The 57,671-nt window shown below is 54.4% G+C and carries 50 protein-coding genes, 5 tRNA genes and 1 other RNA gene (1 of these 56 running past the window's edge); 29 read left to right on the top strand and 27 right to left on the bottom strand.

The window, feature by feature from the left end; genetic code table 11:
- Together JBO43_RS19515 and JBO43_RS19510 are read right to left on the bottom strand one after the other, a co-directional pair.
- Positions 1-1,047, bottom strand: the 5' portion of a protein-coding gene (locus JBO43_RS19515; protein ID WP_202674877.1) for a glycoside hydrolase family 127 protein. It extends 909 nt beyond the left edge of the window; 1,047 of the gene's 1,956 nt are visible here — the first part of the coding sequence; the start codon lies at positions 1,045-1,047; its stop codon lies beyond the left edge, outside the window.
- Positions 1,048-1,057: 10 nt separating this feature from the next.
- The gene (locus tag JBO43_RS19510) at positions 1,058-2,458 is read right to left on the bottom strand and encodes an MFS transporter (RefSeq protein ID WP_202674876.1); all 1,401 of its coding nucleotides are present in this window, start codon (positions 2,456-2,458) and stop codon (positions 1,058-1,060) included.
- A gap of 217 nt (positions 2,459-2,675) precedes the next feature.
- Here JBO43_RS19510 and JBO43_RS19505 point away from each other — a divergent pair, with 217 nt between their 5' ends.
- Complete coding sequence (locus JBO43_RS19505; protein WP_202674875.1) at positions 2,676-3,500, top strand: AraC family transcriptional regulator; 825 nt, start codon at positions 2,676-2,678, stop codon at positions 3,498-3,500.
- Here JBO43_RS19505 and araD read toward each other — a convergent pair whose 3' ends face one another.
- The 8 genes from araD to yiaK all read right to left on the bottom strand — a co-directional run bounded on the left by araD (position 3,501) and on the right by yiaK (position 11,163).
- Positions 3,501-4,196, bottom strand: coding sequence for an L-ribulose-5-phosphate 4-epimerase (araD, locus tag JBO43_RS19500; protein ID WP_202674874.1), 696 nt, complete (start codon positions 4,194-4,196; stop codon positions 3,501-3,503).
- Entirely contained in the window at positions 4,190-5,050 is an 861-nt protein-coding gene (locus JBO43_RS19495) for an L-ribulose-5-phosphate 3-epimerase (protein WP_095280233.1), read from the bottom strand. The genes araD and JBO43_RS19495 overlap by 7 nt, the downstream gene beginning before the upstream one ends.
- Before the next feature lie 2 nt (positions 5,051-5,052).
- A complete protein-coding gene (gene ulaD, locus JBO43_RS19490) occupies positions 5,053-5,706 on the bottom strand; it encodes a 3-keto-L-gulonate-6-phosphate decarboxylase UlaD (protein WP_095280234.1) in 654 nt (217 codons plus the stop codon).
- The gene (locus JBO43_RS19485) at positions 5,703-7,208 is read right to left on the bottom strand and encodes an FGGY-family carbohydrate kinase (RefSeq protein ID WP_202674873.1); all 1,506 of its coding nucleotides are present in this window, start codon (positions 7,206-7,208) and stop codon (positions 5,703-5,705) included. Before JBO43_RS19485 ends, ulaD begins: the two co-directional genes overlap by 4 nt.
- Positions 7,209-7,364: 156 nt before the next feature.
- Complete coding sequence (locus JBO43_RS19480; protein WP_202674872.1) at positions 7,365-8,684, bottom strand: MFS transporter; 1,320 nt, start codon at positions 8,682-8,684, stop codon at positions 7,365-7,367.
- A 49-nt stretch (positions 8,685-8,733) separates the two neighbouring features.
- Positions 8,734-9,660: a DUF4862 family protein gene (locus JBO43_RS19475; RefSeq protein ID WP_202674871.1), complete on the bottom strand. Its 927-nt coding sequence runs from the start codon at positions 9,658-9,660 to the stop codon at positions 8,734-8,736.
- Positions 9,661-9,686: 26 nt separating this feature from the next.
- Entirely contained in the window at positions 9,687-10,154 is a 468-nt protein-coding gene (locus JBO43_RS19470; protein WP_103947738.1) for a YhcH/YjgK/YiaL family protein, read from the bottom strand.
- A gap of 10 nt (positions 10,155-10,164) precedes the next feature.
- Positions 10,165-11,163, bottom strand: a complete 999-nt coding sequence (gene yiaK / locus JBO43_RS19465; protein ID WP_202674870.1) for a 3-dehydro-L-gulonate 2-dehydrogenase — start codon at positions 11,161-11,163, stop codon at positions 10,165-10,167.
- Between the two features lie 226 nt (positions 11,164-11,389).
- Here yiaK and yiaJ point away from each other — a divergent pair, with 226 nt between their 5' ends.
- Positions 11,390-12,205, top strand: a complete 816-nt coding sequence (gene yiaJ, locus JBO43_RS19460) for an IclR family transcriptional regulator YiaJ (protein WP_103947739.1) — start codon at positions 11,390-11,392, stop codon at positions 12,203-12,205.
- Between the two features lie 62 nt (positions 12,206-12,267).
- Here the strand turns inward: yiaJ and avtA are convergent, their stop codons facing one another.
- Positions 12,268-13,524, bottom strand: a complete 1,257-nt coding sequence (avtA, locus tag JBO43_RS19455) for a valine--pyruvate transaminase (protein WP_370446909.1) — start codon at positions 13,522-13,524, stop codon at positions 12,268-12,270.
- A 175-nt stretch (positions 13,525-13,699) separates the two neighbouring features.
- Complete coding sequence (locus JBO43_RS19450) at positions 13,700-15,730, bottom strand: alpha-amylase (RefSeq protein ID WP_202674869.1); 2,031 nt, start codon at positions 15,728-15,730, stop codon at positions 13,700-13,702.
- A gap of 314 nt (positions 15,731-16,044) precedes the next feature.
- On the opposite strand from JBO43_RS19450, the gene JBO43_RS19445 reads away from it, so the two are divergent.
- Positions 16,045-16,881 carry a protein bax gene (locus JBO43_RS19445; RefSeq protein ID WP_202674868.1) on the top strand — a complete coding sequence of 279 codons (837 nt, stop codon included), beginning with the start codon at positions 16,045-16,047 and terminating at the stop codon, positions 16,879-16,881.
- 55 nt (positions 16,882-16,936) lie between these two features.
- On the opposite strand, the gene xylR is transcribed toward JBO43_RS19445, so the two are convergent.
- From xylR to xylF, 4 genes are all read right to left on the bottom strand, one after another.
- Positions 16,937-18,115 (bottom strand): D-xylose utilization transcriptional activator XylR, encoded by a 1,179-nt coding sequence (gene xylR / locus JBO43_RS19440; protein ID WP_095280244.1) that lies wholly within the window; start codon positions 18,113-18,115, stop codon positions 16,937-16,939.
- Positions 18,116-18,149: 34 nt separating this feature from the next.
- Positions 18,150-19,331: a xylose ABC transporter permease XylH gene (gene xylH, locus JBO43_RS19435; RefSeq protein ID WP_103950306.1), complete on the bottom strand. Its 1,182-nt coding sequence runs from the start codon at positions 19,329-19,331 to the stop codon at positions 18,150-18,152.
- The gene (locus tag JBO43_RS19430) at positions 19,318-20,850 is read right to left on the bottom strand and encodes a xylose ABC transporter ATP-binding protein (RefSeq protein WP_202674867.1); all 1,533 of its coding nucleotides are present in this window, start codon (positions 20,848-20,850) and stop codon (positions 19,318-19,320) included. Before JBO43_RS19430 ends, xylH begins: the two co-directional genes overlap by 14 nt.
- A gap of 71 nt (positions 20,851-20,921) precedes the next feature.
- Entirely contained in the window at positions 20,922-21,914 is a 993-nt protein-coding gene (xylF, locus tag JBO43_RS19425; RefSeq protein WP_095284144.1) for a D-xylose ABC transporter substrate-binding protein, read from the bottom strand.
- 372 nt (positions 21,915-22,286) lie between these two features.
- On the opposite strand from xylF, the gene xylA reads away from it, so the two are divergent.
- From xylA to JBO43_RS19405, 4 genes are all read left to right on the top strand, one after another.
- Entirely contained in the window at positions 22,287-23,609 is a 1,323-nt protein-coding gene (gene xylA / locus JBO43_RS19420; RefSeq protein ID WP_095280247.1) for a xylose isomerase, read from the top strand.
- Positions 23,610-23,715: 106 nt separating this feature from the next.
- Entirely contained in the window at positions 23,716-25,170 is a 1,455-nt protein-coding gene (gene xylB, locus JBO43_RS19415; RefSeq protein WP_202674866.1) for a xylulokinase, read from the top strand.
- Positions 25,171-25,274: 104 nt separating this feature from the next.
- Positions 25,275-25,814: an isochorismatase family protein gene (locus JBO43_RS19410; RefSeq protein ID WP_095280249.1), complete on the top strand. Its 540-nt coding sequence runs from the start codon at positions 25,275-25,277 to the stop codon at positions 25,812-25,814.
- On the top strand, positions 25,814-26,734 hold the full coding sequence (locus JBO43_RS19405; RefSeq protein ID WP_202674865.1) for a GlxA family transcriptional regulator: 921 nt from the start codon (positions 25,814-25,816) through the stop codon (positions 26,732-26,734). Before JBO43_RS19410 ends, JBO43_RS19405 begins: the two co-directional genes overlap by 1 nt.
- On the opposite strand, the gene JBO43_RS19400 is transcribed toward JBO43_RS19405, so the two are convergent.
- A complete protein-coding gene (locus JBO43_RS19400) occupies positions 26,727-27,722 on the bottom strand; it encodes an acyltransferase (RefSeq protein ID WP_103947745.1) in 996 nt (331 codons plus the stop codon). The genes JBO43_RS19405 and JBO43_RS19400 overlap by 8 nt on opposite strands.
- A 183-nt stretch (positions 27,723-27,905) precedes the next feature.
- On the opposite strand from JBO43_RS19400, the gene JBO43_RS19395 reads away from it, so the two are divergent.
- From JBO43_RS19395 to JBO43_RS19380, 4 genes are all read left to right on the top strand, one after another.
- Complete coding sequence (locus JBO43_RS19395; RefSeq protein WP_095280252.1) at positions 27,906-28,211, top strand: YsaB family lipoprotein; 306 nt, start codon at positions 27,906-27,908, stop codon at positions 28,209-28,211.
- 114 nt (positions 28,212-28,325) lie between these two features.
- Positions 28,326-29,237 carry a glycine--tRNA ligase subunit alpha gene (gene glyQ, locus JBO43_RS19390; RefSeq protein ID WP_095280253.1) on the top strand — a complete coding sequence of 304 codons (912 nt, stop codon included), beginning with the start codon at positions 28,326-28,328 and terminating at the stop codon, positions 29,235-29,237.
- Positions 29,238-29,246: 9 nt separating this feature from the next.
- The gene (gene glyS / locus JBO43_RS19385; protein ID WP_202674864.1) at positions 29,247-31,316 is read left to right on the top strand and encodes a glycine--tRNA ligase subunit beta; all 2,070 of its coding nucleotides are present in this window, start codon (positions 29,247-29,249) and stop codon (positions 31,314-31,316) included.
- Between the two features lie 245 nt (positions 31,317-31,561).
- Positions 31,562-33,181, top strand: coding sequence for an ABC-F family ATP-binding cassette domain-containing protein (locus tag JBO43_RS19380; RefSeq protein ID WP_202674863.1), 1,620 nt, complete (start codon positions 31,562-31,564; stop codon positions 33,179-33,181).
- Between the two features lie 48 nt (positions 33,182-33,229).
- Here the strand turns inward: JBO43_RS19380 and JBO43_RS19375 are convergent, their stop codons facing one another.
- Positions 33,230-33,511, bottom strand: a complete 282-nt coding sequence (locus JBO43_RS19375; protein WP_095280256.1) for an HTH-type transcriptional regulator — start codon at positions 33,509-33,511, stop codon at positions 33,230-33,232.
- Between the two features lie 330 nt (positions 33,512-33,841).
- On the opposite strand from JBO43_RS19375, the gene JBO43_RS19370 reads away from it, so the two are divergent.
- A complete protein-coding gene (locus tag JBO43_RS19370) occupies positions 33,842-34,552 on the top strand; it encodes a DUF3053 domain-containing protein (protein WP_095280258.1) in 711 nt (236 codons plus the stop codon).
- A 247-nt stretch (positions 34,553-34,799) separates the two neighbouring features.
- A complete protein-coding gene (gene cspE / locus JBO43_RS19365) occupies positions 34,800-35,012 on the top strand; it encodes a transcription antiterminator/RNA stability regulator CspE (RefSeq protein ID WP_006177792.1) in 213 nt (70 codons plus the stop codon).
- A gap of 71 nt (positions 35,013-35,083) precedes the next feature.
- Here the strand turns inward: cspE and ghrB are convergent, their stop codons facing one another.
- The 6 genes from ghrB to JBO43_RS19335 all read right to left on the bottom strand — a co-directional run bounded on the left by ghrB (position 35,084) and on the right by JBO43_RS19335 (position 41,094).
- Positions 35,084-36,055, bottom strand: coding sequence for a glyoxylate/hydroxypyruvate reductase GhrB (gene ghrB, locus JBO43_RS19360; RefSeq protein ID WP_202674862.1), 972 nt, complete (start codon positions 36,053-36,055; stop codon positions 35,084-35,086).
- Between the two features lie 26 nt (positions 36,056-36,081).
- A complete protein-coding gene (locus JBO43_RS19355; RefSeq protein ID WP_095280260.1) occupies positions 36,082-37,362 on the bottom strand; it encodes an MFS transporter in 1,281 nt (426 codons plus the stop codon).
- Positions 37,363-37,428: 66 nt separating this feature from the next.
- Positions 37,429-38,367 carry a sugar kinase gene (locus JBO43_RS19350; RefSeq protein ID WP_095280261.1) on the bottom strand — a complete coding sequence of 313 codons (939 nt, stop codon included), beginning with the start codon at positions 38,365-38,367 and terminating at the stop codon, positions 37,429-37,431.
- Positions 38,360-39,121, bottom strand: coding sequence for a sugar phosphate isomerase/epimerase family protein (locus JBO43_RS19345; protein ID WP_095280262.1), 762 nt, complete (start codon positions 39,119-39,121; stop codon positions 38,360-38,362). The genes JBO43_RS19350 and JBO43_RS19345 overlap by 8 nt, the downstream gene beginning before the upstream one ends.
- A 101-nt stretch (positions 39,122-39,222) precedes the next feature.
- Positions 39,223-40,239 (bottom strand): LacI family DNA-binding transcriptional regulator, encoded by a 1,017-nt coding sequence (locus JBO43_RS19340; RefSeq protein ID WP_202674861.1) that lies wholly within the window; start codon positions 40,237-40,239, stop codon positions 39,223-39,225.
- Positions 40,240-40,431: 192 nt separating this feature from the next.
- Positions 40,432-41,094 carry an OmpA family lipoprotein gene (locus JBO43_RS19335; RefSeq protein WP_103950298.1) on the bottom strand — a complete coding sequence of 221 codons (663 nt, stop codon included), beginning with the start codon at positions 41,092-41,094 and terminating at the stop codon, positions 40,432-40,434.
- A 167-nt stretch (positions 41,095-41,261) separates the two neighbouring features.
- On the opposite strand from JBO43_RS19335, the gene JBO43_RS19330 reads away from it, so the two are divergent.
- The gene (locus tag JBO43_RS19330; RefSeq protein WP_202674860.1) at positions 41,262-43,589 is read left to right on the top strand and encodes a molybdopterin guanine dinucleotide-containing S/N-oxide reductase; all 2,328 of its coding nucleotides are present in this window, start codon (positions 41,262-41,264) and stop codon (positions 43,587-43,589) included.
- Here the strand turns inward: JBO43_RS19330 and JBO43_RS19325 are convergent.
- Entirely contained in the window at positions 43,558-43,998 is a 441-nt protein-coding gene (locus tag JBO43_RS19325; RefSeq protein ID WP_202674859.1) for an N-acetyltransferase, read from the bottom strand. The two genes, JBO43_RS19330 and JBO43_RS19325, sit on opposite strands and share 32 nt — an antisense overlap.
- Positions 43,976-44,557 (bottom strand): DNA-3-methyladenine glycosylase I, encoded by a 582-nt coding sequence (tag, locus tag JBO43_RS19320; RefSeq protein WP_202674858.1) that lies wholly within the window; start codon positions 44,555-44,557, stop codon positions 43,976-43,978. Before tag ends, JBO43_RS19325 begins: the two co-directional genes overlap by 23 nt.
- Before the next feature lie 158 nt (positions 44,558-44,715).
- Here tag and JBO43_RS19315 point away from each other — a divergent pair, with 158 nt between their 5' ends.
- The 10 genes from JBO43_RS19315 to dppF all read left to right on the top strand — a co-directional run bounded on the left by JBO43_RS19315 (position 44,716) and on the right by dppF (position 55,421).
- A complete protein-coding gene (locus tag JBO43_RS19315; RefSeq protein WP_103947754.1) occupies positions 44,716-45,417 on the top strand; it encodes an autotransporter domain-containing protein in 702 nt (233 codons plus the stop codon).
- A 239-nt stretch (positions 45,418-45,656) separates the two neighbouring features.
- Positions 45,657-46,859 (top strand): L-lactate MFS transporter, encoded by a 1,203-nt coding sequence (locus JBO43_RS19310; RefSeq protein WP_202674857.1) that lies wholly within the window; start codon positions 45,657-45,659, stop codon positions 46,857-46,859.
- A gap of 262 nt (positions 46,860-47,121) precedes the next feature.
- On the top strand, positions 47,122-48,813 hold the full coding sequence (eptB, locus tag JBO43_RS19305) for a kdo(2)-lipid A phosphoethanolamine 7''-transferase (protein WP_095280270.1): 1,692 nt from the start codon (positions 47,122-47,124) through the stop codon (positions 48,811-48,813).
- Positions 48,814-48,904: 91 nt separating this feature from the next.
- Positions 48,905-48,981, top strand: a tRNA-Pro gene (locus tag JBO43_RS19300).
- A gap of 34 nt (positions 48,982-49,015) precedes the next feature.
- Positions 49,016-49,147, top strand: a non-coding RNA gene (locus JBO43_RS19295) — RtT sRNA.
- Between the two features lie 621 nt (positions 49,148-49,768).
- Positions 49,769-51,376, top strand: a complete 1,608-nt coding sequence (dppA, locus tag JBO43_RS19290) for a dipeptide ABC transporter periplasmic-binding protein DppA (protein WP_095280272.1) — start codon at positions 49,769-49,771, stop codon at positions 51,374-51,376.
- A gap of 109 nt (positions 51,377-51,485) precedes the next feature.
- On the top strand, positions 51,486-52,505 hold the full coding sequence (gene dppB / locus JBO43_RS19285; protein ID WP_095280273.1) for a dipeptide ABC transporter permease DppB: 1,020 nt from the start codon (positions 51,486-51,488) through the stop codon (positions 52,503-52,505).
- Positions 52,506-52,514: 9 nt separating this feature from the next.
- On the top strand, positions 52,515-53,417 hold the full coding sequence (dppC, locus tag JBO43_RS19280; protein ID WP_095280274.1) for a dipeptide ABC transporter permease DppC: 903 nt from the start codon (positions 52,515-52,517) through the stop codon (positions 53,415-53,417).
- A gap of 10 nt (positions 53,418-53,427) precedes the next feature.
- Positions 53,428-54,411: a dipeptide ABC transporter ATP-binding protein gene (gene dppD, locus JBO43_RS19275; RefSeq protein ID WP_095280275.1), complete on the top strand. Its 984-nt coding sequence runs from the start codon at positions 53,428-53,430 to the stop codon at positions 54,409-54,411.
- On the top strand, positions 54,408-55,421 hold the full coding sequence (dppF, locus tag JBO43_RS19270; protein WP_095280276.1) for a dipeptide ABC transporter ATP-binding subunit DppF: 1,014 nt from the start codon (positions 54,408-54,410) through the stop codon (positions 55,419-55,421). Before dppD ends, dppF begins: the two co-directional genes overlap by 4 nt.
- A gap of 55 nt (positions 55,422-55,476) precedes the next feature.
- On the opposite strand, the gene coaA is transcribed toward dppF, so the two are convergent.
- Entirely contained in the window at positions 55,477-56,427 is a 951-nt protein-coding gene (coaA, locus tag JBO43_RS19265; protein WP_095280277.1) for a type I pantothenate kinase, read from the bottom strand.
- A gap of 333 nt (positions 56,428-56,760) precedes the next feature.
- On the opposite strand from coaA, the gene JBO43_RS19260 reads away from it, so the two are divergent.
- The 5 genes from JBO43_RS19260 to JBO43_RS19240 form a co-directional block, all read left to right on the top strand.
- Positions 56,761-56,836, top strand: a tRNA-Thr gene (locus tag JBO43_RS19260).
- Positions 56,837-56,844: 8 nt separating this feature from the next.
- Positions 56,845-56,929, top strand: a tRNA-Tyr gene (locus tag JBO43_RS19255).
- A gap of 116 nt (positions 56,930-57,045) precedes the next feature.
- Positions 57,046-57,120, top strand: a tRNA-Gly gene (locus JBO43_RS19250).
- Between the two features lie 6 nt (positions 57,121-57,126).
- Positions 57,127-57,202, top strand: a tRNA-Thr gene (locus JBO43_RS19245).
- A gap of 117 nt (positions 57,203-57,319) precedes the next feature.
- Positions 57,320-57,671: GTP-binding protein (locus JBO43_RS19240; protein ID WP_171048787.1), on the top strand; the 352-nt coding region annotated here is incomplete at its 3' end.

Below are 57,671 nucleotides of genomic sequence, written 5' to 3'. Positions count from 1 at the left end.
CAGCATCCGGCGCGCAAACATCATCAGGCCAATCGATGCGCAGCTTTCGGCATAAACCGTATCATTCGGCAGATCGTAATCGCTGCTGAAGGCTTCGCCGCTGCTCTGGGAGCCAATCCCGCCGGTGATATAGAGCTGACGCTGCACCATGTTGTTCCACAGACGCAGGCAGTCCTGACGTTTGCTTTCGTCATTGCTGAGCCGCGCAAGGTGCGCCACGCCGGTCATCAGATAGACAAAGCGCACCGCGTGGCCGATGGCGGTTTGCTGCTCAGTGAGCGGCTGATGCGCCTGGCTGTAGGCTTTATCTTTGACCATCCAGGCCGGGCCGTAGTTATGCCAGTGCGAGGTTTTGCCGCGTTTTTCATATTCGATATCGTAAAAATGTGGCTGCGCACCGCGCTCTTCGACGAAATACTTCACCAGCGTCAGATAGCGTGACTCCTGCGTGACGTCATAAAGGCGCATCAATGCCAGCTCGATTTCGGGATGGCCTGGATAACCGTGTAGCTGATTTTCACCCGCGCCAAATACGCTGTCGATATGATCCGCCAGCTTGCACACCACGTCTAACAGCGCGCGCTTCCCGGTGCCCTGGAAATATGCGACGCCTGCTTCAATCATATGCCCGGCGCAGTAGAGTTCGTGGCATTCGGCGAGGTTAGTCCAGCGTTCCCCCGGCGCTTTCACCGTGAAGTACGTATTCAGATAGCCATCGTCGCATTGGGCGGCGGCCACCAGGTCAATCACGTCGTCAGCGGTTTTTTCAAGCTCAGGATCGGGTTTCTGACACAGGGACCACGCCACGGCTTCGAGCCACTTAGCGACATCACTGTCCTGGAAAACCATGCCGTAAAACTCTCCGTGCTCCAGTCCAGCCGCGATACGAAAGTTGGTAATGGCGTGGCTCGGTTCTGCTTCGGCAATGCGATCGTTGAGCGCATCCCACTGATAGGGAATGACCACATCACGCACCAGCTGTTGATACTTGCCGAGAAACGGATCGTTAATTTTGAGCTTATGCAGGTCGGGTTCCATGATCGACATATTGTTCTCCTCAGGATTGCACGTGACGCTGACGCAGGTCGGTGGAAATGCGCGACATCATTGGATTATTGAGTCTGCACCAGCGAATCGAGATGGCCAGCAGCAGATGGAAAAGGGCAGGCAGCAGCGTTTCCATAGTGGTGATGCCTGAAAGCGAAGCCGGTGTCTGATTGTCCGCGCCGGGCTGATAGGCGACATAAATAAACACCAGGCTGATGATTCCGGCGCTGGAGGCCCAGGCTAACTTGATGAAAAACAGATTAAAGGCGAAGTTCATCCCAGATGAGCGCACGCCGTTTTTCCATTCGCCGTAGTCGTCGGCAAAGGCCATTAAGGAAAAGTGCAGTGGTAGCGTAAAGCCGAGGATCACCCCGTTGCCCAAAATCGTCACCAGCCATAAGGTTTGATAGGCCGGGCCGGTCGGCAGGAACCACATGGCTAACGCCAATGCGGCCAGCACCAGGTTGGTGATGTAATAAAGCTTCACCGTATCAATACGACGCGTAAGCGGGCTGACGATTACCGCGCCGAGAATGGCGGCAAAGGTCACCATCGTGAAGAACAGCGAGGTATAGGCAGTGCTGCCTTGCAGTACGTAGGTGATGAAGTACATGTACCCGCCGCCACGGATGTTAAAGACGTTGATCAGCAGGAAAGACATCACCAGCATCAATAAAAGCTGATCGTTATTACGCAACCCGGCCAGATGTTCGCGCAGGGTAAAGCGGCCCATCAATGCCAGCGGCACGCGTTCGCGCACCCAGAAGAAGCAGCACAGAAACATCACTACGGCGACAGCGCACAACACACCGACGCCCAGTTGATAGCCCTGCGCCACATTCCCTTGTCCCAGCGCCGCAACCAGCCACGGCAGGCCGACGGAGACCAAAAAGCCCGCCACGCCGCACAGTACAAAGCGCCAGGATTGGCAGGAAATCACTTCACTGTGGCGGGTGGTCATGGTGTTGATCAGCGCGCAATAAGGTACGTTGATCGCGGTATAACCGACGGAAAGCAGCAGATAGGTTCCGAACGCCCAGGCGATTTTGACTCCCATACTGGCGTCGGGCACGGTGAAGGTGAGTACGCCGATAATGCCGATCGGCAATGCTATCCAAAGCTGCCAGGGGCGGAATCGCCCCCAACGGCTCTGCGTGCGGTCGGCGATCACGCCCATTATCGGGTCGGAAACCGCGTCAAATACGCGTAAGGCAATAAACAACGTGCCGACCAGAGCGGGCGTCAGACCAAACACATCGGTGTAGAAAAAGGTGAGAAAGTTCATGATAAGGCAGGTGATTACTGTCCCGCCTGCATCACCCAGGCCGTAGCCTATCTTCTCGCGTACCGACAGGCGGTCGTCAACGGCCTGCTGTACGACATCGGATTGTGTAATCGGAGTGGAAGTCATTCGATAACTCCTCGTGAATTGGATTTTATTATGTTCTGTAAGGTACCCGATTAATTCTGCACTGAAAGTCAGCGCCAACAAGGGAAGGGGAAAGTATAAAAAGAGGACAATTCCGACCTGTTCGTAGAATTGTGATTTCGATCGGGCGATGTTTCAATTATTCATTAATAATCAATGCTAAAAGGCAATTTCCAGGTTATTTAAAGTGAGAAAGTGAATGCCGACGCTCGAATTATCCATAGCACTTCCGATTAAAGTTCAAAACGGCGGATTATTTATTTCCCGTGGCGTTGGCCGTCACCCGGCCCGCAAATTAACCTCGTGGGAAATAATCTTTGTCGAAAAAGGAACATTAACGATTCAGGAGGAGAATTCGATTTTTGAAGTGCGGGCAGGTGAAAGCCTCCTGCTGTGGCCGAACCGCCGTCACGTAGGAACGGAGGATTTCCCTGCCGATCTGCGGTTTTACTGGCTCCATTTTGAACTAGAAACCGAACAGCTTGAACAAGCCGGAATAGCGCAGATTGGGCTTGAGCAATATTGCCGCGTCCAGGATGCATCTTATGTGGTATCGCTATTTCGCCAGTTTCTGACCGAGCAGGAAAAATTACAGCGAAGCGTTGCGTTGGAATTAATACTCCTGCTGATTTTGCAGCAAATTTCGCTCTCTAACGGGAGTGAGGAACATCAGGATGAAGCGGGCACGTCGATTGCGTGGAGGGCCAAACAAATTATCCGCACACAATTTCATTGCCCGCTTTCCACGTCGCAGCTGGCAAAAGAGCTGCACTGTAATGCGGATTATCTCGGGCGTGTTTTTCGCCACACCTTCCATTTGACGTTGACCGAGGCGATTCAGCGCCAGCGTGTGCGCTCAGCGGAGAAACTGCTGCTCACCGATACCTCCTCACTCACTGAAGTAGCAAGCCGCTGCGGTTTTAATGATGTCGGTTACTTCCGCCAGATATTTCGCAAACATACCGGGCTGACGCCCGCCGTCTGGAAACGGCGGTACTGTAAGGAACACATCAATTCCGGCTGATTACTGGCCGTAATACGCATTCGCCCCGTGCTTGCGCAGATAATGTTTATCCAGCAATTCCTGCTGCATGGTTGGCAACTGCGGTGCGAGCTGGTGCGAGAACAGGCCCATATAGGCGCACTCTTCCAGCACTACGGCATTGTGGACCGCATCGGCAGCGTCTTTGCCCCAGGCGAAAGGACCATGAGAATGGACCAGCACGGCGGGGATATGCATCGGGCTTAGATCGCGCTCCTCGAAGGTTTTGATGATCACTTCCCCGGTCTGATACTCGTACTCCCCGGCAATTTCTGCGTGGGTCATTAGCCGCGTGCAGGGAATGTCACCATAGAAATAGTCGGCGTGCGTCGTGCCCCACGCCGGTAAATCCAGCCCGGCCTGTGACCAGATGGTCGCGTGACGAGAGTGAGTGTGGACGATGCCGCCAATCTCGGGATAGCGGCGATACAGCGCCAGATGGGTAGGCGTATCGGAGGACGGTTTTTTCCCGCCTTCGACCACTGTGCCGGTGGCAATTTCCACCACCACCATATCTTCAGCGGTCATTACGTCATACTCCACGCCGGACGGTTTGATGACCATCATTCCGCTTTCGCGATCCACCGCGCTGACGTTGCCCCAGGTAAATGTCACTAGCTGGTGGGCGGGAAGGGCCAGGTTTGATGCCAGGACCTCCGCTTTGAGTTGCTCTAGCATGTCATGCCTCCTTCCTGCATACGGGCTTCAATCCAGCGCCGCGCTTCGATAATTTCCAGTACCGGCTCTTTGGCTTTTTCGGTCCACATTTCAATGAGAAATGCGCCACGATAGTTGAGCTGATTCAGTGCTTTAAACACGCCGACAAAATCGACGCAGCCTTCGCCGAACGGTACATCGCGAAATTGCCCTGGGCTTTGTTCGGTCACCGGTTGGGTGTCTTTCAGGTGGATAGCGGCGATCCGGTCGATGCCCAGCGTCAGTTCGGCGGTGACGTCGTTGCCCCACGCGCTCAGGTTGCCGACGTCTGGATAGACGCTAAACCAGGGTGACGCGAGCATGTCGTCCCACTTTTTCCATTTGCTGATCGAGTTCATGAACGCGGTATCCATGATCTCCACTGCCAGCATCACCTGCGCGGCGGCGGCCTGCTCCACCGCCCACGCCAGTCCTTCGGCAAAGCGTTGCTGAGTGCCCGCGTCATGCTCTTCGTAATAGACGTCGTAACCCGCCAGTTGGATGGTGCGAATGCCCAAATCGCGCGCCAGTTTGATCGCCTTGGTCATGATTTCGCGCGCGCGTTCGCGCACGGATTCATCGCGGCTGCCAAACGGAAAACGGCGGTGCGCTGACAGGCACATAGAGGGAATGGCGACGCCCGTTTCCAGCATCGCTTCGACTAGCGACGCGCGCTGCGTGGTACTCCACTCCAGCCTGGATAAGCGCTCGTCGGTTTCGTCCACCGACATTTCGACGAAATCAAAACCGCAGCTTTTGGCTAACACCAAGCGCTCCGGCCAGGAGAGATCTTTCGACAGCGCTTTTTCGTAAATCCCTAACGGATGCTGACGCATGGTTATTCTCCCCAGATTTCGCGGATTTGCGTGTGGAACTCATGGGCGACCTGCGGCGGATTGGCAGCGCCTGCCAGCGCCCGTCCGGCGATAAAGGCTTTGACGTTAATCTCGCGGAACAACGGTAAATCCGCCGGGGTGATGCCGCCGGTGATCGACAACTGCAGGCCGATGTCAGACAGAGCTTTCATTCTGGCGAGATCCACTTCCCCCCACTGCTGGCCGCTGGCCTGCGCGTCACGTCCACGATGATAAATCGCCTGTTTCACGCCTGCGCGATGCCACGCGCGGGCGTCGTCCAGCGTCCAGTTACCGAACAGTTCCATCTGGATTTCGCACCCGCGCGCGGCGGCGACCGCGTGGCCTTTCTCAACCGTGGCGAGCGGTGCAGCGCAAATAATCGTCATCCAGTTAGCGCCTGCATCAAAGGCCTGCTGTGCCAGCGTTTCGCCTGCATCGGCCACTTTCCAGTCGGCAACAATGATTTTGTCTGGGCACTGCTGGCGCAAAGCGCGCACTGCCGAAAGGCCTTCGGTGAGGCACAGAATGGTGCCCGCTTCGACGATATCAACGCTTTCCTGCAACAGCGCCACATCGCGCTGCGCGGCCTGAAGAGAGGTATGGTCGAGCGCCAGCTGTAGTAATGGTCGGCTCATAGGTCGTACTCCTTAATGCGGGCGTGAAAACCCTGCAATGCTGAAATCAGTATCTGGTAGCGGTGATATTTGCGCTGGTAGGCGGCGTGCGCCTGCATATCGGGCTCAATGACGCGAATATCATGTTTGAGGTTTTGCTGTGCGGTGTGAAAGTCGGGGAAGATCCCGGTGCCGACAAGGGCAGCCAGCGCCGCGCCGGAGCAGCCGGTTTCTTCGACCTGCGGCAGTTCGATAGCCAGCCCACTGACGTCTGCCAGCATCTGCATCCACACCCTGGAATGGGTCGGACCGCCGGTGACGCGCAGGGCGTGGACATCGGTAAAGCGCTCCAGCATGCGGTTGAGATGGGTCATGTGGCTGAACACCACCCCTTCATAAACGGCTTGCAACAGATGGGCACGGGTGTGCAGCGCCTGCATGCCGTAGAAGCCGCTCGTCATCTCCAGCCCGGCGTTGCTGCCGTAGAGAAACGGCAGGAAGAACACGCCGCTTTCCGCTTTCGGCAGGCTGGCAACGGCTTGGTTGATCTCGTCAAAAGAGATCTCACCCCACTGTGACGTGAGCCACTCAAGATTCCCGGAGGATGTCGGGCTGGCTTCGTGAACGATGTAATGCTGCGGATGAACGTAGCGGCCATAAACGTACGGGAAGGGTTCGTTATCGCCAATGCCGTTGGCAATCCCGCTGGTGACGGCCCAGGTTCCCATCACTGCGTTAAGCGTATGCTCGTCGTGCAGTCCGGCGCAGATCGCGGTGGAAACCACATCAAACAAGCCACCCACGACGGGCGTACCCGCCGCAAGACCGGTCAAGGTGGCTGCCTGAGCGGTGATTTCCCCGCAAATTTCTGCTGAACCGACGATGGGCGGCAAAGCGCTGTCGATTTCGCTGATGCCCAGCCAGCGCGTCAGCTGCGGGTCGTAGTCGCCCGTGTTCATGTTGTAGAGATTGGACTCGGAAATGTTGCTCTCTTCGCAGCCCTTTTTGCCCGTTAAACACCAGCGCAGATAGTCATGGGCCATCATCACGCAGCCGATCTGCTGGTAGCGCAGGTGGTCGTGCTCTTTGACCCAGCGCAACAGCGAAGCGGGATGCCCGGTCCACAGGGTTTGTCGCGTATGGGGGTAGAGTTTTTCTGGGATCTCGTCTTGTTGCCAGCGCTGGACGATTTCCAGCGCCCGGCGGTCGGAAGAGAGGATGGCGTTGCCTAAAGGGCGATCCTGTTTATCGAGCAGAAACAGGCCTTTGCCCTGGGCGGAAATGCCGATACCTTTGATTTGGGAGCCACTAATGCCGGTATGTTTGAGCAGCGCGGCGACCGTCTCGTGGCAGCGCTGCCAGAGCAAATGCATGTCGCGCTCGGCATAGCCCGGACGCGGGCTGAGCGTCGCAACTGCGCAGCGTTCGATGCTGTGTTCTTTACCCTGGCTGTTGTACAGACCGGCTTTCAGATAAGTACCGCCACAATCGATACCCAGCCAGAAGGGTTCTTTTTCACTCATCTTTGCGATTCTCGGTTCGGTGGTTGCTGTTGCCGGGTGGCGCTTCGCTTACCCGGCCTACGTTCGTGGTTGTTGTTGCCGGGTGGCGCTTCGCTGACCCGGCCTACGGTGTCTCTTTTCACCCTCTCCCTGTGGGAGAGGGCTGGGGTGAGGGCATCAGGCCGCACGCTTGTGCGAATTCACCGACGGATTGGGCTGTGCACCTGCGTCGCATTTCGCGGGCAACAGCAGCGCCAACAGCGAAGCCAGTGCCAGGGAGATCGCCAGGCAGTACACCCCCGCATCTTTGCTGTACAACGTAATCAGCACGCCCACTGCATAAGGGCCGCAGAAGCCACCGAGGTTGCCGAGGGCGTTAATCACGCCGCGCGCGCCGCCTGCCATTTCTGCGCTGAACAGACGCGCCGGAATGGTCCAGAACACGCCCGCCGCCGACTGCAGGAAGAAGCCGCAGCCGACCAGCGCGGCATACGCCAGCCAGATGTTTTCCTTTAATGCAACGGAGAGGAACATGCACAGCGCAAAGCCGATCAGCGGCAGAGAGACGAACAGTTTGCGTTTGCCGGTACGGTCAGAGAGGGAAGAGAACAGGAACATTCCGGCAATTGCGCCAACATAGGGCAGAATGGCGAGCATCCCGACCTGTCCCATCGTGGAGTGCGTCAGTTCTTTCAAAATGGTCGGCAGCCACAGGGTGTAACCGTAAATCCCGGTCTGATAGAAGAAGTTCAGGGCGATCAGCTGCCACATGGTTTTGTCCGACAGCACCGCGCTCAGGGAGGCATTTTTCACCTCTTTGCCCGCGATGGCGCGCTGCTCGGCGGCTAGCGTCTCAACCAGATACTTTTTCTCGGCGTCGGAAATCCATTTCGCCTCCTGCGGTCGGTCGTAGATGGTCTGCGTCCACAGCACCAGCACCACCAGCGACAGCAGCCCTTCGATGATAAACAGCCAGCGCCAGTCGAGGGCGGTAATAATCCAGCCGGAAAGAGGCGCAGTGATAATCCCGGCAATTGGCACGAACATGATCACTATCGCATTAGCGCGACCGCGCTCGGCGTCCGGGAACCAGTTACTGATCATGGTGAGCACCACTGGCAGCATTCCGCCTTCTGCCACGCCAAGTAAAAAGCGCAGGGCCAGCAGCTGATACTGATTAGTGACAATACCCGTCAGAACGGAGATCACCGCCCAGGCGACCAGCGACCAGCCGATGAATTTTTTACCGCTGCCGTGTACGGCGATTTTGCCGCCGGGAACTTGCAGAAACAGATAACCGATAAAGAATATCCCGCCCGCTAAACCCGCCATCGTGGCGGTGATGCCTAACTCTTCATCCATACCGCCTGGCATCGCGAAGGCGATATTCACGCGGTCCATATAAGAAATAATGCAGGCGATAAGAATAGGGGGGATTATTCTCAACCAGCGTTGGCGCGGAATATCCGCCTGTAGAGCATGAGAAGAAATAGTCATAATTAATGTCTCATTAAGGTAATCGGCTCGGTAATAAGGTTTTTTATTTTTATTGTGCTGCTTTTTTCAGAACGCTAATACCGTCGCGCAAAATAGCGATGCGATGGCTGACGTCAGCATTAGCATTTATTTCCAGTAATTTGATACCGGAGAATTTCAATGTTGCAGCACTTGCCGCAGTAAATAATTCATTAACATGTTCAGACGACATTAAACTTTCGGCGCAGAACGAAGAAAACGGCGCGTGAAGATCCTGCCAGTCGCCATACTCGCCCGTCGCCGTGGTGCCTGAAAACATCAGTGCGCCGAGCTTGCCCGCTTTCAATGTGGCCTGTACATGCGCAAGTGGCAGGCTGGTATTGCGCCCTTCAATGGCGGAGCGCGCCCAGTTGATACATACGCTGATATCAGTCCCGCGCAGCACGTCCAGAACGTTTTCGAGCGGTAAAAAACCTTTGCGCGGCGCGGTTCCGGTCATGGCGTCACAGTGTTCGAGCACCAGATCGCACGGCCAGTCCCAGTTGGCAATTTCGGCGATTGAGCGGGAAAAGGCGTCGGTGGCCTGTTCCACAGAGCCATTACCGGACTGCGGTGCGGCCTGCATTTCCAGGGCGGTTACTTTGCCGGGGAAGCGCGCGTTGACCGCGACAATCTTCTCTAACAGCTGCCGATAAAACGCCACGCTTTCGCGACGCTGCGTTTCGTCGGCAGACGCGAGGCCAAATCCGCCGTTGACGCCGCGCCGACGCATGGTTTCCATCACTGCCGTGACCACTATTTCCCAGTCGCCCGGCGTATGGCGAAACAGCCACGCGTCCCCAAGCGGGTGCAGGTTTTCCAGACAGGGTTGTTCAAGGCCGCGAATGTCCGGCGTATCAGCAAGCTGACGCCAGAATTCACGCTCTTCCATTTCCCCTTTCTGATGAAACGAGGGTGCGCAGGGGTACGCACCAATAATAAAACCGGTGTTTGTCATTTCGCTTTCCTGTTTAATTCAAATAATTAAATCAATTCGCTGACAGCCACTTTAACGACAATTTTCCGAATGGCCGATTCCTTGTGCTGATGACATTGCGGGCGATGCACATCCTGCGGGAAAAAAATGGCGTAATTGCCCGGGATCATTTCAATAAACGATTCGTTTTCCATCTGGTGATAAAAAATAATGTCTCTTTGTTCCAGTAATGATTCACTTATTTCATTATTTCCAGTGTCGATCGCAAAACCTATTTTCTCTTCACCCCACGCCAGAAATTGAATATCCAGATAGCGGCGATGTACTTCCGGGCGGTTTTCGTGGTGCTCTTTGGTGGTGAGATCGAGGATCTGCGCGAAGATATTGCGCCCGTCGATCTCCACCACACCGGGTTCCAGCGCCGTGAAATCAGTGGTACGTAGAAATTCGAGCGCCCGTTCAATCGCCTGCGGCAAACGGCACGGGTTTGGCTGCGAAATATGTCCGAATATCATGCGTCACTCCTTACAGCGACTGGATCTTCGCCCACACGCTGTCATCAATGGTGATGCCATTGCGACGGTTCTCTTCCAGCAAACGGGTGAATTCATGTCCCGGCAGGCGCACGGCGACATCCTCGTCTGAACGTTCGGCAGTGGTGATGAAATCCATGATGCGCTGCAACTTGGCATCGCGGGTTGGACCGTCGATCAGCTTGTCCACTTCGATGGCAATAAAGATCTGCGACACGCCGTACTCGTCGCTGTTGTCCTGAGTGACTTCCGCCACGGACGATCCGTTGGAAAGGAGAGTGGCAATCATGTCGAGCACGATAGACAGGCCGGAACCTTTCCAGTAGCCCATCGGTAAAATGCGTCGGTTTTTCTCGATAACGCCCGGCTCTTTGGTCAGATTGCCTTCATCGTCAAACCCGCCATCGACCGGCAATTCATGCCCGGCGAGGCGGTTCACTTCGAGCATGCCGTAAGAGAACATCGACATCGACATATCCACCATAGTGATAGGTGTGGAAGGAATGGCGACGATCAGCGGGTTGGTGCCGATGCGGCACTCCTTTGCGCCCCACGGTGGCATCACGGCGATGGAGTTGGTCCAGCAAATTCCGATATAGCCTTTCTCGGCGGCCTGCCAGCCGTAGCTCCCGCCGCGCATCCAGTGGTTGGCGTTGCGCAGCGCCACTAACCCAATCCCGTGATCCGAGGCCAGCTCGGTGGCGCGATCCATCATCTTTTTGGCGGTCAGGTTGCCGATGGAGCGCTGGGCGTCCCACTGCTCAATGGCACCCAGCGTGGTGGTGCGCTTCGGCTGCGCGTCGGGGATGATATCCCCGTTATCCAGCTGCTGAATGAAACGTGGGAAACGGTTCACGCCGTGCGAATAGACGCCAGATTCGGTGGTGCGCGCAAACATCTCTGCGCAGGCATCGGCGGTGTCGGCCTTAATGCCACGGTTGAGCAGTACCCGATTGAAGGCTGCTTTCAACTCGTCAAAGGTCACTTTCATCCCTGTTCTCCTGTTCGTGTGAGGGGCGCTTGTGAGTGCTTTTTTATCTCTAAATTCCACATTGCGAAATCTGATTTCAAATATAGCGATCAAAATTTGTTAGATCAACGACATTCATGTTTTTCAAAAACGAGTAAAATCAATGGATTGTGTTTTTTATGCTGAGATCGTGAACTGAACCACACTTTGCGCTACCATCAGGACGCGATTAACGGAGAGCCATTTGATGAGCATGAAAGAGAGCGAAATGACGCCAGAAAAAGAGAGGCCAGCAGGCAGCCAGAGTTTGTTTCGCGGCCTGATGCTGATTGAAATTCTGAGTAACTATCCGAATGGGTGTCCGCTGGCGCATTTATCGGAACTTGCCGGACTCAATAAAAGCACCGTGCATCGGTTGTTGCAGGGTTTGCAGTCGTGCGGGTACGTCACTCCCGCGCCAGCGGCGGGCAGCTATCGCCTGACCACTAAATTTATCGCCGTTGGGCAAAAAGCCCTGTCGTCGCTGAACATCATCCACGTGGCGGCGCCACATCTTGAAAATCTGAATATCGTGACGGGTGAGACGGTGAATTTCTCCAGCCGGGAAGATGACCACGCGATCCTGATCTACAAGCTGGAACCGACAACCGGCATGCTGCGCACACGCGCTTATATCGGCCAGCACATGCCGCTCTACTGTTCTGCGATGGGTAAGATTTACATGGCGTTTGGCCATCAAGATTACGTGGCGAGCTACTGGCAGAGTCATCAGGAGCAGATTCAGCCCCTGACCCGCAACACGATTACTGAGCTGAGTGCCATGTATGACGAGCTGGCGGAGATCCGTACCCGCAGCATGGCGATGGACAAAGAAGAGAACGAGCTGGGCGTGTCTTGCATCGCGGTGCCGGTATTTGATATTCACGGGCGCGTGCCGTATGCCATCTCCATTTCCCTGTCGACGTCGCGCATGAAGCAGGTGGGCGAAAAGAACCTGCTGAAACCGTTGCGTGAAACAGCAGAGGCGATTTCCCAGGAGCTGGGCTTTACCGTTCGCGGCTAAGTTCTGAAAAAAAAGGCCAGATGTCAAAATCTGGCCTTTTTCGTTACCCTGCCGGTGAGCCGTTAGCGGCTGCCTTCACTCCATGCCAGTTCAATCTCTTCGGCCAAAATTTTCACTCCGGCTTCGATTTTCTCTGGCTCCGGCACATAGTTCATGCGCATGCACTGATGCGTATGCGGCCACGGCTTATCCAGCCCTGGGAAGAAGTAATCTCCCGGCACCATCAGCACGCCGCGTTTTTTCAGGCGCTGATAGAGCAGCTCGGTAGTGATCGGCAAGTCTTTAAACCACAGCCACAGGAAAATCGCCCCTTCAGGTTTATGAATCAGGCAGCGATCTTCGGGTAAATAGCGGCGAATGGTGGCGATCGTTTCTTGCACACGCTGAAAGTAAAACGGCTTTATCACCTCATTCGACAGGCGCAGCAGATCGTTGCGCTTAATCATTTCGCTCATCATCGCTGGGCCGATTCCGCCAGGCGCAAGGCTGATTATGCCGTTCATATTGGTGATGGCACTGATGATTTTTTCGTTGGCGATAATAATGCCGCAGCGGCTGCCCGGCAGGCCGAGCTTCGAGAGGCTCATGCACAGGACGATATTTGGGTTCCACAGCGGGCGGGCTTCGCTAAAGATAATGCCGGGGAACGGCACGCCGTAGGCGTTATCGATAACCAGTGGAATACCGTGTTGATTGGCCAGGGCGTCTAATTTCAGCAGCTCTTCGTCGGTAATGACGTTACCCGTCGGGTTGGTTGGCCGCGAGACGCAAATCATGCCGGTCTCTTCGCCGACGTGCAGATGTTCAAAATCGACGTGATATTTGAACTGGCCTTCTGGCAGCAACTCAATGTTTGGCCGCGCCGAGACAAACAGGTCCTCTTCCAGCCCGGAGTCAGCGTAACCGATGTATTCTGGTGTCAGCGGGAACAGCACCTTTTTGGTGGTGCCATCGGCGCTGCGCCCTGCAAACAGGTTAAACAAGTAGAAAAACGCGCTCTGGCTGCCGTTTGTCAGTGCAATATTCTGTGGTTCGATATCCCAACCCAGTTCATCGCGCAGCATATCGGCCAGCAGCGCCAGCAGCTCGGTTTTGCCCTGCGGGCCGTCGTAATTGCACAGCGCATCAGTGGCTTTGCCGTTTTGCAGCATCTCCGCCAGCAGGTTGTGGAAGTAGTCGTTCATGGCCGGGATTTGGGCCGGATTCCCCCCGCCGAGCATGATGGCGCCCGGTGTGCGCAGCCCGTCGTTGAGATCCTCCATCAGGCGGGTGATGCCTGAATGGCGGGTGAATTTGTCGCCGAAAAGTGAAAAAGTCATAGCAGGTGATCTGGCATTCTTATAATGAAAGTGGGTAACCATAACGCTAGCATCGTGCGGGTGCAAATCGAGGGAAGAGGGCTGGATCGTGGTTTTGTTTCGCTGATTTGTATTTGTATGGTGAATTATTCTGATAAAAGCGGTCCCCGTCGGATTGACGGAGACCACGCGGAGATTACCGATTTCCGGCCCAGACCACCATCACGCTATCGCCCTGATGCTGGCGCACGAAACCGTAGCCTTGCTTGAGGGAAAGCGTGGTTTGCGTGCCTTCCCCGATGGCCGGATGGCGCGCCCGGAACTGTCCGAGAATTTGCCAGTGCTTAACGGTCGCCGCCTGATTGCCTGCGATATCCTGCCAGTTCATATCCGAGCGTGTTCCCTGGAGCGGATCGGAGCCGGTTGGGCCGAATGGGCGTTCAGATTCATCGCCGTAATAAATCTGCACTGAACCGGGGGAGAGCAACAGGAGTTCCGCCGCGCGCGGGCCACCGTCGCGGAACAGGCGCGTGTCGTGGGAGGAGAGATAGCTCAGGACGTTGAATCCCTGCAATTTTTCCGCCATTTGCTGCCAGGTCATATCCATATCGGCCAGGCAATCCACCGCTTTGGCGGCCTGCTCCTGATAGTCAAAGTTGATCATCGCGTCGAATCCGTGGCGGTAATACTCGCTTTGCATCACGCCATGCCCCCAGGATTCTCCCGTCATCCAGAACGGAGTGTTATCGAGTGTTTTATCCGGGTTAGCCTGTTTCCACTCTTTGAGCGCCTGCGTCGATTGCGCCTTCAGCGCTTGCCAGGCGGGTAGCTCGACGTGTTTGGCGGTATCGACGCGGAAACCGTCGATGCCGTAGTCGCGTACCCATTGGCTGAGCCAGTGGGTGAGATAATCGCGTGGTGTATATCCGGCGATTTCTTTGGCGTGGGTGTCCGGTTTATGGCGATAGAAATTGGGCAAACCGGACGGCGTGTTGGATTCGGTTTTGAGATCCGGTAAAAAGGCCAGTGACATGGTCAGATCGTCGAAGCCGGGGTTGTCGTAATCGCCAATATCGGTGCGGACCCAGTTTTTGCCCCACCACTTTTCCCACCCGGCTTTGTCGCTGAAATTGATGTAGTCGTTAAAGCTGTGCCAGCTCTGCCCGGCGGCAGGTTTCCAGTCGGTCCAGCGTTCGCCCAGCGTCTTTTTCAGCTCGTCACCCTGCAAATACAGCGCGCCGAACTGGAACTCCTGCATATCAGCAAGCGTAGCGTAGCCAGTGTGGTTCATCACGACGTCAAAGAGAATGCGGATGCCGCGTTTGTGTGCCTCATCGACCAGATGGCGCAGATCGTCTTCGTTGCCCATATTGGCGTCGAGTTTAGTCCAGTCCTGCGTGTAGTAGCCGTGATAGGCGTAGTGCGGGAAATCGCCTTTCGTGCCGCCGCCAACCCAACCGTGAATTTGCTCCAGCGGTGAGCTTATCCACAGCGCGTTAACGCCAAGCTGTTGCAGATAATCAAGTTTGCTGGCGAGCCCTTTGAGATCGCCGCCGTGGAAGGTGCCAATCTCCTGCATGCCGTCTTTATGGCGGCCATAGCTGTTATCGTTTGAGGGATCGCCGTTTACGAAGCGGTCCGTCAGCACAAAGTAGACGGTGGCGTTTTGCCAGCTGAATGGCGCGGCTTTGTCGGTTTCTGCACGCTCAAGCAGCAGCAGACCATTACTGTTCGCGGCGGGTTGCAGGGTGATTTTCCCTTGTTGCACCGTGGCCGTCTGCTGACTGTAGAAATCCCGGACGACGGAGCCTTCCGGGAAAGTGTCTTTAATCTCGATAGTGAGCGGTTTTCCGTCCCATTTCGGGCACTGGCGAGTGATATCCGCAACAGGTTTTTCTGCGGCGCTTTGCACTGTCAGCATGAGCGTCGGCGTGCCTGAGCGCGTATCAATGCGCATCTGATAATCGCCCTCGCGGAACAAACGCCACTGTGGCGGCGTTCCTTCACAAGGTTTTAGCGACATCATCTCATTGAGTTTAATCGGGTTTGTCGGCTGCCAGCACACGTTGTCAAAACTCAACGTCAGCGGGCGAGTACCCTTCGCAAACTTCGCGTGGCTGGTGAATACCCCAGCCGCCTCGGCATTGAACGCGGAGAAGCCAGGAGATGACCAGTCTGCATTTGCCATCGCGGGTAAAAGCAAAAGGGCTAAAGCTGAGCGTTTCATTCCATTTTCCTGTCGCGGCAATTTTAACCAGTGTGCCATCAGGATTATAGCGAGGACTCCTCCCTCTGAGCTTTATGCCAGGAGGAGCCGAAAGGGTGAGTGATCTCGCGCAAAATTAGGCGGTTATCTGCGATATCGCACACATATTTGCAGAAATGATGGTTAAGTGAGCAAGTTTCAGGTGACATAGTTTCGGAATTGGACTATTTCTTTGGATGCTCTGGAAGACTATTTTTGATATGATTTGAGATTCCGCTCTCAATTTTGTGAAAAAAATAAGGTGTTGGAATGTTTATATCCGACCAGGAGACCTAATGATATCGACTCCCATACGACGATTTGGGGCTACGATACTCATGTTGCTCACCGTGATGTTTTCAGGTGAGGTGCTTGCGAAGACGCACACGGATACAACGAGTAAAAAAGCCCACGTCATAAAGACGACCAGCAGTAGCAGTAAGATTAAGGTTAGCAGTAAACAAGAGTATTCTCGCAATAGTGTAAAGAGCAGTTCACTTCCTGATTTGCGAAAATACCCTTCCGGGACACCAAGGAAAAAAGCGTTTCTCCGGACGGTAATGCCTTATATTACAAGCCAAAATTCTGCGATTACCGCAGACCGTAACTGGCTGGTTTCAAAACAGTACGAAAGCCGCTGGTCACCAAGCGAACGCGCACGTCTGAAAGACATCGCGGCGCGCTACAAAGTGAGCTGGAACGGTAATACCCGCCGCGTGCCGTGGAACTCACTGCTTGAGCGCGTGGATATTATCCCGGGCAGCATGGTCGCGACAATGGCGGCTGCAGAGAGTGGTTGGGGCACGTCAAAACTGGCGCGTAACAACAATAATCTCTTCGGCATGAAATGCGCCAAAGGCCGTTGTAACAATGCGCCTGGCAAAGTGAAAGGCTATTCGCAGTTTGAATCGGTGAAAGATTCGGTGAATGCCTACGTCGTGAACCTGAACACGCATCCGGCGTATTCTTCGTTCCGTAAGTCACGCGCCCAACTGCGTAAAGCGGACCAGGAAGTGACCGCGAGCACCATGATTCACAAGCTGAAAGGTTATTCGACGCAGGGTCAGAGCTACAACAACTACCTGTTTGCGATGTACCAGGATAACCAGCGCTTAATTGCCGCCCACATGTAACACTCTCCAAAAAAACGCCTTCCACTGGAAGGCGTTTTTCGTTGTCACATCAATGCTATATCAGCACTTCGCTGTACCGCTCCCGATACTCTTTCGGCGTAGTGTCATAATCTTTTTTAAACACAGAATAGAAATACTGCAGTGACGGATAGCCGCACATCTGCGAAATTTCATTGATCGACAGTGACGTTGAGATCAGCAAACTGCGGGCTTTCTCCAGCTTCTCGGCATGAATAACCGCGTGAATTGTTTCTCCGACTTCTTCCTTAAAGCGCTTTTCCAGATTCGAGCGCGAAATCCCCACTGCATCCAGTACCTGATCGACCTTAATGCCTTTACAGGCGTGATTGCGAATGTAGTGCATAGCCTGAATAACCGCAGGGTCGTTCAGTGAGCGATAGTCCGTCGAGCGGCGTTCCACCACGCGAACGGGGGGAACGAGCAAGCGTTGCAGAGGAAGGGTTTCATTATCCAGCAGGCGATGGAGTAACTTTGCCGCCTGATATCCCATCTGCCGCGTACCCTGTGCTACCGACGACAGCGCTACGCGTGACAGATAACGCGTCAGCTCTTCGTTATCAATGCCAATGACGCACAGCTTTTCAGGAACCGGAATGTGCAAATGATCGCAAACCTGCAAAACGTGGCGTGCGCGGGCATCGGTCACGGCAATAATGCCCGTTTGTGGCGGCAGCGTTTGCAGCCAGTCAGCCAGCCGGTTTTGCGCGTGCTGCCAGTTTTCAGGAGCAGTTTCCAGCCCCTGATAGACCACGCCACGGTATTTCTCATGGGCGACAATCTCGCTGAAAGCATATTCGCGCTCCATCGCCCAGCCTTTGCCGCTGGAGGCTGGAAGGCCGTAAAAAGCAAAGCGGTGAACGCCTTTTTCTTTTAAATGCAAGAATGCGCTCTCGACCAGGGCGTGATTATCGGTCGCGATATAATGGACCGGAGGATATTTTTCTGGCGAGTGGTACGAGCCGCCGACACCCACGATCGGAACGTCGACGTCGGTGAGCAACTGCTCGATCACTGGATCGTCATAATCGGCGATAACGCCATCGCCCAGCCAGTCTTTGATGTTTTCAATGCGGGTGCGGAAGTCTTCTTCAATGAAAATATCCCACTCCGATTGCGACGCCTGCAAATATTCACCCACGCCCTCGACAACCTGACGGTCATAGGCTTTGTTGGCGTTGAATAACAACGTAATGCGGTGACGCTTCTCAAACATGGCTTATCTTTCCCAAATCAGTGACAACGGGGCTTTATGCCCGTCGTTTGGTCGCGGAGTCCATCCAGACTGCCAGCAATAAAATGGCGCCTTTAACGATATACTGCCAGAAGGTCGGTACGTCCATCATACTCATTCCGTTATCCAGCGACGCCATAATAAACGCACCCATCACCGCGCCCGCAACACTCCCGATGCCGCCTGCGAGGCTGGTTCCACCAATGACACAGGCGGCGATAGCATCCAGCTCGGCAATATTCCCGGCGGAAGGTGAACCCGCGCCCAGTCGCGAGCTCAAAATCAGCCCGGCGATCGCCACCATCAGGCCATTTATCGCGAAAACAGCAAGCTTAGTACGCTCCACATTAATACCCGACAGTCGTGCGGCTTCGATGTTGCCGCCGATGGCGTAAATACGCCGACCAAAGGCGGTGCGGGTCGCCATAAACATGCCTGCCAGCAGCAGCAGTGTCAGAAGCAACACGGGCGTTGGCACGCCACGGTAGTCATTCAGCAGCCAAATCGCACCTAGCACAATCACGGCGGTCAGCGCCTGACGTCCAACCATAGACGTAGAGGGAGTTGCAGCCAGCCCCAGCGCCTCACGGCGCATTCTGGCGCGCCATTGCCAGGCAATAAACGCCATTAGGCCAATCGCGCCAAAGGTAAAACCGACACCATCAGAGAGATAGCTTTGACCAATTTGCGACATTGATGCGCTGGTCGGTGAAACGGTAGTGCCATTGGTGATGCCGATCAGGATGCCGCGAAAGGCGAGCATCCCCGCGAGGGTGACGATAAACGAGGGCACTTTGCGATACGCCACCCACCAGCCGTTCCAGGTGCCGAGCAGCAGGCCGAGCACCAGCGTGACCGCGACAGTCAATGGCAGCGGCCAGCCGAGCCAGACGTCAAAAATCGCAGCGACACCGCCGAGTAACCCCATCATCGAGCCGACCGACAGGTCGATTTCCGCCGAAATAATCACGAACACCATTCCGACGGCCAGAATGCCGGTGATAGCTGTCTGGCGCAGAAGATTAGAGATGTTACGCGCGCTCAAATAGGAGCCGTCGGTCATCCAGGTGAAGAACAGCATGATGACGATAATGGCGGCTATCATGACGAAAACCTGCAGGTTTAACGCTTTAAATCCCGAGAACAGACCTGGCACAGACGCAGGGGCTTTGATTTCAGACGGGTTACTTTTCGACATGGCGTTCGCTCCTCAGGGCAGCTTCCATCACCTGTTCCTGGGTCAGGTTTTGGTTTTTCAGATTAGCTTTCAGTTTGCCTTCGTGCATCACCAGGACGCGATCGCTCAGGCCGAGTACTTCGGGCAGTTCAGATGAGATAACAATGACGGCGATACCCTGCTGCACCAGCTGGTTTATGAGTTTGTAGATTTCATATTTTGCGCCGATGTCGATCCCGCGCGTTGGCTCATCCAGGATCAGAATGCGCGGATTGAGAAGCAGGCAGCGCGCCAGAATGGCCTTCTGCTGATTGCCGCCGCTCAGCCGTCCGATAGCCAGCTCCGGCGAGGAGGTTTTGACTTTCAGGCGCGCTAAAGACTGGAGAATGCACTGTTGTTCTGCAGCATCGTCCAGGCTGCTCAGCGCACCTGAAAACTGGTCGAGTGCAGCCAGGGTGATGTTTTTACCCACCGCCATGACCGGCACAATTCCGTCTTTTTTTCGGTCTTCAGGGACCATAGCAATACCCTGCGCGATCGCCTGCTGACAGCTGCGGATTTGCACAGGCTGCCCGTCGATAGAGATGTTGCCTTCCCAGCGCCCAGGCCAAACGCCAAACAGACACTGGACGGCTTCGGTTCGCCCCGCACCGACTAAGCCCGCGATACCGAGGATCTCCCCGCGTTTAAGCGAGAAGGAGATATTGTTGACGCGTTTGATATGGCGGTTAACCGGGTGCCAGGCGGTTAGATTCTCGACACGGAGGATTTCGTCCCCGGTGGCGTGCGGTTCGCTCGGGTAGAGCGCGGTCAGTTCGCGGCCCACCATCATGGTGATGATGTCGTCTTCACTCATCCCGGCGGCTTCTCGTGTGCCAATATGCTGCCCGTCGCGGATCACGCAGATGGTGTCTGAAATCGCCTTCACTTCGTTGAGTTTGTGAGAAATATAAATGCAGGCGATACCGTGATGCTGCAGGTCGCGGATGATATCCAGCAAGACCGCTGTTTCTTGCTCCGTCAGGGATGCAGTGGGTTCGTCGAGGATTAGCAACCGCACCTGTTTGTTCAGCGCTTTGGCAATTTCGACCAGTTGTTGCTGGCCTAAGCCTAAATCACCGACGCGCGTGTTCGGTGAGATGTTAAGACTCACCTGAGCCAGCAACTTCTCACAGCGCAGGGTCATGGTGTCGTAGTCCAACACGCCGAAATTCGAGATCTCCGCGCCGAGAAAAATATTCTCCAGCACGGTGAGATGCTTCACCAGCGCCAGCTCCTGGTGAATGATGGCGATACCTTTGCGCTCCGTATCGCGAATATGCGTGGCTTGCAGCGTTTCCCCGGCAAAGACGATTTCACCGTCGTAACTGCCGTGAGGGTAGATGCCGCACAGCACTTTCATCAGCGTGGATTTACCTGAGCCATTTTCGCCGCAAAGAGAGACTATCTCGCCGGGGTTTAATCTTAGGCTCACGTTGTCGACAGCTTTCACCGCGCCAAAGGCTTTGGTGATACTTTTCATTTCAAGTAAATAAGGCATAACTGCTCCACATAATCCGAAGGAATACCCGGACAAATCGACGAGCCCCTGCACGCAGGGGCGATGCGGGATTACAGTTCGCTCTTCTTGTGGAAACCGTCTTTCACAACGGTGGAGTCAATGTTTTCTTTGGTGACTTCAATTGGCGTTAACAGACGGGCTGGGACATCTTTCAGGCCGTTATTTAATGAGGAATCCGCTTTAGGCTGCTGATCGTTGCCCAATTCAACGGCAATTTCAGCGGCGGTATTGGCGAGTTCAGTGATCGGTTTGTAGACCGTCATGGTCTGCGTGCCGGCAATAATGCGTTTCACACCCGCGAGGTCGGCATCCTGTCCAGAAATTGCCACTTTCCCCGCCAGACCCTGCGCACTCAGTGCCTGAATGGCACCGCCAGCTGTGGCATCGTTTGAGGCGACAACGGCGTCGATTTTGTTATTGTTTGCCGTTAGCGCATTTTCCATAATCTTCAGTGCGTTTTCAGGCAGCCAGCCATCGGCCCATTGATCGCCAACCACTTTAATTTTGCCGTCGTCGATGTAAGGCTTAAGCACTTTCATCTGTCCTTCACGGAATAATTTGGCGTTGTTATCAACCGGGGAACCGCCCATCAGGAAATAATTCCCCTGGGGCACTTTGTCGACGAGGCTCTGTGCCTGTATTTCACCGACTTTTTCATTGTCGAAGGAAATATAAAAATCGATATCGGCGTTATTAATCATACGGTCATAGGCTAAAACTTTAATTCCCTCTTGTTTTGCCTCTTTTATCACATTACTCAGCACCTGACCGTTGTAAGGAATAATGACCAAGACATCTACGCCACGGTTAATCATATTTTCGATTTGCGACATCTGAGTTTCTTCATTGCCATTGGCTGATTGAACAAACACTTTTGCGCCGAGTGATTCTGCTTTATTCACAAAAATATCGCGGTCTTTTTGCCAGCGCTCCAGGCGCAAATCATCAATTGCCATTCCGATTTTGACTTCTTTAGCATGTCCCGCAACGCTTGTTAGCAGTAGCGAAGCACAGAGAGTAAGGCACAGGTTTCTTATCGTCATCATTATTTTACCTTTTTTGTAGGGTGGTAAGGCTTGGACAAAAGAATCTTTTACTGCCAGATACGCAGCAAATTCTTAACGGGGAAAGGGAAACTAGCAATTACAGATTTTTATCTTCTCATTATGATATTTGGTTTATTTGCGAATTTATGACCGCGATCTGATTTTAAAATGCGCAACTTATTAATTACACATGATTCTGGAATAAGCGCCGAAAATTCGTTTGCTTGCGTATTAATTTTGCGAGCCAGCGCACGTTTGTGCATTCTCTCAATACCAGTGTGAAATAACGTAATTGAGCAAGACGCAATGAGTATTCACTATTACTCCATCATCGAATACTCGACGCACCTCTTGATTATGGAGTTCACTATGCAAGCTTATTTCGACCAACTCGACCGCGTTCGCTATGAAGGCCCGAAATCCACCAATCCGTTAGCATTTCGTCACTACAACCCGGACGAGCTGGTGCTGGGTAAGCGCATGGAAGACCATTTGCGTTTCGCCGCCTGCTACTGGCACACCTTCTGCTGGAATGGCGCGGATATGTTCGGTGTCGGCTCGTTCGACCGTCCGTGGCAGCAGCCTGGCGAAGCGCTAGAACTGGCGAAACGCAAAGCCGATGTGGCATTCGAGTTTTTCCACAAACTGAACGTTCCGTATTACTGCTTCCACGATGTTGACGTCTCTCCGGAAGGCGCGACGCTTAAAGAGTATCTGAATAACTTTGCTCAGATGGTGGATTATCTGGGTGAAAAACAGCAGCAAAGCGGCGTGAAGCTGCTGTGGGGCACGGCAAACTGCTTCACCAACCCTCGCTACGGCGCGGGTGCGGCGACCAACCCAGACCCAGAAGTGTTCAGCTGGGCCGCTACTCAGGTTGTGACCGCAATGAATGCCACGCATAAGCTGGGTGGTGAGAATTACGTCCTGTGGGGCGGTCGCGAAGGCTACGAAACGCTGCTCAACACCGATTTGCGCCAGGAGCGTGAGCAGATTGGCCGCTTCATGCAGATGGTGGTCGATCACAAACACAAAATCGGTTTCCGCGGTACCTTGCTGATTGAACCGAAACCGCAGGAGCCCACCAAACACCAGTACGATTACGACGTCGCGACGGTGTACGGGTTCCTCAAGCAATTTGGTCTGGAAAAAGAGATCAAAGTGAATATCGAGGCCAACCACGCGACCCTGGCAGGGCACTCTTTCCATCATGAAATTGCTTCTGCGATTGCCCTGGGTATCTTCGGTTCTGTCGATGCGAACCGTGGCGACCCGCAGCTCGGATGGGATACCGACCAGTTCCCGATCAGTGTTGAAGAGAATGCGCTGGTGATGTACGAAATCATCAAAGCAGGCGGCTTCACGACGGGCGGCCTGAACTTTGACGCCAAAGTGCGTCGTCAGAGCACCGATAAATACGATCTGTTCTACGGCCATATTGGCGCGATGGACACTATGGCGCTGGCGCTGAAAGTGGCGGCCCGCATGATTGAAGACGGCGAGCTGGATAAACGCGTGGCGAAGCGCTATTCCGGCTGGAACAGTGAGCTTGGCCAGCAAATTTTGAAAGGCCAGTTATCCCTTGCTGAGATCGCGAAGTACGCTGAACAGCATAGTCTGGCGCCGAGCCATCAGAGCGGCCACCAGGAGCTGCTGGAAAACCTGGTGAATCACTACCTGTTTGATAAGTGATCGATAATGCCGGGCGGCGCTTTGTTTGCCCGGCCTACAATCTACGGTCAATGTAGGCCCGGTAAGCTTCGCGCCACCGGGCGTTTCTGTTAAAGGAGTCACCACTATGTATATCGGGATTGATCTTGGCACATCGGGTGTGAAAGCCATTCTGTTAAACGAGCAAGGCGACGTGCTGGCCTCGCACACTGAGAAGCTGCACGTCTCGCGCCCGCACCCGTTATGGTCAGAGCAGGACCCGGAAGCGTGGTGGCAGGCGACAGATCGCGTGATAAGAGCATTGGGCCAACAGCACAGTTTGCGTGAGGTCAATGCGCTGGGGATTGCCGGACAAATGCACGGTGCAACCTTGCTGGACAGTGAACACCGCATACTGCGCCCGGCGATTTTGTGGAATGACGGACGTTGCGCCGAAGAGTGTGCGCTCCTCGAAGAACGGGTGCCGACGTCACGCCAAATCACCGGTAACCTGATGATGCCAGGCTTCACTGCGCCAAAACTGCTGTGGGTGCAGCGCCATGAGCCGGACATTTTCAGTCAGGTGGCCAAAGTATTGTTGCCAAAAGATTATCTGCGTTTTCGCATGACGGGCGATTTCGCCAGCGACATGTCGGACGCGGCGGGAACGATGTGGCTTGATGTTGCTAAACGCGACTGGAGCGAGGCGATGCTCGATGCCTGCCAATTGACCCGTGATCACATGCCTGCGCTCTTCGAGGGCAGCGAAATCACCGGCGCGCTCAATCCGTCGATTGCGGATAGCTGGGATATGCCTGCCGTGCCGGTGGTGGCGGGCGGGGGCGATAACGCGGCGGGTGCCGTAGGCGTTGGGATGGTTGATGCCGGACAGGCGATGCTGTCGCTCGGTACCTCAGGCGTCTACTTTGCGGTGAGTGATGGTTATCGCAGCAATCCGGAGAGCGCGGTGCACAGCTTCTGCCACGCGTTGCCGGGGAAATGGCATTTGATGTCGGTGATGTTAAGCGCCGCGTCGTGTCTGGACTGGGCGGCAAACCTGACAGGGCTTAAAGATGTTCCCGCGCTCATTTCGGCGGCACAGCAGGCCAATGAAGAAGCGGGTGCCGTGTGGTTCTTGCCGTATCTTTCAGGTGAGCGCACGCCGCACAATAATCCAGAGGCGAAAGGTGTCTTCTTCGGCTTAACGCATCAGCATGGCCCGGCCGAACTGGCGCGTGCGGTGCTCGAAGGCGTTGGTTATGCACTGGCAGATGGCATGGATGTGGTTCATGACTGTGGGCTAAAACCGACCAGCATTACCCTGATCGGTGGAGGCGCGAGAAGCAGCTACTGGCGGCAGATGCTGGCAGATATCAGCGGTTTGCAGCTTGATTACCGCACCGGCGGCGACGTGGGGCCGGCTCTGGGCGCGGCGCGTCTGGCGCAAATTGCTGTCAACCCTGGCAAACCCCTGGCGCAGCTTCTACCGCAGCTTACGCTGGAACAGGAACACAAACCGGACGCGGTGCGCCATGCACGTTACGCCGAACGCCGCGAAGTATTCCGTAAAATCTATCAACAGCTTCTGCCGTTAATGTCGTAAAGATAGGTTGTCCCGAAGCGACGTGAGGATGTCCTTTTTTGGTCTTCTCGTGAAACGCTCTCCTCGTCAGTATAGAGATACATCCACTGGCGAGGAGCATCACCATGTCGCGCACCGCACTCATTAACATCGATACCCAGCAGTCGTTCCATCATCGCGAATACTGGCAGGAAGAGGGATTTCAGGCGTTTCAGCAGGCCATTCTTGGGCTGATTGAAGGCTGTGAATCGCGCGATATCCCTGTCGTTGATATCTTCCACGTCGATGATACAGGCCCATTCTCCCTGCAAAGTGGTTTTGTAACGCCGATGTCCTTTTTGCGCCATCAGCCTGCCGTCGTATTCCAGAAGCATGTGCATAATGCCTTTACGGATACGGGCCTTGACCACTGGCTACGCGAGCGTGATATTAACCATCTTGTTATTTGTGGCCTGCGCACGGAACAGTGCTGCGAAACCACCGCGCGAGTCGCGTCAGATTTGGGCTATACGGTAACATTTGTCAGCGAAGCCACCCTGACGTTCCCGATGACCTGGAAGGGCGTCACGCTCAATACCGACGACCTGCGCCATCGCACGGAAACGGTGCTGGCCGGGCGTTTTGCTGAAATCAAAACTGTGGCGGAGACGCTGGAGTCACTCTGATGAGTATTGACGTCTGGTTTGTGATGTTGCCGGGAGTGCTGGCGCTGGATATGTCTGGCCCGGCAGAAACTTTTGTGCTGGCGGGCGACGCGTTTCGCCTGCACTACATCGGCCCAGAGCCGGAAGTCCCCACCTCGATTGGCCTGACGATGGGCGGTATTGCGCCTTTACCTGACTCACTGCCCGATGGCAGTTTGCTGGTATTACCGGGCGTGAGCGATTCTCGTCACCAATTCTCAACGCCTCAGGCTCAATGCGTACAGCACTGGCTGATGCGCATGCAGCCTGACATCCATCGCCAGGCTATCACCGTGATGTGCGTCTGCTCCGGTGCGCTGCTGGCGGCCAAATCAGGTTTACTCACCGGGAAGCAGTGCACGACCCATCACGATGTGATCGTCCGTCTTCGCGACGCCGCGCCAGGGGCGGTTATCAAAGAGAATCGTATTTTTGTGCAGGACGGGAATATCTGGACCAGTGCCGGGATCACCTCAGGTATCGATCTTGCGCTGCACCTGATGAACCGCCTGTGTGGGCCGGAAAAGGCGCTGGCTGTCGCGCGGGAAATGGTGGTGTGGTTTCGGCGTTCGGGTGACGATCCGCAGCTTTCACCCTGGCTGCGCTATCGCAACCATCTGCATCCGGCCATCCACCGCGCGCAGGATGCGCTCACCGCTGAGCCGCAAAAAGGCTGGCAGCTGGCGGACATTGCTGCCCTGGCGCACGTCAGTCCCCGACATTTAACGCGCCTGTTTCAGGAGCATCTGGGCATCAGCGTGCGCGACTATCTGGAACAGCTGCGGCTGGCGATGGCCCAACAGTGGCTGTTACAGGGGCGCGGCGTGGAGCAGGCGTCTATCGCCGCCGGGTTTTCATCCCCACGCCAGTTTCACCGGGCAAAACAGCGGGCGATCAGCTGACAAATCGACGCGTGTCCACGCGCTGTAGCAGCATCGACAGCAGCAGGCTGATAAACAATGTCGCGGTGAAAATCCACACCATATCCAGAACCGGCCAGCTTTTTAGCTCGAATCCGCGCGTGCGTAGAGCGTGGATCACCAGCGCGTGAAAGCCGTAAATACCGAGCGAGTGACGAGAGATGAGCGCCAGAACGGGAAGTGGGCGCGTATTAAGGGTGTTTTTGACGAGCGTCAGCAGACAAATGGCGCAGATAAAGACCATCGGGCCGCAGTAGACATACCAGGTATCGGCAAAATTCCCTCGCCACTGTAGTTCATGCAATGTCCCACGAGAGATAACAACGACCGCCGCGATAAACAGCGCACAGCATAGCCACGTCAGCCAGGATTTACGCGTATCCAGCATCCCGATCGCCCGGCCCAGCATTCCATAAATCACGTAGTAAAACGTATCGCCATTGATATAGAGGTTGATCGGCAGCCACTCAAAGCCGCCAATTTTCTGCGAAACGGTATTGGGATTGGCGAGCAGACCAATCACCACCATCAGCGCCAGCAGCATCTTTCCGCCGACGTTTTTCACCTGAATCAGAGGGGAAACCAGATAAATCACAATGATGGCGAAGAAAAACCACAGGTGATAGAAAACAGGTTTTTGCAGCAGATATCGCAGCGACAGCTCACCGTTGATCGAGGTAAACAGGAAGATATAGAGCAGGGCTACGGCGCTGTAAAACAGCAGGCACAAACCGATACGCAGGAAGTGGCGCGGCTGCGCGCTGCGCTCGCCAAAAAAAAGATAACCGGAAATCATGAAAAACAGCGGGACGCTGACGCGTGATGCCGAGTTGAGGATATTGGCAATATCCCAGTTCATCGGGCTGATGCTGTGCGCATTGGTGATATACCAGGTTGTGGTGTGAATCATCACGACCATCAAGCACGCAATCCCTCGCAAATTATCAATCCAGCTAATTTTTGACTGCATCAGTTCCTCTGTTCTGGTGGCAAATACGGTCTGACTGTCATTGTGTGCTAGCCTCTCACTGGATAATTCTGAGTTTGTCCAGGCGGGCTTGAACGAAAGTCGCGAGATTCGCAGAATGCCGGACCATAATCTATAAAGTTTTAATACTAAAAATAACAGCCAGAAAACACGGCGGTAATAAAAATGATGATCACGCGCGCTGCGTCACTGATTCTGCTCGTTTTGCTTGCAGGGTGCAGTTCACAGGAAGACGCTCCGGTACAACGAGCGCAGAAAAGCAAAGTCAGCCCGGAACGCTCGCTCAATATGGAGCAACTTTGCAAGGATCAGGCGGCTCATCGCTATAACACCGGCACGCAGAAGATTGACGTGACCGGCTTTGAGCAATTCCAGGGCAGCTACGAGATGCGTGGGTATACGGCGCGTAAAGAGGGCTTTACCTGCTCTTTTGACGCAGACGGGCAGTTTTTGCATCTCTCCATGCGCTAAGAGCCTTATTTCCCCAATTTTCCCTAAACAAACCCGTTTCGTACTGTATATCTTGCAGTCAGCGGGTATACTGATCCCTTCCATTTAAACCACACGTATCCAGCACGAAATACTATGCAAAAGTTTGATACCAAGACCTTTCAGGGCCTGATCCTGACGTTACAGGATTACTGGGCTCGCCAGGGCTGCACCATTGTTCAACCTTTGGACATGGAAGTTGGCGCCGGCACTTCACACCCGATGACTAGCCTGCGTGCGCTGGGGCCTGAACCTATGGCAACCGCGTATGTGCAACCCTCCCGTCGTCCGACCGATGGGCGCTATGGTGAAAACCCGAACCGCTTACAGCACTATTATCAGTTCCAGGTGGTGATTAAGCCGTCTCCGGATAATATTCAGGAGCTGTACCTCGGTTCACTGAAAGAGCTGGGCGTGGACCCGACCATTCATGACATCCGCTTCGTGGAAGATAACTGGGAAAACCCAACGCTGGGTGCCTGGGGTCTGGGCTGGGAAGTGTGGCTGAACGGCATGGAAGTGACGCAGTTCACTTACTTCCAGCAGGTTGGCGGTCTTGAGTGTAAGCCGATCACCGGTGAAATCACCTACGGTCTGGAACGTTTGGCTATGTACATTCAGGGCGTAGACAGCGTTTACGACCTGGTCTGGAGCGACGGCCCGCTGGGTAAAACCACTTACGGCGACGTGTTCCATCAGAACGAAGTGGAGCAATCCACCTATAACTTCGAATACGCGGATGTGGACTTCCTGTTCACCTGCTTCGAGCAGTACGAGAAAGAAGCGCAGCAGCTGCTGGCGCTGGAATCTCCGCTGCCGCTGCCAGCCTACGAGCGTATTCTGAAGGCCGCCCATAGCTTTAACCTGCTCGACGCCCGTAAAGCAATCTCCGTGACTGAACGTCAGCGCTATATTCTGCGTATCCGCACGCTGACCAAAGCCGTTGCAGAAGCTTACTACGCGTCCCGTGAAGCCCTTGGCTTCCCGATGTGCAACCGAAATAAATAAGAGGCGGCCATGTCTGAGAATACTTTCCTGGTGGAAATCGGCACCGAAGAGCTGCCACCAAAAGCCCTGCGCAGCCTGGCGGAATCCTTTGCTGCTAACGTCACAGCTGAGCTTGATAACGCTGGCCTGGCACACGGTAACGTCGAATGGTTTGCGGCTCCGCGTCGTCTGGCGCTGAAAGTCGCTGGCCTGGCGGCATCGCAGGCGGATCGTGAAGTTGAAAAACGCGGTCCGGCCATTGCCCAGGCGTTTGATGCCGAAGGTAAACCGAGCAAAGCCGCAGAAGGCTGGGCACGTGGCTGCGGTATCACCGTTGACCAGGCCGAGCGTCTGACCACCGATAAAGGTGAGTGGCTGCTGTATCGCGCTCATGTGAAAGGTGAAAGTGCAGAAACGCTGCTGCCAAACATGATCGCCACCTCACTTGCCAAACTGCCAATCCCAAAACTGATGCGCTGGGGTGCGAGCGACGTGCACTTTGTGCGTCCGGTTCACACCGTGACCCTGCTGTTGGACGATAAAGTCGTTCCGGCCACCATTCTGGGCATCAAATCCGATCGCGTGATTCGCGGCCATCGCTTCATGGGCGAGCCAGAATTCACCATCGACAACGCCGATCAGTATCCGCAGATCCTGCTGGAGCGCGGCAAAGTCATCGCTGATTACGAACAGCGTAAAGCCAAAATCAAAGCGGACGCGGAAGAAGCAGCACGCAAAATTGGTGGCAACGCCGATCTGAGCGAAAGCCTGCTGGAAGAAGTGACCTCGCTGGTGGAATGGCCGGTGGTGCTGACCGCCAAATTCGAAGAGAAATTCCTCGCCGTCCCGGCGGAAGCGCTGGTCTACACCATGAAAGGTGACCAGAAATACTTCCCGGTTTACGCGGCGGACGGCAAACTGCTGCCGAACTTTATCTTCGTGGCGAACATCGAATCTAAAGATCCGATGCAGATTATCTCCGGTAACGAGAAAGTGGTTCGTCCACGTCTGGCGGATGCTGAGTTCTTCTTTAACAGCGACCGTAAAAAACGTCTTGAAGATCACCTGCCACGCCTGCAAACCGTCCTGTTCCAGCAGCAGCTCGGCACGCTGCGTGACAAAACTGACCGTATCGCGGAGCTGTCCGGCTGGATCGCCCGCGAGATTGGCGCTGACGTAAACCACGCGACCCGCGCAGGCCTGCTGTCTAAATGCGACCTGATGACCAACATGGTGTTCGAATTTACCGACACCCAGGGCGTGATGGGCATGCACTACGCGCGTCACGATGGCGAAGCGGAAGATGTCGCCGTTGCGCTGAACGAGCAGTATCAGCCGCGCTTTGCGGGTGACGATCTGCCGTCTAACCCGGTGGCTTGTGCTGTGGCGATTGCCGATAAAATGGATACCCTCGCGGGGATCTTCGGTATCGGTCAGCATCCGAAAGGTGACAAAGACCCGTTTGCACTGCGTCGTGCGGCGCTGGGCGTGCTGCGTATCATCGTTGAAAAGAACCTGAATCTGGATCTGCAGACGCTGACCGAAGAAGCAGTGCGTCTGTACGGCGACAAGCTGACCAACGCCAAAGTGGTAGATGACGTTATCGACTTTATGCTTGGACGTTTCCGCGCCTGGTATCAGGACGAAGGTTACACCGTCGACACCATTCAGGCGGTTCTGGCGCGTCGTCCGACCCGTCCGGCAGATTTTAATGCGCGCATGAAGGCGGTTTCCCACTTCCGTACTCTGGAAGCGGCGTCCGCGCTGGCTGCGGCCAACAAGCGTGTTTCCAATATTCTGGCGAAATCCGACGAGAAGCTGACTGAGCGTGTGAACGCCGCGACGTTGAAAGAGCCGGAAGAGATCGCGCTGGCAATGCAAGTTGTGGTACTGCGCGACAAGCTGGAGCCATTCTTTGCTGAAGGCCGCTATCAGGAAGCGCTGGTCGAACTGGCTGAACTGCGTGAAGTGATCGACGCCTTCTTCGAGAAAGTAATGGTTAACGTTGAGGATAAAGAGCTGCGCATTAACCGCCTCTCTATGCTCGAAAAACTGCGTGAACTGTTCCTGCGCGTTGCAGATATTTCGCTCCTGCAGTAACGTCCCTTTTGCCCGGCGGCGCTACGCTTGCACGGGCCTACCGGTTATGAAACCCGCTGCGGCGGGTTTTTTTATGCTTAAAAAATCACCTTGAAATCACCAGGCTGATGCCGCTATCCTAACCGCGTTAATTTTTCCTCTCTGGAGCGCTTACCGAAAATGAACAAACACGACTGATGAATTTCGATCCTTGCTAAACGCTTTTGCGTCGGCAGGGGATGTTTTGATTTCATTCAGGAGTGCTTATGGCTCATTTTGCGCAATCCCCTTCTTTTATTTTGCATCAGGTCACCTGTCAGTTTGCGACGGGCGATACCCTTTTTGGTCCGCTGAATTTCTCGCTCGAGCCGTCGCTCTGTGCGCTGGTTGGACGTAATGGCAGCGGCAAAACACGTCTTTTACGCCTGCTGGCCGCGCTGGATTCACCGGCGAGTGGTCATATCGAGCGTCTGGGATCGCATGTGTATGTCGCTCAACAGCATGATATTTCTGCCCATACTACTCTTGCTGAACTGCTGGGCTACGCTGAGATTTTTGCGGCCCGTCAGCGCATCGACAGCGGCGATTACCAGCCGGAAGATCTCGAACGTCTCGACGGTTACTGGGACTTAGCAGAACGATTAACCTCGGCATTTCTCGCGGCACATCTTCCTCATTTTGATCCCGATAAACTCGCTTCTGAACTGAGTGGCGGAGAGCGCGTGCGCGCCTTGCTATGTGGAGCTTTTACCGCCGATGCCGATTATTTGCTGCTGGATGAGCCAACCAATCACCTCGACAGAGAGGGTCGTGAATGGTTTTACGAGCAGCTGACGTGCCGGGTGGGTGGTGTGATGGTGGCTTCACACGATCGTGAGTTACTGGCGCAGGTGCCGCGCATTCTGGAACTCAGTAGTGCAGGCCTGCGTGTTTATGGCGGCAACTATGCCGACTACCAACGCCAGAGGGATGCCGAACAGCAGGCGGCGCGCGCGGCGCTGGAGCATGCGGCCACCGAACGTAAACGCACCCGTGCCCGAATGCATAAAGAACATGACGCCAGCCAGCGGCGCTCGGCGCAAACCTTGCGTACGGTTGATACGCTCAATATCGCTTCATTTGAACGCATCAAATATAAAATGGCGGCGAAAGAGCGGCCTGGGACGTGGCGTAAGCAGCATCATGAGCAAAATGATGCCCTGAATGCTGCCGTCAGCCAGGCGCGGGAACGCGTTGAGGACGACAGTCCGGTAATGTTTACTCTGCCGGGTAGCCGTATCGCCGAGGGCAAGCAGGCGGTGGTGCTGGAAGATTTGGTCCTGCCGTACGTGGCTATGCCACCGGTTAACTGGCGCATCGACGGGCCAATGCGTGTAGCGCTGCGCGGGCCGAACGGCTGCGGGAAATCAACGCTGCTAAAGGTCATTCTGAGGGAACTGGAACCTGTTTCCGGCTCATGCAGCGTGTCGGTGAAAACGGTGTATCTCGATCAACATTTGTCGCAGCTCGATCTCACTCAGTCGGTGATGACGCATCTCAATCTGCACGACACGCCGCTGGATGAGGGCGTGCTGCGCAGCCGTCTGGCGCAGCTTCAACTGGGCGCGGATAAAGTCTCCCTGCCGCTGGGCGAGCTGAGCGGCGGCGAGCGTCTAAAAGCTGCACTGGCCTGTGTACTGTGGCGGGAAGAGGCTGCGCAATTGCTGCTTCTGGATGAGCCGACTAACCATCTGGATTTGGCTTCTATGCGGGCGATTGAAGCGGCGTTGGCCGATTTTCCCGGCGCGTTGCTGGTGGTTTCACACGATCTGGCTTTCCTCGATGGGCTAAAGCTGACGCATGAGCTGGTATGGACGGAGAAAGGGTGGCGCTGTGAAAGGCTCTAAAAATACAAACCCCCGCAATTGCGGGGGCGGTAACGTTAACAAATCAATTCACTGCGTACTCATTGTTGAAGCAACCTGAATCATGCGCATCAGTTTAAGCTCGGTCACGGAGGGTTTTACACGTTTTGATTCCCACTCATGCACCGTTGCCACGCTGACGCCCATCTCTCGGGCGAAATCATCGATTTTTAGCCCTGTCCCTTTGCGTAATCGCTCAAATTCTGTAAAAGGATTCGACTTTTGGGACGGGGTGACTGTCTGCGATAAATCTTTAAAAACAATTTGTTCCAGGCTGCTTAACAGCTCAAGCATAGGATCTTTAGATTCCATTAAGAACTCCTCTTAAATCACACAGCGGGATCGTGAACATCAGAGAGCCAATTAAGAATAGCCTGCAAAAGAAGCAAAAGATCGTCACGTCTGTGACTAATTGTGCGGTAACGATCGCCTTATTCGTTTCAGCAGAACGGTCACTGACAGTAATTGCCTGATTATTCAAAAACAGGCTTTGCCTGGTATTTTTTTGTAAATCGTAAGAAAAAAAACGGCAATAGCCGTTTTGCATGAAAATAGTATCTTGCCAGCCTGACCTGGACTATCCTTGTGAGCGTCGGGCACGCGTGTGTCGGTGTGCGTTTTTTGGGTGAAAGGAGTATTAAAATGGCGACAGGAAAGTCCTGCTCTCGCTGGTTTGCGCCTATTGCGGCGATATTGATGGTAGTTAGCCTGAGCGGGTGTTTCGATAAAGAAGGCGATCAGCGTAAAGCGTTTATCGATTTTCTGCAGAATACCGTGATGCGCAGTGGCGAGCATTTGCCGACGCTGACTGCGGATCAGAAAAAACAGTTTGGTCCCTTCGTTTCCGATTACGCCATCCTTTATGGTTATTCACAGCAGGTGAATCAGGCGATGGATTCCGGTCTTCGTCCGGTTGTGGACAGCGTGAATGCGATTCGCGTTCCACAGGACTATATGACCCAGCGTGAACCTCTGCGCCAGTCTAACGGTGCGCTTGGTGTATTAAGCCAGCAGCTGCAGAATGCAAAAATGCAGGCTGATGCTGCGCGTTCCGCACTGAAACAGGGTGAAGATCTGAAGCCCGTATTCGATCAGGTATACGAGAAAGTCGTGACCAAACCTTCGGATGCAATGCAGCCGCTGATTCCAGCCGCGCAGATCTTTAGCCAGCAGTTGGTGCAGGTGGGCGATTTTATCTCCCAGCAGGGTACTCAGGTGAGCTTTGTCTCTAACGGCATTCAGTTCCCTACGTCCCAGCAAGCCAGCCAGTACAATACGCTGATTGGGCCTCTGGCCTCTCAGCACCAGGCCTTTACCCAGGCGTGGGGCGCGGCAGTCACCGCGACGGAATAAGATAAAAAACCCCGCATCGAGCGGGGTTTTTTATAGATTGATAAAAATAATGCTTGTCATTCATCTACCACATAGGTATAAATATCCCCGTCGGTTTGTTACACAGACCTAAAGCAGTTTAGTTAAGTAGTCCAGATGAGTTATCCAAAGATACCTTCGTAGTGACCCTTCCTTCATCGCTTAAAAATCTGTAACACATGCCATCATCGCGCCGGAAGGCAAAACGTATTTTAAAAAGGTAATTTCTATGTCTGGTAAAATGACTGGTCTGGTAAAATGGTTCAACGCTGATAAAGGCTTCGGCTTCATCACTCCTGACGATGGCTCTAAAGATGTATTCGTACACTTCTCTGCTATCCAGAACGAAGGCTACAAATCTTTGGACGAAGGTCAGAAAGTTTCCTTCACCATCGAAAGCGGCGCTAAAGGCCCAGCAGCTGGTAACGTTGTAAGCCTGTAAGCTTCCAACTCAGCAGCACAAGAATTTAAAAACCCGCCTCTGGCGGGTTTTTTTCGTTTAAAGCTTTTTGATTATTTGACCTGCGGGTTCACGCAGTTCTTCTCTACTTTCCCGTTAAGCGCATCGATCAGGTTGTCCACCGCAGTGGATGCCATGCTGTAGCGCGTCTCATGCGTAGCCGACCCGATATGCGGCAGGGCCACCACGTTTGGCAACGTTAGCAGCGGGGAATCGACCGGCAGCGGCTCTTGCTCAAAGACATCCAGGCCGGCGGCGTGAATCTCACCGTTTTGCAATGCGGCAATCAAAGCCTTTTCATCCACCACTGGCCCACGGCCAGCGTTGATAAAAATGGCGGATTTTTTCATTTTCGCAAACTCTGCTTTGCCGATCAGATGATGGGTCTCGTCCGTCAGAGGCAGGATCAAACAAACATAATCCGCTTCCTGTAGCAGTGTATCCAGATCGCAGTAACGGCCATTGAAACGTTCTTCGGCTTCTTTGTGCTGACGGCGCGCGTTGTACAGAATCGGCATGTTAAACCCGAAATGTGCGCGCTGGGCCAGCGCCAGCCCGATACGTCCCATGCCGACAATCCCCAGCGTTTTGCCGTGGACATCCACACCAAACCAGTCGGGACCGATACTCTTGGTCCATTCGCCCGCTTTCACCCGTTCGGCCACTTCGACCACACGACGCGCGGTGCTGAGTACCAGCGCCATCAGCGTATCTGCGACCGTCTCCGTGAGTGCAGTCGGCGTGTGCATCAATAGAACCTTGCGTGCGTTGAGCGCCTCGACGTCAAAGTTGTCGTAGCCGACGGATATGGTTGAGGTGGCACGAAGCTTCGGCATTTTTTCCAGCAATGTGCTATCCACTTTTTCGCTTGAACCCAGCAGCCCTTCGGCGCGGGCAAAGGCGTCTGCGTGCTGCGCCACGGTATCCGGGCTAAGATTCTTTACCTGGGTGACGGTAAAGTGTTCCTCAAGACGCTTCTGTAGATCGTCGGGCAGTGCTTTATACAAAATGACGGACGGCTTCATGCTAATCTCCGTTGATTTTAAAGGATTCAGGCGTGGCGTGCGCCAGCAGGGATTTGTTGATTATTAGCAGGCTTAACAATCAAAGTAAGCCATACTGAAGCGAAAAGTGCCACCCCCATAAATATGTACGAGGCCGACGGGCTGCCGGTTGTACCGTTCAGATAGCCGACAAACCACGAGCCGAAGAACGATCCTAGCGCGCCCATGCTGTTGATCAGGGCCATCGCGCCACCGGCGACATTACGCGGCAACATCTCCGGGATGATGGCAAAGAACGGACCGTAAGGCGCATACATCGCCGCACCGGCGATCACCAGCAGCGTGTAAGACACCCAGAAATGGTTCGCACCGACCGCCCAGGAACCGATAAACGCGAAAGCGGCAATCAGCAGCAGCGGCCAGACGAAAAGCTTACGGTTTTGCAGTTTATCCGACGCCCACGACACCACTATCATCGCGATGGTCGCAGCCAGATATGGCACCGATGACAGCCAGCCCACTTCCACCATACCGAGATTTTCACCGCCGCTGCGAATAATCGATGGCAGCCACAGGACGAAACCGTAGACGCCAATGCTCCAGGCGAAATATTGCATGCAAAGTAGAATCACGTTGCGTGAGCGGAACGCCTCGCCGTAGTTGCGTACGGCTTTCAGGCCCTGCTGTTCTTTATCCAGTTCAGCTTGCAGCGCGGCTTTTTCACTGGCGGAAAGCCAGGTCGCTTGTGTCGGTTTGTCTTTTACCAGTACCCACCAGCAGAACGCCCAGATGATGGCCGGGAATCCTTCGATGATGAACATGTGACGCCAGCCGAACGATTGAATCAGGTATCCCGATACCACGGACATCCACAGAACGGTCACCGGGTTGCCAAGGATCAGGAAGGTATTGGCGCGTGATCGTTCGGATTTGGTAAACCAGTTGCTGATATAGATAAGCATGGCGGGCATCACGGCAGCTTCAACCACACCGAGGACAAAACGAATGGCCGCCAGCGCCGGGATGTTATTGACCATACCGGTGAGCGACGCGCAGGCTCCCCATAAAATCAGGCACACAAAAATCAGTTTGCGCACGCTGCGGCGTTCGGCGTAAATCGCGCCGGGGATCTGGAAGAAGAAATAGCCCAGGAAGAACAGGGCACCTAACAGGGAGGAGACGCCTTTGGTGATCCCCAGATCTTCGGTGATCCCTGCGGCGGAGGCGAAACTAAAATTCGCGCGATCGAGATACGCCAGGCTGTACGTGATAAACACGATCGGCATGATGTACCACCAGCGTTTGACTGCATTGGTCGATTTGTTCATGGGCTTGCCTCTGTGGTTGAGGTTTATACCGCCGTTGTCTGTAGGGTACACGGTGGCTAATTGTGGTTACTCGGAAAGTTGTGCGCGGGTCGGCAATCCTTCGCTGTCGCCTTGTACCTGAATGGCGAGCGAACCGATCTTGTTCCCGCGAACTAAGGCCTGTTGCAGCGTTTTGCCTTCCAGCAGGGCGCTGATCACTCCCACGGCGAATCCATCTCCTGCGCCGACGGTGTCGACAACGTTTTCGACTTTCACCGCAGCTATCGCGCCTTTTTCTCCGGCGGCAGTTTTGAACCATGCGCCGTCGGCACCGGTTTTCAGCACGACTGCGTTCACGCCCTGATTGAGATAAAAATCAGCAATTCCTTCCGGTGTGTTCTGTCCGGTCAGGATCATGCCCTCTTTCAGACCAGGCAGAACCCAGTCGGCCTGAAACGCCAGATGATTAAGCTTTTCAACCATTTCCGCTTCGCTTTTCCACAGCACCGGGCGCAGGTTTGGATCGAAAGAGATTGTCTTGCCCAGGGCTTTCATGGCGCTGGCCGCGTGATCGAGTAGGGCATACGAGCTCTCGGAGAGTGCAGCCGCGACGCCGCTCAAATGCAAATGCCGCGCGGAGGCAAAGTAAGCAGTATGATAATCCTGCGTTGAGAGATGGCTCGCGGCAGATCCTTTGCGGAAATATTCCACAATGGGATCGGTTCCATTATCGACCTTAGATTTGAGCTGAAAACCGGTGGTGAAGCGGCTATCGAGCGTCACACCTTCGGCGTTGATACCCTCTTTTCTCAATGAGTCCAGGATAAACTGACCAAAGCTGTCGTCGCCCACGCGGCTGACCCAGCCGACGTTGAGCCCCAGGCGTGCCAGACCGGTTGCCACGTTCAGTTCTGCGCCCGCAACGCGTTTGATAAAGTGCTCGACCGAGCGCAGTTCGCCCGTTTCGGTGGCCACAAACATGGCCATCGCTTCGCCAATGGTGATGACGTCCAGAGAATTAGGCATGACGCGACTCCTCACGCAGCAGATTGACATAATGGCGGGTGACCGCTGCTAAATCAGGGCCTTCAAGCGGAAACTCAATGCCGCGCGGGGCGTCTGCTGGAAGCTGGTCCAGCAAATCCATCCAGCGAGGATCGGCGTTGTCAGGTGCCACGGCGCGGTAGTGTTGATGATGTGGAACAGCGGCTTTGACGTGGATGTAGCTCACCGCCGGGGCCAGATGGCGCGCCGCTTCTTCCGGTGATTCACCAACCCACAGCCAGTTCCCGGTATCGAACGTCAGGGTGACGGGCAACTCCATGACCCGGCAGGCCGCCTTGAAACGCTGCATTGGCGCGAGCTGGCCGCAGTCGGTCTGATCGTTTTCCACCACCAGCGTCATGCCGCTCGCAAGGAGCAATTCACGTAATTCTTCAAGCGGCTGCTTATCGCGGAAATGGCCCAGTGAGACTTTCAGCCACAGGGCATTGAGCGTACTGGCTTCCGCGAGAAAGCGCGGCAGGTCCGGGTTGAGTGTGCCGTCTGGCATCAGTAGCGCAGCAGGGGCGGAGTAACAGGCGAACAAACCAAGCAGTTCGATAGACTGCGCCAGCGTCGGCAGGGACTGTAGCTCTTCGTCGTTGAAGAGTTCCCGGCGGATCTCGACGCCATCGGCACCGCCCGATGCGATAACCGGTAGTATGGCCCGCTGGCCGCCTGCCTCGCGGACTTGATCTGCGCCATACGCGGCGGTAACGACGATTATTTTCCTGCCCATTGGCTGACTCCCATTCGTATCTGATACTTAATACGCTAGATGGAACCGGTTCCAAAGAAAAGGTCAGGATGTTGAATTTATGATCGCTATCACGAAGGGGATTATCGGGACGTGGAACCCCGAACGATCAGCTCGCCGGAGAATACTTGTTCGCGCACTGTATCGGTAATGCCTTCAATGCGGCGCACCACCTGCTCGACGGCGGCGTAGCCAATCTGCCAGGTCGGCTGTTTGAGGGTGGTGATCCCGACGCCCGCCAGCTCGGCCCATTCGAGTTCATCGAAACCGAGCAGGCCAATATCGCTGCCCCAGTTCAGACCAATGCGCTTGAGTGACCGGGCGACCTGGAGCGTAAGTGCACCGTTGGCGGAAATCACCGCTTTGCGCATTCCGCGATGACGGGTATGGAACTGGCGCAGGGTGTTGTCCATATGAGCGGCTTCATGCAGCGGCATTTCGGCATTTTCGGCGATCACGCCAGGATAACGCGCCAGCGTGGCGCGAAATGCGCTGAGACGATCGCGGCGAGTGTTGACCATACCCAGCGGTTCGCTCATAAACAGAATCGCTTCGAAACCTTGTTCGATCAGATGTTCTGTCGCGGCCGTCGCGGCCTGAGTGTTATCCAGCCCAACGACATCGCAGGCGAATTCCGGGATTTTGCGATCGATGAGCACCATCGGCAGGGCGGACTGTTGCAGGCGGTTGAGTCCTTCTTCGCGCATCCCAACGGCATTAACCACGATCCCTTCCACCTGATAGCTGCGCAACAGATCGAGATAGTGCAGTTCCTGGTCCAGCTCGTTATTGGTATTACACACCAGCGGGGTAAAGCCTTTTTCGCGACACGCGGCTTCGATACCGCTTAGCACGTTGACGGAGTAGGGGTTGGTGATATCAGCGATGATCAGGCCGATCAGGCGGGTACGACCGTGTTTCAGGCCGCGAGCCATCAGGCTAGGCCGATAATCGAGTTCGGCGATGGCCTGCTCAATACGGGCCAGTAGCGCGTCGGAAAGCAGATGTTTCTCGCCATTGAGATAGCGCGAAATACTGGTTTTACCGGTTTTGGCGGCTTTCGCCACGTCGCTGATGGTGGGCCGTGCTGATTTGCTCATCGCTGATTCCCTCGATTTAGTGAGAACACCTTAGCGGGAAAATCAACGATGGCAAGCGCTTCATGCCGGATGGTATGTGCGGTCTGGTGCCCTCACCCCGGCCCTCTCCCACGGGAGAGGGAGAAAACACTAAAAACGACAACAGGCGTTGCCGTTTTGCGTTTATCACGGAGCCGCCATCCGGCAATGTACTTATTGAATAGGGCTTAACGTTATCTCAACGCGGCGGTTCTGTGCTTTGCCTTCTGCCGTGCTGTTGCTGGCGATTGGATTCGCCGGGCCCATGCCGTTGGTGCGGATACGGGTTGCTGCAACGCCTTGCGTTATCAGCGAGCTGGCGACGGAATCCGCGCGCTGCTGGGACAGGCGCATGTTCAGATCCTGGCTTCCGGTGCTGTCGGTGTAGCCCGTCACATTAACGGCGGTTTTGCTGTACTCTTTGAGCACCATCGCCACGCCGGTCAGAGTATTTGCACCCGCCGGTTTCAGCGTCGCGCTGCTGCTGTCAAAGGTTACGTTGTTCGGCATGTTCAGGATGATATTATCGCCACTTCGCGTCACGCTCACACCCGTTCCCTGCATTTTGTCGCGCAGTTTCGCTTCCTGCACATCCATGTAATATCCCACGCCGCCGCCCAGGGCTGCGCCCGCTGCGGCACCAATCAGCGCACCTTTACCGCGATCTTTCTTCGAAGAAGAGAGTGCGCCAACGCCTGCACCAACCAGCGAGCCGATGCCCGCGCCAATGCCCGATTTGCCCGCTTCACGTTCGCCGGTGTAAGGGTTGGTTGTGCAGCCCGAAACCGCCAGCGCGCCGCTGACCAGAGCTGCAATGACAAGTACGCGTTTATTCATCTTATTTCCTTAATCCTTTTTATTCTTTGCCACGAAGCGCGTGGCGGTTGATTATGACGCCCAGAGACGCAGAAAATTCCAGGGCTAACTCTGAAATTTGTGTCCAAATCTTAAATAGCCTCAAAGAAGGCCGTCATACCTGCAACAGACAAATCAGGAGCGCACGCTTGACCACTTCAACAAAAACCGTTCTGACCGCTGCCCACTGGGGCCCTATATTGGTGGAAACCGATGGCGAGAACGTGTTGTCCTCGCGCGGGGCACTGCCAACGCAGCACCCGAATTCGTTACAAACGGTGGTACGTGATCAAGTGCACAGTAAAACGCGTGTGCGTTGGCCGATGGTGCGTAAAGGTTTTCTGGCGTCGCCGGATAAGCCACAGGGCACGCGCGGGCAGGATGAATTTGTGCGGGTGAGCTGGGACGATGCGCTGTCGCTTATCCACACGCAGCACAAACGTATCCGTGAGACTCACGGTCCGGCGTCTATTTTCGCGGGTTCTTATGGCTGGCGATCGAACGGCGTGCTGCACAAAGCGGCGACGCTCCTCCAACGCTACATGAGTCTGGCGGGCGGCTATACCGGACATCTCGGCGACTACTCGACCGGCGCGGCGCAGGCGATTATGCCGTACGTTGTCGGCGGGAATGAAGTCTACCAGCAGCAAACCAGCTGGCCGCTGGTGCTGGAACATACGGACGTGGTGGTGCTGTGGAGCGCCAACCCGCTTAATACGCTCAAGATTGCGTGGAATGCCAGCGACGAGCAGGGTATTCCTTATTTTGATGCGCTGCGAAAAAGCGGCAAGCGTTTAATTTGTATCGATCCGATGCGCTCTGAAACCGTTGATTTCCTCGGTGACAGCGTTGAATGGTTGGCTCCGCATATGGGTACCGACGTGGCGATGATGCTGGGGATCGCCTATACGCTGGTCGAAAACGGCTGGCATGACAGTGATTTCCTTGCCCGTTGTACAGAGGGTTTTGAAAAATTCGCCGACTACCTGACGGGGAAAAGCGATGGAATTGCCAAAAGCGCCGAATGGGCGGCAGAGATTTGCGGCATCGATGCAGAGAAAATCCGTGAACTGGCGGCTCTTTTCCACGAAAACACCACCATGCTGATGTCCGGCTGGGGAATGCAGCGCCAGCAATTCGGCGAGCAAAAACACTGGATGCTGGTAACGCTGGCGGCGATGCTCGGGCAGATTGGTACGCCGGGCGGCGGCTTTGGCTTGTCTTATCATTTTGCCAATGGGGGTAACCCAACGCGTCGCGCGGCGGTATTGGCCTCGATGCAGGGTTCCGTCAAAGACGGCATTGATGCCGTGGATAAAATCCCGGTGGCGCGCATCGTAGAAGCGCTGGAAACCCCCGGCGGTTTTTACCAGCATAACGGGCTGGACAGGAATTTCCCGGATATTCGTTTTGTCTGGTGGGCGGGTGGCGCGAACTTTACCCACCATCAGGATACTAACCGCCTAATCCGCGCCTGGCAAAAGCCGGAGCTGGTAGTTATCTCCGAATGCTTCTGGACCGCGGCGGCCAAACACGCCGATATCGTTCTGCCTGCAACGACGTCGTTTGAGCGTAACGATCTGACCATGACCGGCGACTACAGTAACCAGCATATGGTGCCGATGAAGCGTGTGGTCCCACCGCGCGATGAGGCGCGTGACGATCTTGAGGTGTTTGCGGATCTGAGTGAGCGCTGGGAAGAGGGCGGTCGCGAGCGGTTCACTGAAGGTAAATCCGATCTCGACTGGCTGGAGACGTTTTATCAGATTGCCGGACAGCGCGGCGAGTCTCAGGGCGTGACACTCCCGCCGTTTAAAGCGTTCTGGGAAGCGAATGAAATCTTCGAAATGCCGGAGAGCGAGCAAAATGCGCAGTTTGTCCGCTTCGCGGATTTCCGCCGCGACCCGCAAAATCATCCGTTGAAAACTGAAAGCGGCAAGATTGAGATCTTCTCAAAGCGTATCGCCAGCTTTAATTATGCCGACTGCCCGCCGCATCCAATGTGGCTGGAGCCGGACGAGTGGCACGGCAATGCGCAGCCAAAACAGCTGCAGGTCCTCTCTGCTCATCCGGCGCACCGTCTGCACAGCCAGCTTAACTATTCATCGTTGCGTGAATCTTATGCCGTGGCTGGGCGCGAGCCGATCACCTTGCATAAAGACGATGCGAAAGCGCGCGGAATTGTTGATGGCGACGTGGTGCGGGTCTGGAATTCACGCGGGCAGGTGCTGGCCGGTGCGGTAGTCAGCGAGGGGATTAAGCCCGGTGTTATCTGTATTCATCAGGGGGCGTGGCCGGATTTGGATCTCTCGGAAGGCGGGATCTGTAAAAACGGCGCGGTGAACGTGCTGACCAAAGATCTCCCCAGCTCGAAGCTGGGGAACGGATGTGCGGGGAACACGGCGCTGGCCTGGGTCGAGAAGTATCAAGGGCCAGAGCTGACGCTTACGGCGTTTGATCCGCCTGCCAGCTCATGATCCACGTCGGGTGTTGAGTCTCTTCCTGCCAGGCGCTGTCTTCAATGCGAAAACCCTGAGCATGGTAGAAATTCACCGCCCGACTGTTTTTCTGGTAAACCTCAAGGCTGAGAGACGGGTAATTCTGCTGTACGTGTTGAATTAACGCGTGGCCGATCCCTTTTCCAAGATGCGCGGTAGCGACAAACAGCGCGCCGATAAACTGCGTTTGCATCACGCTGATAAATCCACGCACTTCGCCTTCCTCTTCCCACACCCAGGTTTCGGCGGAGGGCAGATAGGCGTCGCGCACCAGCGCTTCGCTCTCTATCCAGTATTGCGGGTCGATAAACGGGTGCGCATCGGTGGTGCTTTCAAGCCATAAACTGAGCAGTGGCGCGGTGTTTTCACTGTGCCATTTGCGGATCATGTTGGCCTCCAGGGTGGCAGAAACAGCCCGTAATGTGATCATTTACCAGACCGCAGGCTTGCAGGAAAGAGTAGCAAATGGTGGTGCCAACGAATTTGAAGCCGCGTTTTTTCAATGCCTTAGACAAGGCATCGGAGGCGGGCGTGGAGGTGGGGATCTCTGCCATCGTTGCGGCCTGGGTCACCTGCGGCGTGTTGTCGACAAACGACCACACAAAATCGGAGAAAGGCTCGCCGTTTTCTGCCATAGCGAGATAAGCGCGAGCGTTGCCGATAATCGCCTGAATTTTACCGCGATGACGAATGATTCCGGCGTCCAGTACCAGCCGTTCCACATCCTCTTCGGTCATGGCCGCCACCGCGACGGGGTCAAAATGGTGGAAGGCTTTGCGGTAATTTTCCCGTTTTTTTAGAACCGTAATCCACGATAAGCCCGCCTGCTGACCTTCGAGGCAGATCATCTCAAAGAGTTTTTTACCGTCGGTTTCCGGTACGCCCCATTCTTTATCGTGATAGTCGATATAGAGCTGATCCTGGCTTACCCATCCGCATCGTTGCATCGGTTTTCTTCCTTAATGATATGAACCCATAAAAAAATCAACCAACCTGGCTTGACGTGTGTCTTAAAAAGACAATATTTAATTAAGGGCTTTGCCCTCATACCTCTTTCTAACAACGACAAATATCGCCGAATTCGGCTCTTTCTGGAGTCGCTTTGATGATGATAAAAATAATCAGTGGTCGCCATGCTGTTACTGGCCTGGCGGGTGTGTCCGTCTGTTTGTTTTTTTGTAGCACAGCTTACGCCTGGCAACAGGAATATATCGTTTCGGATGCGCAAAATAATACGACTGAACGCTATACATGGGACGCCGATCACCAACCGCGTTATGACGATATTCTCGCGGAGCGTATCCGTTCTTCCCAGAATGTTCCGGGGCTGGCGTTGAATATGCCAGAAAATTATCCTGCCGAATCCGCCAGCACCATGAGCGTGGGCTTAAATATACCGGTGACGCGTAATGTGACCACCGGGCCTGTCGCGGCATGGCATTATGATGGTTCTTCACCAATGATTTATAACGAATTTGGTGATAACGGGAGTAAATCGTTAACCGACCCCCTCTGGCACGCCAGCGTTAGCACGCTCGGCTGGCGGGTTGATACGCGCGTGGGCGGTCTCAGACCTTGGGCGCAGATCAGCTATAACCAGCAGTTTGGTGATAATCAGTGGAAATCGCAGTCCGGCATGAGTCGCCTGCCAGCCTCGATGCAATACGATAACTGGATGGATGTGACCGTGGGGGCTGACGTGCTGCTTTACCCGCACATGGCGGCCTATGCCTCATTATCCCAGGCGGATAGCGCGATGACCGGGGCTGATTATCTCTACACCTTAGGAGTGAGCGCGAGATTTTGAGATTGTTATTAAAATCAACCTGACGATAACATCTTAAATACAATAATGGCCGGGCTTGTAGCGATAGCGGTTACTAACAAAATGCGTTTCGCGCTTCCCGGCAAGGTCATTCATTCCCGATTCCAGGCATTTCATTCCGTCTCCACTGCATTTCATGCCGTTTTCCCCCAGGCCATATGAGGTTTTGTTTATCGTTGTCTGCAGCGAATTCCCTTAATTTCTCTTGCAGGACAACTGCCATGAACACATCAACATACAACCGCACTCGTTGGCTGACCTTATTTGGCACTATTGTGACGCAATTTGCGCTGGGATCGGTTTATACCTGGAGCCTGTTCAACAGCGCGCTTTCCGACAAACTCGGCGCACCGGTGAGCCAGGTCGCGTTCTCCTTCGGCCTGCTGAGCCTGGGACTGGCGTTGTCTTCGTCGATCGCCGGTAAATTGCAGGAACGTTTTGGTGTGAAACGCGTGACCATGGCTTCGGGCATTCTGTTAGGCGTGGGGTTCTTCCTGACGGCGCATTCCAGCAACCTGATGATGCTGTGGTTGAGCGCCGGTGTGCTGGTTGGCCTGGCGGACGGCGCGGGTTATCTGCTGACGCTGTCGAACTGCGTGAAATGGTTCCCGGAGCGTAAAGGGTTAATTTCGGCGTTTTCCATTGGCTCTTATGGCCTGGGCAGCCTCGGCTTCAAGTTTATTGACTCACATCTGCTGACCTCCGTTGGTCTGGAAAAGACCTTCATGATCTGGGGCGCTATCGTGCTGGTAATGATTCTGTTCGGCGCGACGTTGATGAAAGACGCGCCTCAGCAGGAAGTCAAAACCGTTAACGGCGTGGTGGAAAACGACTTCACCCTGGCCCAGTCCATGCGTCAGCCTCAGTACTGGATGCTGGCGGTGATGTTCCTGACGGCGTGCATGAGTGGGTTGTATGTGATTGGCGTAGCCAAGGATATTGCGCAGGGCATGGTGAAACTGGATGCGTTGACGGCGGCGAATGCGGTGACGGTTATCTCTATCGCTAACCTTTCTGGTCGTCTGGTGCTGGGTATTCTCTCCGACAAAATTGCCCGCATTCGCGTGATTACTCTGGGGCAAGTGGTTTCACTGGTGGGTATGGCGGCCCTGCTGTTTGCCCCGCTGAATGAGATGACTTTCTTCGCGGCGATCGCCTGCGTGGCCTTTAACTTTGGCGGCACCATTACCGTATTCCCGTCGCTGGTCAGCGAGTTCTTTGGCCTGAACAATCTGGCGAAGAATTATGGGGTGATTTATTTAGGTTTTGGTATCGGCAGTATTTGCGGATCGCTTATTGCGTCTCTGTTCGGCGGCTTCTACGTTACCTTCTGCGTTATCTTCGCTCTACTGATCATTTCTCTGGCGCTTTCCACTACGATTCGCCAGCCGCAGCGCCAGGTATTTAACGAAGCGCATGCCTGATGAATGACTGAAAAGGCTGGGGTTTCCGGCCTTTTCTTTTTCTTCCTAAGTGCCCGATTTTTAACCCACTCTGCTATCGAACTTGATTTTTTGTAAATATCTACTGCAATCACACACTCTGCTGCCACTTTTCCCTTCTGCTGTGGTCTACTTAGCACGCTTTAGACGTTTCTGATAACGATCCCCTGAGCGAATATCGACGCGATTCACTTTTACTGTCAAAAGTGAAGCGCGTGACTGTCCCTTTTTCCGGGTAGCCTGCATGAAATACATTAAATCGATGACGCAACAAAAGCTGAGCTTTTTGCTGGCGTTGTACATCGGCCTGTTTATGAATGGTGCGGTTTTTTTCCGTCGGTTTGACGGATTCGCACAAGATTTTACTGTATGGAAAGGAATCGCTGCGGTTGTGGAGCTGGCTGGTACTGTTCTGGTCACCTTCTTCTTATTACGTTTACTCTCGCTTTTTGGACGCCGTATCTGGCGCGTTCTGGCTTCACTGGTGGTGCTGTGTTCGGCGGGCGCCAGCTATTACATGACATTTATGAACGTGGTTATTGGCTACGGCATTATTGCCTCAGTCATGACGACGGATATCGATCTCTCGAAAGAGGTGGTTGGCCTGCATTTCGTTCTGTGGCTGGTGGGCGTGAGTGCGCTACCGCTGCTGCTGATCTGGAGCAACCGCTGCCGCTACACTCTGCTGCGCCAAATGCGCACGCCGGGACAGCGCGTCAGAAGCGTCGCGGTGGTGCTGCTGGCTGGCCTGATGGTTTGGGGGCCGATTCGCTTGCTTGAGGTGAAGCAGAAGAATGATGAGCGCACCTCTGGCGTAGATTTGCCAAGCTACGGCGGGGTGGTGGCGAACTCCTATCTGCCCTCTAACTGGATTTCTGCGCTGGGGTTATACGCCTGGGCGCAGGTGGATGAGTCCTCTGATAATAAATCACTGAAGAATCCAGCAAAACTGTTCACCTACGACGCGCCGAAAGACATCGATGATACCTATGTGGTCTTTATCATCGGTGAAACGACGCGCTGGGATCACATGGGGATTCTCGGTTACGACCGTGACACCACGCCGAAACTGGCGCAGGAGAAGAACCTGGTTGCCTATCGTGGTTACTCTTGTGATACCGCGACGAAGCTCTCACTGCGCTGTATGTTTGTGCGCGAGGGTGGGGCAGACGACAACCCGCAGCGTACTCTGAAAGAGCAAAACGTCTTCTCGGTGCTGCATCAGCTTGGATTCAGTTCCGATCTGTATGCGATGCAGAGCGAGATGTGGTTCTACAGCAATACGATGGCGCAGAACATCGCCTATCGCGAGCAGATTGGCGCCGAGCCGCGTAACCGTGGCAAGAGCGTTGACGATATGCTGCTGATCGACGAGATGAAAGGCTCCCTGAGCAACAATCAGGATGGCAAGCATATGATCATCCTGCATACCAAGGGTTCGCACTTCAACTACACCCAGCGTTACCCGCGCAGCTTTGCCAAGTGGACACCGGAGTGTGTGGGCGTGGACAAGGATTGCACCAAAGAGCAGCTCATCAACTCTTACGATAATTCGGTGATGTATGTGGATCACTTTATCGAGAGCGTGATTGACCAGGTGCGCGACAAGAAAGCGATTGTTTTCTATGCCGCTGACCACGGTGAATCGATTAATGAGTATGAGCATCTGCACGGTACGCCGCGCAAGATGGCTCCGCCAGAGCAGTTCCGCGTGCCTATGATGGTCTGGATGTCGGATAAATATCTGGAGAACCCGGATAAAGAGAAGATGTTCCAGCATCTGAAAAAAGAAGCCGAAATGAAAGTGCCTCGCCGCCACGTCGAGCTGTACGACACCATTATGGGCTGCCTCGGCTATACCTCACCTAACGGCGGTATTAACGAGAATAACAACTGGTGCCATATCCCTGATGGCGCTGCGAAAGCCGCGAAGTAAACGGACTGGCGAGAAACTCGCCAGTCGAACGGTTTTTTAATGATAAGGGATTGACGGGCGCATACCCCAGCAGTAATATGCGCTCCGCATTCGGCGAGTAGCGCAGCTTGGTAGCGCAACTGGTTTGGGACCAGTGGGTCGGAGGTTCGAATCCTCTCTCGCCGACCACATTCGAAACCCTGCTCATAGAGCAGGGTTTTTTGCTTCATGAAGTTCATGAGGATGAGAATCTCCGGGGAAGGAGGTTCGACCCGAGCGAAGCGAGGGAACGTTGCTTTAGCAACGGCCCGCAGGGTGAGTCACGAAGTGGCGAGTCATCCTCTCTCGCCGACCACATTTAAAAAAGGGCTAACCGTAAGGTTGGCCCTTTTTGCATTATGGACTTACCTGTGCCAACTGGCCAAAACAGTCCCTATCCCCGCTTTACCCTGCCTGTTAACGATTTTGTGACATAATCCATTGTATTTTTTTATATATAGATTGATCTTTTTTCGCGTTGCTTATAGATAACCTCAGCATTTTCCGCTGTGCGTTTTAACGTTCGCGGCATTTACTGCTCAGATAATCACCATTCTGTAAGAAAGTTTACGCGATCTGAATAAATGTTAATCACTGATTGTTGCGAAATATGAAGAGAATTGTGCTGGAAGATAACGAGTAGCATAAATTTCCCTGCTGAAAATAGACGCCTAAAGTTTTTTTAATCTTTGTTTGCCGTTTCTCACCCTCAACGTAAATCCCCGTCACCTGTATTGACGTTTTCACATTCTGTTGACAGATTGTAGGGCACGAGGGGCATTTCAGGGAGGATCTGCGCTGCAACTCTGTCGCTCTTCTGAAAGGAATCTCCATCCCTTATCACGCCTTCGGGCATCACCGACCGGACCGGGTAAATAATAAATAAAGGTCAGGCGGCGTAACACAACAAAGCAAAACATCACATTGGAGCAGAATAATGAGTATTTCCTTGAAGAAGTCAGGGATGCTGAAGCTTGGTCTGAGCCTGGTTGCTCTGACCGTCGCGGCAAGCGTACAGGCAAAAACCCTGGTTTATTGTTCTGAAGGTTCGCCGGAAGGCTTTAACCCACAGCTGTTCACCTCTGGTACGACGTACGACGCAAGCTCCGTACCTATCTATAACCGTCTGGTTGAATTCAAAACCGGCACCACGGAAGTTATTCCGGGCCTGGCTGAGAAGTGGGAAATCAGCGAAGACGGCAAGACTTATACCTTCCACCTCCGTCAGGGCGTGAAGTGGCAGGACAACAAAGATTTCAAACCGACGCGCGAACTGACTGCGGACGACGTCGTGTTCTCCTTCGATCGCCAGAAAAACGCTCAGAACCCGTACCATAAAGTTTCTGGCGGCAGCTATGAATACTTCGAAGGGATGGGTCTGCCGGACCTGATCACCGAAGTGAAAAAAGTGGACGACAAAACCGTTCAGTTCGTTCTGAGCCGTCCAGAAGCCCCATTCCTGGCTGACCTGGCTATGGACTTCGCTTCTATTCTGTCAAAAGAATATGCGGACAATATGCTGAAAGCGGGTACCCCGGAAAAAGTGGATCTGAACCCAATCGGTACCGGTCCATTCCAGCTGCAGCAGTACCAGAAAGACTCCCGTATTCTGTACAAAGCGTTTGAAGGGTACTGGGGCACTAAGCCGCAGATCGACCGTCTGGTCTTCTCCATCACACCTGACGCTTCTGTGCGTTACGCAAAACTGCAGAAAAACGAGTGCCAGGTTATGCCGTACCCTAATCCGGCTGATATCGCTCGTATGAAGCAGGATAAAAACATCAATCTGCTGGAGCAGGCTGGCCTGAACGTGGGTTATCTGTCCTTCAACACCGAGAAGAAACCGTTTGATGACGTGAAAGTGCGTCAGGCGCTGACTTATGCGGTGAACAAAGAAGCGATCATCAAAGCCGTTTACCAGGGTGCTGGTGTGGCCGCGAAGAACCTGATTCCACCGACCATGTGGGGCTATAACGACGACGTTAAAGACTACAGCTACGATCCTGAGAAAGCGAAAGCGCTGCTGAAAGAAGCAGGCCAGGATAAAGGCTTTACCGTTGAGCTGTGGGCGATGCCTGTTCAGCGTCCATACAACCCGAACGCTCGCCGTATGGCCGAGATGGTTCAGGCTGACTGGGCTAAGGTCGGCGTTCAGGCCAAGATCGTCACTTACGAGTGGGGCGAGTATCTGAAACGTGCTAAAGCTGGCGAGCACCAGGCTGTGATGATGGGCTGGACCGGGGACAATGGGGACCCGGACAACTTCTTCGCCACCCTGTTCAGCTGCGCGGCGGCGAAAGACGGTTCCAACTACTCTCGCTGGTGTTACAAGCCGTTTGAAGATCTGATTCAGCCGGCGCGTGCAACTGACGACCACAACAAGCGTGTTGAACTGTACAAACAAGCTCAGGTAGTGATGCATGACCAGGCTCCGGCGCTGATCGTGGCTCACTCCACCGTTTACGAGCCAGTGCGTAAAGAAGTCAAAGGCTATGTGGTTGATCCGTTGGGCAAACACCACTTCGAAAACGTCTCAATCGAATAATTAAAAAGCACGACGCTTTATCCCCTCTCCCCTGGGAGAGGGGGAAAGAATTTGAGCAATACAGACGTCACGGCCTTCGGGCAGTACGTCATTAGAGAGAATCCGGGATATGTTGCAGTTCATCCTCCGACGTCTGGGACTTGTCATCCCCACGTTTATCGGTATCACCCTTCTCACTTTTGCCTTCGTCCATATGATTCCCGGCGACCCGGTAATGATTATGGCAGGTGAGCGTGGTATCTCCCCTGAACGTCATGCGCAGCTGCTGGCCGAACTTGGCCTCGATAAGCCGATGTGGCAGCAGTACCTCCACTACATCTGGGGCGTGTTGCACGGTGATTTAGGGATGTCGCTGAAAAGCCGTCTTCCGGTGTGGGAAGAGTTCGTGCCGCGTTTTAAAGCGACGCTGGAACTCGGTGTCTGCGCCATGATTTTTGCCGTTTCCGTCGGTATCCCCGTCGGTGTCCTGGCTGCGGTTAAGCGCGGCTCTATCTTCGATCACACCGCTGTTGGCCTTGCGCTGACCGGTTACTCCATGCCTATCTTCTGGTGGGGCATGATGCTGATCATGCTGGTCTCCGTGCAATGGAACCTGACGCCAGTCTCTGGTCGTGTCAGCGATATGGTGTTCCTTGATGACTCCAATCCGCTCACCGGCTTTATGCTGATTGATACGGCTATCTGGGGCGAAGAGGGCAATTTCATTGATGCGCTGGCGCATATGATCTTACCTGCGATGGTGCTCGGGACGATTCCCCTGGCGGTTATCGTGCGTATGACCCGCTCGTCGATGCTGGAAGTGCTGGGCGAGGATTACATCCGTACCGCTCGCGCTAAAGGTCTGACCCGTATGCGCGTCATTATCGTTCACGCTCTGCGTAATGCGATGCTGCCAGTAGTGACCGTTATCGGGTTGCAGGTGGGAACGTTGCTGGCCGGTGCGATTCTGACTGAAACCATCTTCTCCTGGCCGGGTCTGGGACGCTGGCTGATTGATGCGTTGCAACGCCGTGACTATCCGGTGGTGCAGGGTGGCGTGTTGCTGGTGGCGACGATGATTATCCTCGTCAACCTGCTGGTCGATTTGCTTTACGGCGTGGTGAACCCGCGTATTCGTCATAAGAAGTAAGGGGCCATCATGTCACAAGTTACTCAAAATAAAGCTGTTGCTGCCCCGGTGCCAATGACACCGTTGCAGGAGTTCTGGCATTACTTCAAACGCAATAAAGGTGCGGTGGTTGGGTTGGTGTATGTCACCATCATGATCATTATCGCCGTATTTGCGAACTACCTCGCGCCTTTCAACCCAGCGGATCAATTCCGCGACGTGCTGCTGGCACCGCCAGCCTGGCAGGATGGTGGGACTATCACCCATCTGCTCGGCACGGATGATGTGGGTCGTGATGTGTTATCGCGTCTGATGTACGGTGCGCGTCTGTCTCTGCTGGTGGGCTGTCTGGTGGTGGTGCTGTCGTTGATCCTCGGGGTTATCCTGGGCTTAGTGGCGGGCTATTTCGGCGGTCTGGTCGATAACATCATTATGCGTATCGTCGACATCATGCTGGCGTTGCCTAGCCTGCTGTTGGCTCTGGTGCTGGTGGCGGTGTTTGGCCCGTCGATCGGTAACGCTGCACTTGCGCTGACCTTCGTCGCACTTCCTCACTACGTGCGATTAACGCGTGCTGCGGTGCTGGTAGAAGTGAACCGCGATTACGTCACCGCGTCCCGCGTGGCGGGTGCGGGCGCGATGCGTCAGATGTTCGTCAATATTCTCCCGAACTGCCTTGCGCCGCTGATCGTTCAGGCGTCGCTCGGTTTCTCTAACGCCATTCTCGATATGGCTGCTCTTGGCTTCCTGGGCATGGGTGCGCAACCGCCAACACCGGAGTGGGGCACGATGCTCGCCGATGTGTTGCAGTTCGCACAAAGCGCGTGGTGGGTCGTGACCTTCCCAGGTCTGGCGATCCTCCTGACGGTGCTGGCATTTAACCTGATGGGTGATGGTCTGCGTGATGCACTTGATCCCAAACTGAAGCAGTAAGAGGCACGAGATGGCGTTATTAAATGTAGATAAATTATCGGTGCACTTCGGTGACGTAGGCTCCGAGTTTCGTGCCGTAGACCGTATCAGCTACAGCGTGAATCAGGGTGAAGTGGTCGGTATCGTGGGCGAGTCTGGCTCCGGTAAATCCGTCAGTTCACTGGCTATCATGGGGCTGATTGATTATCCGGGCCGCGTGATGGCGGAAAGCCTGGAGTTTAACGGCCAGGATCTGAAGCGCATCTCCGAGAAGCAGCGCCGCCAACTGGTGGGCGCTGAAGTGGCGATGATCTTCCAGGACCCGATGACCAGCCTTAACCCGTGCTACACCGTCGGTTTCCAGATTATGGAAGCGATTAAGGTACATCAGGGTGGCAACAAGAAAACCCGTCGCCAGCGTGCGATAGACCTGTTAACGCAGGTGGGGATTCCTGATCCAGGGTCGCGTCTGGACGTGTATCCGCACCAGCTTTCCGGTGGGATGAGCCAGCGTGTGATGATCGCCATGGCGATTGCCTGTCGGCCAAAGTTGCTGATTGCCGATGAGCCGACCACGGCGCTGGACGTCACCATTCAGGCGCAGATCATCGAACTGCTGCTGGAATTGCAGCAGAAAGAAAACATGGCGTTAGTGTTGATTACCCACGATTTGGCGTTAGTGGCTGAAGCTGCGCACAAAATCATCGTGATGTACGCCGGACAAGTGGTGGAGGCCGGGAGCTCGCACGATATCTTCCGTGCGCCGCGTCACCCGTATACCCAGGCGCTGCTGCGTGCGCTGCCGGAGTTTGCGCAGGATAAAGCGCGTCTGGCGTCATTGCCGGGTGTGGTTCCGGGTAAATATGACCGCCCGACAGGCTGTCTGCTGAACCCGCGCTGCCCGTATGCCACAGATAAGTGCCGTGCTGAGGAGCCAGAACTGAACACCCTCCATGATGGCCGTCAGTCGAAATGTCACTACCCACTTGATGATGCCGGGAGGCCAACACTATGAGTACGCAAGAGGCCACCAAACACCAACACCTGTTGCAGGCCATCGATCTAAAAAAACATTACCCGGTGAAGAAGGGGATTTTTGCCCCGGAGCGCCTGGTGAAAGCGCTGGACGGAGTGTCGTTTACCCTTGAGCGCGGTAAAACGCTGGCAGTAGTCGGTGAATCCGGCTGCGGGAAATCCACGCTGGGCCGCCTGCTGACGATGATCGAAACGCCGACCGGCGGCGAGCTTTATTATCAGGGCCAGGATCTGCTCAAGCACGATCCGCTGGCGCAAAAATTGCGTCGGCAGAAAATCCAGATAGTGTTCCAGAACCCGTACGGTTCTCTGAACCCGCGTAAAAAAGTGGGGCAGATTCTGGAAGAGCCGCTGCAAATTAACAGCGATCTCAATAAAGAGCAGCGTCGTGAAAAAGCGCTGGCGATGATGGCGAAAGTCGGTCTGAAAACCGAGCACTACGATCGCTATCCGCACATGTTCTCAGGCGGTCAGCGTCAGCGTATCGCGATAGCCCGTGGTCTGATGCTCGACCCGGACGTGGTGATTGCCGATGAACCGGTTTCTGCACTCGACGTTTCCGTGCGTGCGCAGGTGCTGAACCTGATGATGGATTTGCAGCAGGATCTGGGGCTGTCGTATGTATTTATCTCCCACGACCTGTCAGTGGTGGAGCACATTGCCGATGAAGTGATGGTGATGTATCTGGGGCGCTGCGTGGAGAAGGGGACCAAAGACCAGATCTTTAATAACCCTCGCCATCCGTATACCCAGGCGCTGCTCTCTGCCACACCGCGTCTGAACCCGGACGATCGCCGCGAGCGTATTAAGCTGACTGGCGAGCTGCCGAGTCCGCTGAATCCGCCTCCGGGCTGTGCGTTCAATGCGCGCTGCCGTCGCCGCTTTGGTCCTTGTACTCAGCTTCAGCCGCAGTTGAAAGACTACGGCGGTCAACTGGTGGCCTGCTTTGCGGTCGATCAGGATGAAAACGGTGAGAAACCGCACGCATAGGGCGTAAACAAAAAAACCGGCGATGTTCGCCGGTTTTTTTATGTCTGCTGATTCGCTATTTGCGCAGGCGAATCTGGTCGACGGCGTGATTCTCACTCTTGGTGAGGATCAGGCTCGCGCGTTCGCGCGTCGGCAGAATATTTTCCTTCAGGTTTACGTAGTTGATCTCATTCCACAGCGACGTCGCCACATTGACCGCTTCCTCTTCTGAAAGCTGGGCGTAGTTATGGAAGTAAGAATCAGGATCGGTAAACGCGCCTTCGCGGAACTTCAGGAATCGATTGATATACCAGTTTTGCAGCAAGTCCTCTGGCGCATCGACATAGATAGAGAAGTCAACGAAGTCAGAGACAAACACATGATGCGGGTCATGTGGGTAATCCATGCCGCTTTGCAGCACGTTCAGCCCTTCGAGGATCAGGATATCCGGCTGGGCTACTGTTTTATCGCCATCCGGAATGCGATCGTAGATGAGATGAGAATAGACCGGTGCGGTCACGTTAGGCGCACCCGATTTCAGATCCGATACGAATTTCACCAGACGGTGCATGTCATACGAAAGCGGGAAGCCTTTCTTCTTCATTAATCCGCGTTCTTTCAATACCTCGTTCGGGTGCAGAAAACCATCTGTGGTAATCAATTCAACGCTGCGATGCTCAGGCCAGCGGCTCAGCAGCGCCTGCAGGACACGTGCTGTGGTGCTTTTACCGACCGCCACGCTGCCCGCAATGCTGATGATATAAGGAATACGCTGGCCATTAGTGCCGAGGAACTGCTCCAGAACGGCCTGACGGCGAAGGTTGGAGCTTATATAGAAGTTAAGCAAGCGAGACAGCGGCAGATAAATCTCTGCAACCTCCTCCAGCGACAGGTCTTCGTTGATCCCTTTTAACCGCGCTATTTCCCCTTCCGTTAATGTCATGGGGACGGAGTCACGCAAAGCGGCCCACTGGCTGCGGTTAAAGTGTAGATAGGGTGTCATTAACGATTGCTCTTTTTTGCTCATAAGCGTGTTTCAGTGAACCCTTTACCTACGCGAATAGAGAACGTGAGGGCAGTAGCTCATCACTTAGTAGTTAAATTTGGACAATGGGCAGGAGGTTAACACCAGATGACGGGAATAATAAGAAAAAATATAGACCAGTGATGCATTACGCGCAGGCCATCACGATACGCTATAGAAGCGTTTTAAGGGGCGTAATGCTGATTATTTGAACTTCAATGAGTGAAATTGCAGCGTTTTTTGCTGTCGGCGCACAAAATCTGAGCGAAAGAACATTTTATGCAATTTTTTAGTTGCATGACTGCTCATGCCCCCATAGAATGCGCGCTACTTGATGCCGACTTAGCTCAGTAGGTAGAGCAACTGACTTGTAATCAGTAGGTCACCAGTTCGATTCCGGTAGTCGGCACCATCAAGTCCGGTGGGGTTCCCGAGCGGCCAAAGGGAGCAGACTGTAAATCTGCCGTCACAGACTTCGAAGGTTCGAATCCTTCCCCCACCACCACTTTCTGGCAGCGTTATCGCCGCCTGAGCTGGCTAGAAAATTAATCAGCTCAAAACATAAAAAGAGAGAAATCTCTTTTTTGTTACAGAAAGAACTGGGTAGCCGAGTTTCAGGATGCGGGCATCGTATAATGGCTATTACCTCAGCCTTCCAAGCTGATGATGCGGGTTCGATTCCCGCTGCCCGCTCCAAGACGTGCTGATATGGCTCAGTTGGTAGAGCGCACCCTTGGTAAGGGTGAGGTCCCCAGTTCGACTCTGGGTATCAGCACCACTTCACTTCTCCCTCCCTTTTCTCTCTGTTTAAATTAAAAGCATTCAACAGTTCAGGCATTTCGCCTGGTTGATGTGGTGATATCACCGATTTATCCGTGTCTTAGAGGGACAATCGATGTCTAAAGAAAAGTTTGAACGTACAAAACCGCACGTTAACGTCGGTACTATCGGCCACGTTGACCATGGTAAAACAACGCTGACCGCTGCAATCACTACCGTTCTGGCTAAAACCTACGGTGGTTCTGCTCGTGCATTCGACCAGATCGATAACGCACCAGAAGAAAAAGCTCGTGGTATCACCATCAACACTTCCCACGTTGAATATGACACCCCGACTCGTCACTACGCACACGTAGACTGCCCAGGCCACGCCGACTATGTTAAAAACATGATCACCGGTGCTGCTCAGATGGATGGCGCAATCCTGGTTGTTGCTGCGACTGACGGCCCTATGCCTCAGACTCGTG

It is taken from the genome of Lelliottia jeotgali (assembly GCF_016771845.1).
GTDB classification, from domain to species: Bacteria; Pseudomonadota; Gammaproteobacteria; order Enterobacterales; family Enterobacteriaceae; genus Enterobacter; species Enterobacter jeotgali.
The sequence above is the reverse complement of the archived record's forward strand: the minus strand, read 5'-3'. Positions and strand labels throughout refer to the sequence as shown.

Coding starts and splice junctions, on each gene's coding strand:
- JBO43_RS19510 (WP_202674876.1), bottom strand. CDS start 2,458: ATGACTTCCACTCCGATTACACAATCCGATGTCGTACAGCAGGCCGTT.
- JBO43_RS19505 (WP_202674875.1), top strand. CDS start 2,676: ATGCCGACGCTCGAATTATCCATAGCACTTCCGATTAAAGTTCAAAAC.
- araD (WP_202674874.1), bottom strand. CDS start 4,196: ATGCTAGAGCAACTCAAAGCGGAGGTCCTGGCATCAAACCTGGCCCTT.
- JBO43_RS19495 (WP_095280233.1), bottom strand. CDS start 5,050: ATGCGTCAGCATCCGTTAGGGATTTACGAAAAAGCGCTGTCGAAAGAT.
- ulaD (WP_095280234.1), bottom strand. CDS start 5,706: ATGAGCCGACCATTACTACAGCTGGCGCTCGACCATACCTCTCTTCAG.
- JBO43_RS19485 (WP_202674873.1), bottom strand. CDS start 7,208: ATGAGTGAAAAAGAACCCTTCTGGCTGGGTATCGATTGTGGCGGTACT.
- JBO43_RS19480 (WP_202674872.1), bottom strand. CDS start 8,684: ATGACTATTTCTTCTCATGCTCTACAGGCGGATATTCCGCGCCAACGC.
- JBO43_RS19475 (WP_202674871.1), bottom strand. CDS start 9,660: ATGACAAACACCGGTTTTATTATTGGTGCGTACCCCTGCGCACCCTCG.
- JBO43_RS19470 (WP_103947738.1), bottom strand. CDS start 10,154: ATGATATTCGGACATATTTCGCAGCCAAACCCGTGCCGTTTGCCGCAG.
- yiaK (WP_202674870.1), bottom strand. CDS start 11,163: ATGAAAGTGACCTTTGACGAGTTGAAAGCAGCCTTCAATCGGGTACTG.
- yiaJ (WP_103947739.1), top strand. CDS start 11,390: ATGAGCATGAAAGAGAGCGAAATGACGCCAGAAAAAGAGAGGCCAGCA.
- avtA (WP_370446909.1), bottom strand. CDS start 13,524: ATGACTTTTTCACTTTTCGGCGACAAATTCACCCGCCATTCAGGCATC.
- JBO43_RS19450 (WP_202674869.1), bottom strand. CDS start 15,730: ATGAAACGCTCAGCTTTAGCCCTTTTGCTTTTACCCGCGATGGCAAAT.
- JBO43_RS19445 (WP_202674868.1), top strand. CDS start 16,045: ATGATATCGACTCCCATACGACGATTTGGGGCTACGATACTCATGTTG.
- xylR (WP_095280244.1), bottom strand. CDS start 18,115: ATGTTTGAGAAGCGTCACCGCATTACGTTGTTATTCAACGCCAACAAA.
- xylH (WP_103950306.1), bottom strand. CDS start 19,331: ATGTCGAAAAGTAACCCGTCTGAAATCAAAGCCCCTGCGTCTGTGCCA.
- JBO43_RS19430 (WP_202674867.1), bottom strand. CDS start 20,850: ATGCCTTATTTACTTGAAATGAAAAGTATCACCAAAGCCTTTGGCGCG.
- xylF (WP_095284144.1), bottom strand. CDS start 21,914: ATGACGATAAGAAACCTGTGCCTTACTCTCTGTGCTTCGCTACTGCTA.
- xylA (WP_095280247.1), top strand. CDS start 22,287: ATGCAAGCTTATTTCGACCAACTCGACCGCGTTCGCTATGAAGGCCCG.
- xylB (WP_202674866.1), top strand. CDS start 23,716: ATGTATATCGGGATTGATCTTGGCACATCGGGTGTGAAAGCCATTCTG.
- JBO43_RS19410 (WP_095280249.1), top strand. CDS start 25,275: ATGTCGCGCACCGCACTCATTAACATCGATACCCAGCAGTCGTTCCAT.
- JBO43_RS19405 (WP_202674865.1), top strand. CDS start 25,814: ATGAGTATTGACGTCTGGTTTGTGATGTTGCCGGGAGTGCTGGCGCTG.
- JBO43_RS19400 (WP_103947745.1), bottom strand. CDS start 27,722: ATGCAGTCAAAAATTAGCTGGATTGATAATTTGCGAGGGATTGCGTGC.
- JBO43_RS19395 (WP_095280252.1), top strand. CDS start 27,906: ATGATGATCACGCGCGCTGCGTCACTGATTCTGCTCGTTTTGCTTGCA.
- glyQ (WP_095280253.1), top strand. CDS start 28,326: ATGCAAAAGTTTGATACCAAGACCTTTCAGGGCCTGATCCTGACGTTA.
- glyS (WP_202674864.1), top strand. CDS start 29,247: ATGTCTGAGAATACTTTCCTGGTGGAAATCGGCACCGAAGAGCTGCCA.
- JBO43_RS19380 (WP_202674863.1), top strand. CDS start 31,562: ATGGCTCATTTTGCGCAATCCCCTTCTTTTATTTTGCATCAGGTCACC.
- JBO43_RS19375 (WP_095280256.1), bottom strand. CDS start 33,511: ATGGAATCTAAAGATCCTATGCTTGAGCTGTTAAGCAGCCTGGAACAA.
- JBO43_RS19370 (WP_095280258.1), top strand. CDS start 33,842: ATGGCGACAGGAAAGTCCTGCTCTCGCTGGTTTGCGCCTATTGCGGCG.
- cspE (WP_006177792.1), top strand. CDS start 34,800: ATGTCTGGTAAAATGACTGGTCTGGTAAAATGGTTCAACGCTGATAAA.
- ghrB (WP_202674862.1), bottom strand. CDS start 36,055: ATGAAGCCGTCCGTCATTTTGTATAAAGCACTGCCCGACGATCTACAG.
- JBO43_RS19355 (WP_095280260.1), bottom strand. CDS start 37,362: ATGAACAAATCGACCAATGCAGTCAAACGCTGGTGGTACATCATGCCG.
- JBO43_RS19350 (WP_095280261.1), bottom strand. CDS start 38,367: ATGCCTAATTCTCTGGACGTCATCACCATTGGCGAAGCGATGGCCATG.
- JBO43_RS19345 (WP_095280262.1), bottom strand. CDS start 39,121: ATGGGCAGGAAAATAATCGTCGTTACCGCCGCGTATGGCGCAGATCAA.
- JBO43_RS19340 (WP_202674861.1), bottom strand. CDS start 40,239: ATGAGCAAATCAGCACGGCCCACCATCAGCGACGTGGCGAAAGCCGCC.
- JBO43_RS19335 (WP_103950298.1), bottom strand. CDS start 41,094: ATGAATAAACGCGTACTTGTCATTGCAGCTCTGGTCAGCGGCGCGCTG.
- JBO43_RS19325 (WP_202674859.1), bottom strand. CDS start 43,998: ATGATCCGCAAATGGCACAGTGAAAACACCGCGCCACTGCTCAGTTTA.
- tag (WP_202674858.1), bottom strand. CDS start 44,557: ATGCAACGATGCGGATGGGTAAGCCAGGATCAGCTCTATATCGACTAT.
- JBO43_RS19315 (WP_103947754.1), top strand. CDS start 44,716: ATGATGATAAAAATAATCAGTGGTCGCCATGCTGTTACTGGCCTGGCG.
- JBO43_RS19310 (WP_202674857.1), top strand. CDS start 45,657: ATGAACACATCAACATACAACCGCACTCGTTGGCTGACCTTATTTGGC.
- eptB (WP_095280270.1), top strand. CDS start 47,122: ATGAAATACATTAAATCGATGACGCAACAAAAGCTGAGCTTTTTGCTG.
- dppA (WP_095280272.1), top strand. CDS start 49,769: ATGAGTATTTCCTTGAAGAAGTCAGGGATGCTGAAGCTTGGTCTGAGC.
- dppB (WP_095280273.1), top strand. CDS start 51,486: ATGTTGCAGTTCATCCTCCGACGTCTGGGACTTGTCATCCCCACGTTT.
- dppC (WP_095280274.1), top strand. CDS start 52,515: ATGTCACAAGTTACTCAAAATAAAGCTGTTGCTGCCCCGGTGCCAATG.
- dppD (WP_095280275.1), top strand. CDS start 53,428: ATGGCGTTATTAAATGTAGATAAATTATCGGTGCACTTCGGTGACGTA.
- dppF (WP_095280276.1), top strand. CDS start 54,408: ATGAGTACGCAAGAGGCCACCAAACACCAACACCTGTTGCAGGCCATC.
- coaA (WP_095280277.1), bottom strand. CDS start 56,427: ATGAGCAAAAAAGAGCAATCGTTAATGACACCCTATCTACACTTTAAC.